56 protein-coding genes and 1 riboswitch (2 of these 57 only partly in view) are annotated in these 55080 nt (G+C 63.3%); of the genes, 36 read left to right on the plus strand and 20 right to left on the minus strand.

Annotated elements, in window-relative coordinates:
* The 9 genes from ACSSVQ_RS04700 to ACSSVQ_RS04740 all read left to right on the plus strand — a co-directional run.
* Nucleotides 1-346 carry the end of a transglycosylase domain-containing protein gene (locus ACSSVQ_RS04700; RefSeq protein WP_454181058.1) on the plus strand. Its footprint begins 1790 nt before the window's first position, so only the last 346 of its 2136 coding nucleotides appear in the window; its start codon lies beyond the left edge, outside the window; its stop codon occupies nt 344-346.
* 303 nt (nt 347-649) lie between these two features.
* On the plus strand, nt 650-2470 hold the full coding sequence (locus ACSSVQ_RS04705; RefSeq protein ID WP_454181060.1) for an ATP-binding cassette domain-containing protein: 1821 nt from the start codon (nt 650-652) through the stop codon (nt 2468-2470).
* A gap of 170 nt (nt 2471-2640) precedes the next feature.
* Complete coding sequence (locus ACSSVQ_RS04710; protein WP_454181062.1) at nt 2641-3123, plus strand: hypothetical protein; 483 nt, start codon at nt 2641-2643, stop codon at nt 3121-3123.
* Nucleotides 3124-3352: 229 nt separating this feature from the next.
* Nucleotides 3353-4402: an ABC transporter substrate-binding protein gene (locus ACSSVQ_RS04715; RefSeq protein WP_454181064.1), complete on the plus strand. Its 1050-nt coding sequence runs from the start codon at nt 3353-3355 to the stop codon at nt 4400-4402.
* A gap of 124 nt (nt 4403-4526) precedes the next feature.
* Nucleotides 4527-5282, plus strand: coding sequence for an ABC transporter ATP-binding protein (locus tag ACSSVQ_RS04720; RefSeq protein ID WP_454181065.1), 756 nt, complete (start codon nt 4527-4529; stop codon nt 5280-5282).
* Nucleotides 5279-6085: an ABC transporter permease gene (locus tag ACSSVQ_RS04725; protein WP_454181067.1), complete on the plus strand. Its 807-nt coding sequence runs from the start codon at nt 5279-5281 to the stop codon at nt 6083-6085. Before ACSSVQ_RS04720 ends, ACSSVQ_RS04725 begins: the two co-directional genes overlap by 4 nt.
* Nucleotides 6086-6400: 315 nt before the next feature.
* A complete protein-coding gene (locus ACSSVQ_RS04730) occupies nt 6401-6736 on the plus strand; it encodes a DUF2849 domain-containing protein (protein ID WP_454181069.1) in 336 nt (111 codons plus the stop codon).
* Between the two features lie 46 nt (nt 6737-6782).
* Nucleotides 6783-8441: a nitrite/sulfite reductase gene (locus ACSSVQ_RS04735; protein WP_454181071.1), complete on the plus strand. Its 1659-nt coding sequence runs from the start codon at nt 6783-6785 to the stop codon at nt 8439-8441.
* Nucleotides 8428-8949, plus strand: a complete 522-nt coding sequence (locus tag ACSSVQ_RS04740) for a DUF934 domain-containing protein (protein WP_454181073.1) — start codon at nt 8428-8430, stop codon at nt 8947-8949. The genes ACSSVQ_RS04735 and ACSSVQ_RS04740 overlap by 14 nt, the downstream gene beginning before the upstream one ends.
* Before the next feature lie 118 nt (nt 8950-9067).
* On the opposite strand, the gene phaP is transcribed toward ACSSVQ_RS04740, so the two are convergent.
* Together phaP and ACSSVQ_RS04750 are read right to left on the minus strand one after the other, a co-directional pair.
* Complete coding sequence (phaP, locus tag ACSSVQ_RS04745; RefSeq protein WP_293325754.1) at nt 9068-9427, minus strand: phasin family protein; 360 nt, start codon at nt 9425-9427, stop codon at nt 9068-9070.
* Nucleotides 9428-9593: 166 nt separating this feature from the next.
* Complete coding sequence (locus ACSSVQ_RS04750; protein ID WP_454181075.1) at nt 9594-10943, minus strand: D-amino acid dehydrogenase; 1350 nt, start codon at nt 10941-10943, stop codon at nt 9594-9596.
* A gap of 141 nt (nt 10944-11084) precedes the next feature.
* Here ACSSVQ_RS04750 and ACSSVQ_RS04755 point away from each other — a divergent pair, with 141 nt between their 5' ends.
* Nucleotides 11085-12428: an aminotransferase family protein gene (locus ACSSVQ_RS04755; protein ID WP_454181077.1), complete on the plus strand. Its 1344-nt coding sequence runs from the start codon at nt 11085-11087 to the stop codon at nt 12426-12428.
* Between the two features lie 210 nt (nt 12429-12638).
* The gene (locus tag ACSSVQ_RS04760; RefSeq protein WP_454181079.1) at nt 12639-13847 is read left to right on the plus strand and encodes an Acg family FMN-binding oxidoreductase; all 1209 of its coding nucleotides are present in this window, start codon (nt 12639-12641) and stop codon (nt 13845-13847) included.
* 76 nt (nt 13848-13923) lie between these two features.
* On the opposite strand, the gene ACSSVQ_RS04765 is transcribed toward ACSSVQ_RS04760, so the two are convergent.
* Nucleotides 13924-15144, minus strand: coding sequence for a mechanosensitive ion channel family protein (locus ACSSVQ_RS04765; RefSeq protein WP_454181081.1), 1221 nt, complete (start codon nt 15142-15144; stop codon nt 13924-13926).
* A 26-nt stretch (nt 15145-15170) separates the two neighbouring features.
* Nucleotides 15171-16814, minus strand: a complete 1644-nt coding sequence (locus ACSSVQ_RS04770) for a peptide chain release factor 3 (RefSeq protein WP_454181083.1) — start codon at nt 16812-16814, stop codon at nt 15171-15173.
* 179 nt (nt 16815-16993) lie between these two features.
* Here ACSSVQ_RS04770 and ACSSVQ_RS04775 point away from each other — a divergent pair, with 179 nt between their 5' ends.
* The gene (locus tag ACSSVQ_RS04775) at nt 16994-17212 is read left to right on the plus strand and encodes a hypothetical protein (RefSeq protein ID WP_454181085.1); all 219 of its coding nucleotides are present in this window, start codon (nt 16994-16996) and stop codon (nt 17210-17212) included.
* Nucleotides 17213-17372: 160 nt separating this feature from the next.
* On the opposite strand, the gene ACSSVQ_RS04780 is transcribed toward ACSSVQ_RS04775, so the two are convergent.
* The gene (locus ACSSVQ_RS04780; protein ID WP_454184649.1) at nt 17373-17714 is read right to left on the minus strand and encodes a DUF1491 family protein; all 342 of its coding nucleotides are present in this window, start codon (nt 17712-17714) and stop codon (nt 17373-17375) included.
* 187 nt (nt 17715-17901) lie between these two features.
* Between ACSSVQ_RS04780 and ACSSVQ_RS04785 the strand changes: the two genes are divergently transcribed.
* The 4 genes from ACSSVQ_RS04785 to ACSSVQ_RS04800 all read left to right on the plus strand — a co-directional run bounded on the left by ACSSVQ_RS04785 (nt 17902) and on the right by ACSSVQ_RS04800 (nt 21530).
* The gene (locus ACSSVQ_RS04785) at nt 17902-18969 is read left to right on the plus strand and encodes a hypothetical protein (RefSeq protein WP_454181087.1); all 1068 of its coding nucleotides are present in this window, start codon (nt 17902-17904) and stop codon (nt 18967-18969) included.
* Between the two features lie 461 nt (nt 18970-19430).
* Entirely contained in the window at nt 19431-20096 is a 666-nt protein-coding gene (locus tag ACSSVQ_RS04790; RefSeq protein ID WP_454181089.1) for a hypothetical protein, read from the plus strand.
* A 370-nt stretch (nt 20097-20466) separates the two neighbouring features.
* Nucleotides 20467-20931 carry a DUF5330 domain-containing protein gene (locus ACSSVQ_RS04795; protein WP_454181091.1) on the plus strand — a complete coding sequence of 155 codons (465 nt, stop codon included), beginning with the start codon at nt 20467-20469 and terminating at the stop codon, nt 20929-20931.
* A gap of 179 nt (nt 20932-21110) precedes the next feature.
* Complete coding sequence (locus tag ACSSVQ_RS04800) at nt 21111-21530, plus strand: SufE family protein (RefSeq protein ID WP_293325108.1); 420 nt, start codon at nt 21111-21113, stop codon at nt 21528-21530.
* Here ACSSVQ_RS04800 and ACSSVQ_RS04805 read toward each other — a convergent pair.
* On the minus strand, nt 21527-22297 hold the full coding sequence (locus ACSSVQ_RS04805) for a DUF6456 domain-containing protein (protein WP_454181092.1): 771 nt from the start codon (nt 22295-22297) through the stop codon (nt 21527-21529). The genes ACSSVQ_RS04800 and ACSSVQ_RS04805 overlap by 4 nt on opposite strands.
* Nucleotides 22298-22300: 3 nt before the next feature.
* The gene (locus ACSSVQ_RS04810) at nt 22301-22648 is read right to left on the minus strand and encodes a helix-turn-helix domain-containing protein (RefSeq protein ID WP_339614542.1); all 348 of its coding nucleotides are present in this window, start codon (nt 22646-22648) and stop codon (nt 22301-22303) included.
* Nucleotides 22649-22845: 197 nt separating this feature from the next.
* Between ACSSVQ_RS04810 and ACSSVQ_RS04815 the strand changes: the two genes are divergently transcribed.
* Nucleotides 22846-23409: a helix-turn-helix domain-containing protein gene (locus tag ACSSVQ_RS04815; protein WP_454181095.1), complete on the plus strand. Its 564-nt coding sequence runs from the start codon at nt 22846-22848 to the stop codon at nt 23407-23409.
* A 28-nt stretch (nt 23410-23437) separates the two neighbouring features.
* On the opposite strand, the gene ACSSVQ_RS04820 is transcribed toward ACSSVQ_RS04815, so the two are convergent.
* From ACSSVQ_RS04820 to ACSSVQ_RS04840, 5 genes are all read right to left on the minus strand, one after another.
* Nucleotides 23438-23929, minus strand: coding sequence for a hypothetical protein (locus ACSSVQ_RS04820; RefSeq protein ID WP_454181097.1), 492 nt, complete (start codon nt 23927-23929; stop codon nt 23438-23440).
* A gap of 103 nt (nt 23930-24032) precedes the next feature.
* Complete coding sequence (locus tag ACSSVQ_RS04825) at nt 24033-24503, minus strand: PAS domain-containing protein (protein WP_339614537.1); 471 nt, start codon at nt 24501-24503, stop codon at nt 24033-24035.
* A gap of 192 nt (nt 24504-24695) precedes the next feature.
* Nucleotides 24696-25088, minus strand: coding sequence for a MucR family transcriptional regulator (locus ACSSVQ_RS04830; protein ID WP_339614545.1), 393 nt, complete (start codon nt 25086-25088; stop codon nt 24696-24698).
* A 249-nt stretch (nt 25089-25337) separates the two neighbouring features.
* On the minus strand, nt 25338-25778 hold the full coding sequence (locus ACSSVQ_RS04835) for a hypothetical protein (protein WP_454181099.1): 441 nt from the start codon (nt 25776-25778) through the stop codon (nt 25338-25340).
* A gap of 24 nt (nt 25779-25802) precedes the next feature.
* On the minus strand, nt 25803-26546 hold the full coding sequence (locus tag ACSSVQ_RS04840) for an AAA family ATPase (RefSeq protein ID WP_454181101.1): 744 nt from the start codon (nt 26544-26546) through the stop codon (nt 25803-25805).
* A gap of 162 nt (nt 26547-26708) precedes the next feature.
* Nucleotides 26709-26804, minus strand: a riboswitch (cyclic di-GMP riboswitch).
* 228 nt (nt 26805-27032) lie between these two features.
* Here ACSSVQ_RS04840 and ACSSVQ_RS04845 point away from each other — a divergent pair.
* Nucleotides 27033-28097 carry a Rieske 2Fe-2S domain-containing protein gene (locus ACSSVQ_RS04845; protein ID WP_454181103.1) on the plus strand — a complete coding sequence of 355 codons (1065 nt, stop codon included), beginning with the start codon at nt 27033-27035 and terminating at the stop codon, nt 28095-28097.
* A 193-nt stretch (nt 28098-28290) separates the two neighbouring features.
* Entirely contained in the window at nt 28291-29082 is a 792-nt protein-coding gene (locus ACSSVQ_RS04850; RefSeq protein WP_454181105.1) for a helix-turn-helix domain-containing protein, read from the plus strand.
* Here the strand turns inward: ACSSVQ_RS04850 and ACSSVQ_RS04855 are convergent.
* Nucleotides 29079-30188 (minus strand): DUF2336 domain-containing protein, encoded by a 1110-nt coding sequence (locus ACSSVQ_RS04855; RefSeq protein WP_454181107.1) that lies wholly within the window; start codon nt 30186-30188, stop codon nt 29079-29081. The two genes, ACSSVQ_RS04850 and ACSSVQ_RS04855, sit on opposite strands and share 4 nt — an antisense overlap.
* A 165-nt stretch (nt 30189-30353) precedes the next feature.
* Between ACSSVQ_RS04855 and ACSSVQ_RS04860 the strand changes: the two genes are divergently transcribed.
* From ACSSVQ_RS04860 to ACSSVQ_RS04875, 4 genes are all read left to right on the plus strand, one after another.
* A complete protein-coding gene (locus ACSSVQ_RS04860; protein ID WP_454181109.1) occupies nt 30354-30662 on the plus strand; it encodes a hypothetical protein in 309 nt (102 codons plus the stop codon).
* A 58-nt stretch (nt 30663-30720) separates the two neighbouring features.
* On the plus strand, nt 30721-30993 hold the full coding sequence (locus ACSSVQ_RS04865) for a hypothetical protein (protein WP_293328828.1): 273 nt from the start codon (nt 30721-30723) through the stop codon (nt 30991-30993).
* Between the two features lie 6 nt (nt 30994-30999).
* A complete protein-coding gene (locus ACSSVQ_RS04870) occupies nt 31000-31458 on the plus strand; it encodes a hypothetical protein (protein WP_454181111.1) in 459 nt (152 codons plus the stop codon).
* An 80-nt stretch (nt 31459-31538) separates the two neighbouring features.
* Nucleotides 31539-32333 carry a nitrilase-related carbon-nitrogen hydrolase gene (locus tag ACSSVQ_RS04875; RefSeq protein WP_454181113.1) on the plus strand — a complete coding sequence of 265 codons (795 nt, stop codon included), beginning with the start codon at nt 31539-31541 and terminating at the stop codon, nt 32331-32333.
* Nucleotides 32334-32379: 46 nt separating this feature from the next.
* Here the strand turns inward: ACSSVQ_RS04875 and ACSSVQ_RS04880 are convergent, their stop codons facing one another.
* Nucleotides 32380-33747: a DUF1254 domain-containing protein gene (locus ACSSVQ_RS04880; protein WP_454181115.1), complete on the minus strand. Its 1368-nt coding sequence runs from the start codon at nt 33745-33747 to the stop codon at nt 32380-32382.
* A 95-nt stretch (nt 33748-33842) separates the two neighbouring features.
* On the opposite strand from ACSSVQ_RS04880, the gene ACSSVQ_RS04885 reads away from it, so the two are divergent.
* A complete protein-coding gene (locus tag ACSSVQ_RS04885; RefSeq protein ID WP_454184650.1) occupies nt 33843-34544 on the plus strand; it encodes a Crp/Fnr family transcriptional regulator in 702 nt (233 codons plus the stop codon).
* 155 nt (nt 34545-34699) lie between these two features.
* Here the strand turns inward: ACSSVQ_RS04885 and ACSSVQ_RS04890 are convergent, their stop codons facing one another.
* Together ACSSVQ_RS04890 and ACSSVQ_RS04895 are read right to left on the minus strand one after the other, a co-directional pair.
* A complete protein-coding gene (locus ACSSVQ_RS04890) occupies nt 34700-35779 on the minus strand; it encodes a DUF2332 domain-containing protein (RefSeq protein WP_454181117.1) in 1080 nt (359 codons plus the stop codon).
* A 130-nt stretch (nt 35780-35909) separates the two neighbouring features.
* On the minus strand, nt 35910-37058 hold the full coding sequence (locus tag ACSSVQ_RS04895; protein WP_454181119.1) for a citrate synthase/methylcitrate synthase: 1149 nt from the start codon (nt 37056-37058) through the stop codon (nt 35910-35912).
* A gap of 114 nt (nt 37059-37172) precedes the next feature.
* Between ACSSVQ_RS04895 and ACSSVQ_RS04900 the strand changes: the two genes are divergently transcribed.
* Nucleotides 37173-38438, plus strand: coding sequence for a citrate/2-methylcitrate synthase (locus tag ACSSVQ_RS04900; protein ID WP_454181121.1), 1266 nt, complete (start codon nt 37173-37175; stop codon nt 38436-38438).
* Nucleotides 38439-38444: 6 nt separating this feature from the next.
* Here the strand turns inward: ACSSVQ_RS04900 and ACSSVQ_RS04905 are convergent, their stop codons facing one another.
* A complete protein-coding gene (locus ACSSVQ_RS04905) occupies nt 38445-39635 on the minus strand; it encodes an ATP-binding protein (protein WP_454181123.1) in 1191 nt (396 codons plus the stop codon).
* A gap of 267 nt (nt 39636-39902) precedes the next feature.
* Here ACSSVQ_RS04905 and ACSSVQ_RS04910 point away from each other — a divergent pair, with 267 nt between their 5' ends.
* Complete coding sequence (locus tag ACSSVQ_RS04910; protein ID WP_454181125.1) at nt 39903-41159, plus strand: MFS transporter; 1257 nt, start codon at nt 39903-39905, stop codon at nt 41157-41159.
* Nucleotides 41156-42403, plus strand: coding sequence for an MFS transporter (locus ACSSVQ_RS04915; protein ID WP_454181126.1), 1248 nt, complete (start codon nt 41156-41158; stop codon nt 42401-42403). Before ACSSVQ_RS04910 ends, ACSSVQ_RS04915 begins: the two co-directional genes overlap by 4 nt.
* Before the next feature lie 57 nt (nt 42404-42460).
* Here the strand turns inward: ACSSVQ_RS04915 and ACSSVQ_RS04920 are convergent, their stop codons facing one another.
* The gene (locus tag ACSSVQ_RS04920; protein ID WP_454181128.1) at nt 42461-43366 is read right to left on the minus strand and encodes a crotonase/enoyl-CoA hydratase family protein; all 906 of its coding nucleotides are present in this window, start codon (nt 43364-43366) and stop codon (nt 42461-42463) included.
* Between the two features lie 261 nt (nt 43367-43627).
* Between ACSSVQ_RS04920 and ACSSVQ_RS04925 the strand changes: the two genes are divergently transcribed.
* The 5 genes from ACSSVQ_RS04925 to ACSSVQ_RS04945 all read left to right on the plus strand — a co-directional run bounded on the left by ACSSVQ_RS04925 (nt 43628) and on the right by ACSSVQ_RS04945 (nt 49018).
* On the plus strand, nt 43628-45190 hold the full coding sequence (locus ACSSVQ_RS04925; protein WP_454181130.1) for an AMP-binding protein: 1563 nt from the start codon (nt 43628-43630) through the stop codon (nt 45188-45190).
* Between the two features lie 82 nt (nt 45191-45272).
* A complete protein-coding gene (locus ACSSVQ_RS04930) occupies nt 45273-45770 on the plus strand; it encodes an OmpA family protein (protein ID WP_293325889.1) in 498 nt (165 codons plus the stop codon).
* Nucleotides 45771-45897: 127 nt separating this feature from the next.
* Nucleotides 45898-46350, plus strand: coding sequence for a MaoC family dehydratase (locus ACSSVQ_RS04935; protein WP_293325892.1), 453 nt, complete (start codon nt 45898-45900; stop codon nt 46348-46350).
* 127 nt (nt 46351-46477) lie between these two features.
* Entirely contained in the window at nt 46478-46879 is a 402-nt protein-coding gene (msrB, locus tag ACSSVQ_RS04940; protein WP_454181133.1) for a peptide-methionine (R)-S-oxide reductase MsrB, read from the plus strand.
* Between the two features lie 33 nt (nt 46880-46912).
* Nucleotides 46913-49018, plus strand: coding sequence for a S9 family peptidase (locus ACSSVQ_RS04945; protein ID WP_454181135.1), 2106 nt, complete (start codon nt 46913-46915; stop codon nt 49016-49018).
* A 113-nt stretch (nt 49019-49131) separates the two neighbouring features.
* Here ACSSVQ_RS04945 and ACSSVQ_RS04950 read toward each other — a convergent pair whose 3' ends face one another.
* The gene (locus tag ACSSVQ_RS04950) at nt 49132-49998 is read right to left on the minus strand and encodes a TauD/TfdA dioxygenase family protein (protein ID WP_454181137.1); all 867 of its coding nucleotides are present in this window, start codon (nt 49996-49998) and stop codon (nt 49132-49134) included.
* 145 nt (nt 49999-50143) lie between these two features.
* Here ACSSVQ_RS04950 and ACSSVQ_RS04955 point away from each other — a divergent pair, with 145 nt between their 5' ends.
* Nucleotides 50144-50959, plus strand: a complete 816-nt coding sequence (locus ACSSVQ_RS04955) for a DNA-binding transcriptional regulator (protein WP_454184651.1) — start codon at nt 50144-50146, stop codon at nt 50957-50959.
* On the opposite strand, the gene ACSSVQ_RS04960 is transcribed toward ACSSVQ_RS04955, so the two are convergent.
* Nucleotides 50934-52910 (minus strand): cellulase family glycosylhydrolase, encoded by a 1977-nt coding sequence (locus tag ACSSVQ_RS04960; protein WP_454181138.1) that lies wholly within the window; start codon nt 52908-52910, stop codon nt 50934-50936. The genes ACSSVQ_RS04955 and ACSSVQ_RS04960 overlap by 26 nt on opposite strands.
* Before the next feature lie 148 nt (nt 52911-53058).
* Between ACSSVQ_RS04960 and ACSSVQ_RS04965 the strand changes: the two genes are divergently transcribed.
* The 3 genes in view from ACSSVQ_RS04965 to ACSSVQ_RS04975 are tightly spaced (at most 27 nt apart) and all read left to right on the plus strand, a layout consistent with a single transcriptional unit that may run on beyond the window.
* Nucleotides 53059-54108 carry a serine hydrolase domain-containing protein gene (locus ACSSVQ_RS04965; protein ID WP_454181140.1) on the plus strand — a complete coding sequence of 350 codons (1050 nt, stop codon included), beginning with the start codon at nt 53059-53061 and terminating at the stop codon, nt 54106-54108.
* 4 nt (nt 54109-54112) lie between these two features.
* Nucleotides 54113-54409 carry a hypothetical protein gene (locus ACSSVQ_RS04970; RefSeq protein ID WP_454181142.1) on the plus strand — a complete coding sequence of 99 codons (297 nt, stop codon included), beginning with the start codon at nt 54113-54115 and terminating at the stop codon, nt 54407-54409.
* 27 nt (nt 54410-54436) lie between these two features.
* Nucleotides 54437-55080, plus strand: partial view of a serine hydrolase domain-containing protein gene (locus ACSSVQ_RS04975; protein ID WP_454181144.1) — the 5' portion only. 601 nt of this gene lie beyond the right edge of the window; only the first 644 of its 1245 coding nucleotides appear in the window; the start codon lies at nt 54437-54439; the stop codon falls past the right edge of the window.

Here is a 55080-nt window from a genome sequence, read left to right on the forward strand (position 1 = left end):
TGCCTGGTTCGTCGGCTATACCGGCAACGAGATCGCGGGCGTCTGGTTCGGAAATGACGACAATACGCCGATGAAGCGCGTCTATGGCGGCACGGTCGCAGCGCGGGCCTGGAAGAGCTATATGCAGGCTTCGCTCAAGGGCACCCCGCCCGCCCCCATCCCCGGCGTCAGCAATACCGACTGGGATAACCCCGACGATCAGCGCCGGCAGCAGCCGGAAGACGTCCTCACCGGCTTCTTCGCGGGCCTCGCCAACATCTTCTCCAACACCCCCCGCCAGGACCCCGACCGCCGCTGGGGCAACAACTTCCGCCGCGGCGGCGAGATGGTCGGCTCGGGGTATTGAGCCCAAAACACCGTGTCATCCCGGCGAAAGCCGGGATCCATTGGCGAAGAGACCAATAGGAGAGGCGAGTAGGTCCCGGCAACAAGTGCCGGGACGACACTGGTGATTTGTTTTCTGCCCAACCCCAAACACATGCTGTCATCCCGGGATTTATTCCCGGGATCCACTAGCATCGCAATTTGTCGATAGGCGGATTGGGTCCCGGCTTTCGCCGGGATGACGCTGAAGATGCAGCGCGCCCATTGCCACCTCCCTCGCGATACGTCACAAAGGCGCCCGCAACGTCCATTCACGGGTAACGTCTTGGCTCCGCCTCTTCTCGCGCTTCGCGACATCAAGGTCGATTTCGCCGATCAGATGCTGATCGACGGTGCGGGCTTTTCGCTCGCACCGGGGGACCGGCTGTGCCTGATCGGGCGGAACGGGGCGGGCAAGTCCACGCTGCTGCGCATCGCGGCGGGGCTCGTCGAAGCGGATGGCGGCGAGCGTTTCGTGCAGCCGGGCACCAAGATCGCCTATCTGAGGCAGGTGCCGGATTTCTCGGGCGCGGAGACCGTGCTCGATTATGCGACCGCAGGCGGCGCGGAGCCTCATCAGGCAGAAGCCATTCTCGGCGATCTCGGGCTCGATCCCGCCGCCTCCACCGCCTCGCTTTCCGGCGGCGAGGGGCGCAAGGCGGCGCTTGCCCGCGTGCTGGCGGACGAGCCCGACGTGCTGCTGCTCGACGAGCCGACCAACCATCTCGATCTCCCGAGCATCGAATGGCTCGAAAAGCGCCTCACCCAGTTTCGCGGCGCCTTCATCCTCATCAGCCATGACCGCGCCTTCCTGAAGCGCCTCACGGCGGGCTGCCTCTGGCTCGACCGGGGCACGATCCGCCGCCTCGACAAGGGCTTTGCGCAATTCGACGAGTGGTCGGAACAGATCCTCGCCGAGGAGGAAGTCACCGCCCGCAAGCTCGACAAGCTGATCGAACAGGAAACGCATTGGTCGCGCGAGGGCATTTCCGCGCGGCGCAAGCGCAATCAGGGGCGTCTGCGCCGGTTGAACGACATGCGCAGCCAGCGCGCCCAGCGCGTGCGCCAGACGGGCCGCGCCGAGATGGGCCTCGAAACCGGGCAGGCCTCCGGCACGCTGGTCGTCGAGGCCAAAAACGTCTCGAAAAGCTGGCCGCTTCCCGATGGCGGCTCGCGCATGGTCGTGCGGGATTTCTCCACGCGCATTCTGCGCGGCGACAAGGTGGGGCTCATCGGCCCCAATGGCGCGGGCAAGACGACGCTTCTGAAAATCCTCACCGGTCAGCTTGAGCCGGATGAAGGAACCATCCGTATGGGCACGAATTTGACGCCCGTCTATGTGGACCAGAGCCGCGCCTCTCTCGACCCGGAAGCGACGCTGTGGGACACGCTGTGCGAAGGCGGCGGTGACCAGGTGATGGTGCGCGGCCAGCCGCGCCATGTCGTTTCCTATCTGCGCGACTTCCTCTTCCGCGAGCAACAGGCGCGCCAGCCGGTGAAGGCGCTGTCGGGCGGCGAGCAATGCCGATTGCTGCTTGCCCGCGCGCTGGCCAAGCCGTCGAACCTTCTCATCCTCGACGAACCGACCAACGATCTCGACATGGATACGCTCGACCTGTTGCAGGAACTGCTCGCCGATTATGACGGCACGCTGCTGCTCGTCAGCCATGACCGCGACTTCCTCGACCGGGTCGTCACCTCCGTCATCGGCTTCGAGGGCGACGGGGTGCTTCGCGAATATCCGGGCGGCTATTCCGACTTCATCCGCCAGCGCAAGGATGAAGCGTCCGGCTCGTCCAATGCCGCCCCTGCCCGGCGCGAGACGCGGCCTGCCGACGCCCGGGGGGACGCCAAGCCCAAACAGCAGACCAAACTCTCCTACAAGGACGGTCTGGCGCTCGAGCAGCTTCAAAAGCGGATGCCGGAAATCGAGACCGAAATCGCCAGCCTCGAAAAACGGCTGGCCGATCCGGATCTCTACGCGAAAAACCCGCAGAAATTCGCCAAAACAACCGAACAGCTCGATGCCCTGCGGGCCGAGCTGGCGCAGGCGGAAGAGCGCTGGCTGGAACTGGAAATGAAGCGCGAAGAGCTTTCGGGCAGCTGAAAGCGCTCAGGGTTAACCAATCCTGAAATTGTGCTTTGACTGCGTTCCATAATGACGCTCTCATACCGTCGAACGAAGCGCAGCCCGAGCGAGACGGGGTGCATAGGTTGCGCTTTGCGTTGGGTAATATGCAGTCGGGAATTCGGGACCCGATGGCGGGGGAACTCCATATGGCGAAATGGCCATTCTGGATCGGCACGACGCTGCTTGCCGTCGCGGGCCTGCAGCTTGCCATGATTTTCGTTCTGCCCGGCCTGCCGCTCGGTGCCTCTTCGGAGAGCGCGCGAGCGTCCAATGGCGATGCCCCGGCCGGGGGAACGCCCGCCGCGCCGAACATGTACGCGGACCCGCAAGCCGACCTGCCGCTCTACACCGCCTGCGTCCGCGAGACGCCGACACCCCCGATGCAATTTGCCGTCGGCACACCGCATACCGCGCCCGGCGACCGGCATGGCGAGACGCGCCGCATCGATATTCTCTTCGTCTTTTCCGGCAATGCCCGCTCCGCCAACGCCCCGGCGGGCGGCGGTGAAATCGTGATGCAGGCGCCCGCGCAATTCGGCGTCGTCATGATGCGCCGTGTCGTCGCACATGGCCGCGAGGCAGGCATGGATGGCGACGCGCGGCAAAGCGCGGACTGCACGCCTTTCTGACGTGCAGGGCAGTCGGCATCCGGCCTTGTCCGGTCGATGCGCGCGGCTGGTTCTCCCCCGCCGCCGCTGCTAGTCTCTTTCCTCACTTTTCCGTCGTCATTGCGAGCGAAGCGAACAATCCAGATACGACGGGCTCGGCATGGATTGCTTCGTCGGCTCACGCCTCCTCGCAATGACGCGACATTGGGCATACGGCCATTTGGCCAACGGCATTGGGGGATCCATCCATATGAACCGCAGTCTCATGCTCGGCGGCGGCGCCGTTCTCGCCGTTATCGCGATCGCGCTTATGCTCGTCCTGGATACGTCAAGCCGCCCCGCGAATGACGACGACCTCGTTCATGTGAGTTTCGCCACCGACTGGAAAGCAGAAGCCGAGCATGGCGGCTTCTATCAGGCGCTGGCCAAGGGCTATTACCGCGATGCGGGCCTCGACGTGTCGATCAAGCAGGGCGGCCCGGCGGTGAACGTGCCCCAGCTTCTCGCCACCGGCTCGGTCGATTTCGGCATCGGGTCCAACGCCTTCATCCCGCTCAACATGGCAGTGGTGAATGCGGGCGCGAAAGCCGTCATGGCGACCTTCCAGAAGGACCCGCAGGTCCTCATCACGCATCCGCGCGACGACGTGAAAAGCCTCGCGGATATGAAGGGCAAGCCCATCATGGTGTCGGACGCCACGGTGAGCGCCTTCTGGCAGTGGCTGAAGGCGAAATATGATTTCACCGACGACCAGATCCGCAAATACACCTTCAATGTCGCGCCCTTCCTGGCCGACAAGGACGCCATCCAGCAGGGCTATCTCTCGTCCGAGCCCTACACGATCGAAAAGCAGGGCGGCGTGAAACCGCAGGTCTTCCTGCTCGCCGATGCGGGCTATCCGGGCTATGCCTCCTTCATCATGGCGCCGAACAAGCTCATCGCCGAACGGCCCGAAATCGTTCAGGCCTTTGTCGATGCGAGCATTCGCGGCTGGGTCGACTATCTTTACGGCGATCCCGCGCCCGGCGATGCGCTCATCAAAAAGGACAATCCGGATGCGACGGACGATCTGCTGGCGCATTCCCGCGCGGTGCTGAAGCAATACGGCATCGTCGATTCCGGCGACGCCGAAACGCTTGGCATCGGCGCGATGACGGATGCGCGCTGGCGCGAGTTCTACACCGCCATGCGCGATGCGGGCGTCTACCCCGCCGACCTCGATCTCGACAAGGCCTACACCCTCGCCTTCGTGAACAAGCGCGTCGGGCTTGAGATGAAGAAGAAGCTCGAGGGGAAGTGAGCCTTTCGCCGTGATTAAACACCTTCCGTCACCCCGGGCTTGTCCCGGCAATCCAGCGCAAGAAATGAAAGCCCCGATCGCTCCACCATTCCCATCCGCACCGTAACGCACTAGCTTTTCCGGCATGAACGCCTCCTCCCCCCTCATTTCGCTCGATCATGTCGGCAAGACCTACGCCTCGGGTACCACCGCGCTGGACGGGGTGAGCGCGGATATTGCGCAAGGCGCTTTCGTTTCGCTGGTCGGCCCCTCGGGCTGCGGCAAGTCCACGCTCTTGCGCATTCTCGCCGGGCTCATCTCGGCGGATCGGGGCAGTGTCGCCTGGCCCGCCACGGGCACGCGCCCGAGGGAACTCGGCTTCGTCTTTCAGGAAGCGACGCTGATGCCCTGGGCCAGCGTCTTCGACAATGTACGGCTGCCGCTGAAGCTGAAGAGCCAATCGAGCGAACAGGCGCGCGAGCGTGTCATCTCGACGCTTTCCCGCGTCGGGCTTGCCGATTTCGCCGATGCTTTCCCTCGCGAGCTTTCCGGCGGCATGCGGATGCGCGTCTCCATCGCCCGCGCGCTGGTGACGGAGCCGCCCGTGCTGCTGATGGACGAGCCCTTCGCCGCGCTCGACGAGTTCACGCGCGAGACGCTGGACGACGACCTCATCGCGCTGTGGCACGCGCAAGCATGGACGGTCCTTTTCGTCACCCATTCCATCTATGAGGCGGTCTATCTCTCCGAGCGCGTGCTGGTCATGGGCGCGCGGCCGGGCCGCATCGTCGCCGATGTCGCCATCGAGGCGCCTGCCGAACGCGGACGCGCCTTTCGCGAATCCCATCTCTATATCGACCAATGCGCGGCCATCTCCGCCAAGCTCCGGGAGGCGTCATGATGACCGACAGCCGGTTCCAGACGCGCTTCTGGCGCATCGCCCTGCCGCTTCTCGTCGGCGTCGCCGTGCTGCTTGTCTGGCAGGGCGCGGTCACGGCCTTCGACGTGCCCTCCTTCGTCCTGCCCGCGCCCACGCTGATCGCGGAAAGCCTCGTCGCCAATTTCGGATCGCTGATGGGTTCGCTCGTCGTGACGTTGCGCGTCACCGTCGCCGCTTTCCTGCTCGCGTCCGTCGGCGGCGTGGCGCTTGCCATCCTCTTCGTGCAGAACCGCGCGGTGGAAACGGCGCTCTTTCCCTATGCGATCATTCTTCAGGTGACGCCGGTCGTCGCCATCGCGCCGCTCATTCTCATCTGGGTCGGCTTCGATCAGGTGGAGCTGGCGCTTTTGATCCTCGCCTGGATCGTCGCCTTCTTTCCGGTCCTGTCGAATACGGTTCTGGGCCTGCGCTCGGTCGATCACAATCTGACCGACCTCTTCCGGCTTTACGGCGCCTCACGGCTGCAGACGCTGATCGAGCTCCAGCTTCCCGCCGCGCTTCCCTACATTCTGGCGGGCATGAAGATTTCCGGCGGCCTCGCCCTCATCGGCGCGGTGGTGGCGGAGTTCGTGGCCGGGTCCGGCGCCTCCACTGGCCTTGCCTGGCGGATCGTGGAAGCGGGCAACCGGCTCGACATCCCCAAAATGTTCGCTGCCCTCTTCCTGCTCTCCCTTCTCGGGATTGCGATCTTTTTCCTGCTGTCGCTTGTGGAATATCTGCTTCTCCGCCGCTGGCATGAAAGCGTGATCCGGCGGGAGGGGTGAGGGCCAGGGTTTCCAGTCCCGTCATGCCCCGCTTTATGCGGGGCATCCACGCCTTCACGGCAGCAACAAAAGACGTGGATGGCCCGGACAAGCCGGGCCATGACGAAACAGGATTGAAAACCCCCGGAAATCAGCCCTTTTCCCAATTTCTATATTTTCTTACTGTGAATAATATAATTCTACACTCCTATTGACGCGCAATTCAAAAACACCCATCTTATGCGCGAAATACGGCAGGTGACGGAGCGGCGCGCGTAAAACCCGCGACAGCACATATTCCTCCCCTGCCCCACCTTCTGAAGACGGGAGCGGCCAATGGCCCAGCACATGCGCAAAGGCGCCAAGGAACAGGCGCTGACGGCGAACCGTTTGATCGACGGGGTCGTGGTCTATCTCAAGGCGGACGGCACGCTGTCGGAGTCGCTTCAGGATGCGGAAGTGGCCGAGGGCAAGGAGGCGGCGGAAGCGCTTCTCGCCCGCGCAACGCCCTTCGTCGAAAACAACGAAATCATCGAGCCCTATCTTTTCGAAGTCGAAAAGGCGGACGGTGCGATCCGCGCCGTCAGCGTGCGCGAGACGATCCGTCAGGCAGGGCCCACGGTCCGGCTCGACCTCGGCAAGCAGGCGGAACTCGCCGGCGTTCACGGCTAGGCGCGATAAAGACACGCCGGTCCACCGGCGGAAAGGCAGACGACCCATGTATCGTTACGATGAGTTCGACCACAGTCTCGTGAAGGAACGCGTCGAGCAGTTTCGCCGCCAGGTCGCGCGGCGGCTCGCAGGCGACATCACGGAAGACGAGTTCAAGCCGATCCGGCTGATGAACGGGCTCTATCTGCAGCTTCACGCCTATATGCTCCGCGTCGCCGTGCCCTATGGCACGCTGTCTTCCAAGCAGCTCCGCAAGCTGGCCGAGATCGCGCGCAAATATGATCGCGGCTACGGCCATTTCACCACGCGCCAGAACCTTCAGTACAACTGGCCGGCACTGAAAGACGTGCCCGCCATTCTGGACGAGCTGGCCTCGGTGGAAATGCATTGCATCCAGACCTCGGGCAACTGCATCCGCAATGTGACCTCGGACCAGTATGCCGGCGCCGCGAAGGATGAAGTCGAAGACCCGCGCATCATCTCCGAGGTGATCCGCCAGTGGTCCACCTTCCATCCGGAATTCTCGTTCCTGCCGCGCAAGTTCAAGATCGCCGTCTCCGCAACCGAGGAAGACCGCGCCGCGATCAAGGTGCATGACATCGGCATTCAGGTCGTGCGCAACGACAAGGGCGAGATCGGCTATCAGATCTATGTCGGCGGCGGTCTCGGCCGCACGCCCATGATCGGCAAAAAGATCGGCGATTTCGTACCGAAGGCCGACCTCCTCGCCTATCTCGAAGCCGTCATGCGCGTCTACAACATGAACGGGCGCCGCGATAACCTCTACAAGTCGCGCATCAAGATCCTCGTGCATGAGATCGGCGCGGAAGAGATGCAGCGTCAGGTGGAAGAAGAGTTTGCCGAGATCAGGAAGACCGGCGCGCTCAATCTGCCGCAGGACGAACTCGACCGCATCGAGGCCTATTTCGCCGATCCGGCCTTCGAGGATCTGTCCGACGACGACGCCGACCTCGATGCCGCCATCGCCGCCGACAAGGGCTTCGCCCATTGGGTGACAAACAACACCGCCGCGCACAAGAAGCCGGGCTATGCCATCGTCAACATCTCGCTGAAGCCCATCGGCGGCACGCCGGGCGACTGCTCGGCGGACCAGATGGACGCGGTGGCCGGTCTTGCCGAAAAATACAGCTTCGACGAGCTGCGCGTCACGCATGAGCAGAACCTCACGCTCGCCCATGTGCGCAAAGGCGACCTCAAGGCCGTTTACGACGCGCTGAAGGCGGCCGATCTCGCCACGGCGAATGTGAACCTCATCACCGACCAGATCGCCTGCCCCGGCCTCGACTATTGCAATCTCGCCAATGCGCGCTCGATCCCGATCGCGCAGGAGATTTCCAACCGCTTTGCGGATATGGAGCGCCAGCACGATATCGGCGAGCTGAAGATCAATACCTCGGGCTGCATCAATGCCTGCGGCCATCATCACGTCGGCCATATCGGCATTCTCGGCGTCGACAAGAAGGGCGTCGAATATTACCAGGTGACGCTGGGCGGCTCGGCGGACGAGAACACCGCCATTGGCGACATTCTCGGCCCGGCCTTCACCGAACAGGACCTGCCCAACGCCATCGAGAAGATCGTGAAGATCTATCTCGACACCCGTCAGGACGGCGAGCGGTTCATCGACACCTATCGCCGCGTCGGCATCCAGCCGTTCAAGGAGAACGTCTATGAAGCTCATTAAGAACGGAAATTTCGTCGAGCAGGATTTCGTCGCGGTCGGCGCCGACGACGCGCTGCCGGACGGCGCGGTGATCGTGCCGCTGGAGCGCTGGGAAGCCGAACGCGACAACCTCGTTACCCGCAACACGCCCATCGGCGTGAAGCTCGAAAGCGGGCAGCATCCCGAGCGCATTCGCGACGATCTCGACCATTTGTCGGTGGTGGCGCTCGACTTCCCGATCTACCGCAATGGCCGCGCCTATTCCTATGCGCGCCTGCTGCGCGACCGCTACGGCTATGAGGGCGAGGTTCGCGCCGTCGGCAATGTGCTGCAGGACCAGTTCTACTTCATGGTCCGCTGCGGCTTCGACGCGCTGGAAGTGCAGGACAAGATTACGCCGGAAGTCTTCGAGCAGTCCGTCGGCGCCTTCACCTATGCCTATCAGGCCGCTGCCGACGACCGCCCGACCGTCATGTCGCTGCGCCAGCGCCTCGCCGCCCGCGCCGGAGAGACCCGCGCCGCGCAGTGATCCGCCGGATATCTTTATCCCGATCCGAAAACAACAAAGCCCGGCTCCAGGAGCCGGGCTTTTACGCGTGTACGCAACAGATACGCTACTGACTAAACAGCAGAAGTGAAGACGAAGGTCAGGCGGCCTTCATCTTCTCCATGGCTTCGGTGAACTTTTCGGTGTACGGCGCCATGGCGTCTTTCATGGCGGACACGGTCAGCTCGTTCAGTTCGCGAGCGGCGTCCATGTTGCGTTTCATGGCGGTGCGAACGAAATCGGTCTGGAGTTCCATCGCGGATTTGACGTTGCCCGACGTCATGATGGCGCGGGCGGTTTCCACGGACTCTTCGTAGTTGGTCCGGGTCAGTTCGCGAAGGATGTCGGATGCCGCTTCGAAAGCGGCGGTATCGATTGCCGGCGTCGAGGGGAACGTCGCCGTCTTGGCTTCGGCCTTCTTGGCCGTGGACTTGGCAGTGCTCGTCTTGCTCTCGGTCATAGCTGTAGCCTTTTTCCGTTATCGCGTGGTCGCCCGTGTCTTCCGGGCGTCTCCCCGCACATACCGGCGCGCCGGATTTGTGCGCTGCACAATAGATAGGGAAGACCCCACCCCTGCGTCAAGTACTTTTTGTGCATTGCACAAAAATTTAACATATCTGGGTCGGTTAAAGGGAAAACCGCTTATGGGAAAAAGGGGTTAGGTCTAGTTGCGGCGCACTGCCGCAGATCAGGTCCGCGAGCGACGCGGCGCTGCCCGCCCCCATGGTCCAGCCCAGCGTCCCATGCCCGCTATTCACATAGAGTCCTCGAATCGTGCGGTTGCGAGAAGCCAGTTCGCCGATGATCGGGCTGCCGTCGGGGCTCATGGGCCTGAGCCCGCACCAATATTCCGCCCGCGGCTCCAGCGCGCCCATCTGGGGCATGAGGCCGGTCAGCGCCTGGAAGACGGAGCGCGCCCGGGGCATTTCGAGCGTGAGGTCGTAGCCGCCGATTTCCGCCTGCCCCGCCGCGCGCAGGCGGTTGCCGAGCCGGCTCACCACCACTTTCCGTGATTCATCGGTGATGGAGACGTTCGGCGCGGCGGCTTCCGCGTCTTCCAGAGGCAGGGTCACCGAATAGCCCTTCACCGGATAGATCGGCAGCCGGAGCCCAAGCGGCCTCAGCAGCCGCGCCGTCATCGGCCCGGCGGCCACCACCACCGCGTCGGCGGCGACGAGTTCGTCGGCGAGCCTCACGCCGGTTGTCTTCCCGTCATGCACCTCGATGGCCTCGACCTCTTCGCTCGCGCGGAAGCGCACGCCCAGCCTTTCGGCGGCGGCGGCAAGTTCGCGGGAGAAAAGATGCGCGTCCCCCATCCCGTCCGACGGACAATAGATACCGCCCGCGATCTCATCCTTCTGGAAGGACGAGGCCAGCGCCGGTTCCAGCTCCACGCATTCGGCGGGGCTCAGCTCGCGCTGCTCGACGCCTGCCTGCGTCATGCGGCCGATGCCTTCGCGCGCTTCCTCCAGCCCGTGGCGTTCGCGAAAGACGCGCAGGATCCCGTTCTGCGCATGATCCATGTCGAGCGTCCTGCCGTCGGCGGCAAAGTTTTCGCGATAGGCGTCGAGCCGGGCGCGGGTCAGCAGCGCCAGCTCCAGATTGGGCAGCACCCGCTCCGCTCGCGCGCTCGCCCGGCATCGCCTGAGGAAGCGCATCAGCCAGAGCCATTGTTCGGGATCGGGTTTCGGCCGCAGCCGGAAAGGCGCATCCGCGCGCCCGAACCATTTGAGGATCAGGCCCGGCACTTCCGGCCCCGCCCAGGGCGCGACCTCGCAGGCGGAAAGCTGGCCGCCATTGGCGCGGCTTGTCTCCAGCCCCGCGCCTTCGCGCCGCTCCACCAGCGTCACGCTCACCCCGCGCAGCGCCAGCTCATAGGCCGTCGCCGTGCCCACAATGCCCGCGCCGATGACGACGACATGGGAAGGGGCGACATGAGACGGAGAGGAAACGGCACTCGATACGGGGGACGTCACGACGAAAATCCTTCAGGGGTGGGCGCGCATCATGCGCCACTTCTGTCATGGCCGGAAGATGGGCATACTGGATTTTCACACAAGAGGTGATGGCAGGCACCGCCCTGCGCAAGCACCCGCCCACGACAAGGATGCGTTCCCATGACTATCTCCGCCGACGCCTCGAAGCCCGCCCCCTGGCCCTTCGTTCCCTCGCCCCGCGCGGTCGACGTCACCCATGCGGAAGGCTGCACGCTCTATACGAAGGATGGCGACGCCATTCTCGATGCGGCGGGCGGGGCCATCGTCTCCAATATCGGTCACGGTCGGCGGGAAGTCGCGGAAGCGACCGCGGAGGCCATGACGAAGATGACCTATGCGGTGCCGCCCTTCGTCACGCCGGAGCGCACGCGGCTGGTGGAGCGTCTCACCCGCGCCTGGCTGCCGCCGCATCTCACCCGCATCTATCTCGCAAGCGGCGGGTCGGAATCCGTGGACGCGGCGGCGCGGCTCGCCGTCCAGCATTTCCGCGCGGCGGGCGACACCAAACGCTGGAAGGTCATCGGACGCGACATCTCCTATCACGGCACCACCATGTTCACGCTCGACATTGCGGGTCATGAGGCGCGCAAGCGCGGCTTCGAGCAGTTGATGCACGACATGCCCCACGCGCCGACGCCCTACGCGCTGCGCTCGCCGCTCGGCCGTCATCATCCCGATTTCGACGTCGCCGCCGCGCAGGCGCTGGAAGACATCATTGTCCGCGAGGGGCCTGAAACGGTCGCCGCCTTCGTCGCCGAGCCGATCACCGGCTCGTCGGGCGGCGCGCTCATGCCCGGCCCGCGCTACTGGCCCATGGTGCAGGAGATCTGCCGCAAATATGGCGTGCTCCTCATCATCGACGAGGTAATGGTCGGCTTCGGACGCACCGGCAAACGCTTCGCCTCGGAGCACTTCGACATCAAGGCCGACATCATGATTTCCGGCAAGGGGCTCGCCGGCGGCTATGCGCCCATCGTCGGCGTCTATGCGACGGAAGAGGTCACCGCGCCGCTCGCCGATAAGGGGCAGGCGCTGATGTTCTACACCTATGGCGCACATCCGGGCGCCTGCGCAGCCGCCGACAAGGTGCTGCAAATCATGGAGGAGGAAGACCTCGTCGCCCGCTCCGCCGAGAAAGGCAAGGCGCTTGCCGAACGTCTCGAAGCGCTGCTCGGCCAGCATCCTCATGTCGCGGAAATTCGCGGCGAGGGTCTCTTCCGCGGCCTCGAAATCGTGAAGGATCGCGAGACGCTGGAATGCTTCCCCGAGGAAGCCGCCGTGGCGGGCCGCGTTGTCGCGGCAGGTCTCAAACAGGGCGTCTTCTTCTATGGCGGCGGCACGGGCACGGTGCGCGACATCGTCTGCGTCGGCCCCGCCTTCATCGTCTCCGACGCCGAGCTCGACCGCATCGCCGAGACGCTCAAGGTCGCCATCGACAAGGCCGTGGAGAGCGCGAGCAAATAAGGTTCCAGGCGATCCCCAAAAGCACATTGTCACCCCGGGCTTCGTCCCGGGGTCCAGGGGCCGCATGACAGAACGCTTGTCGCCCCTGGATCCCGGCACAGGGCCGGGATGACATATTTCATTTGCCGGAAGCGCTGCATCGCGCATCCCTTCTTGATGCGCTTGTCGTGTTTCTGCCCTACCCTTTCCTCATCAACGGGAGGTGGGCAGATGGCGACGAAACATCCGACACGGCGGAACATCCTCAAGATCGGCGGCGGCATCACGCTTGTCGCAGCGGGCGGCCTTCTCTGGCGCGCGGAAGATCGCGGCGTCTTCACCCATGGTGAAGGGCCGGCCTATTCCGCCTGGGGAATGTGGAACGCACCGGAGTATAAAGGCACGCCCTTTGCCCTTGTCGCGGCGGCGGTGCTCGCCTCCAATCCGCACAACACGCAGCCCTGGTATTTTCGCGTCACCGACACATCCGTTTCGGTGGAGGCGGACCGCGCGCGCCATCTCGGCTCGATGGACCCTTATCTGCGCGAAATGCATATCGGGCTCGGCTGCGCCATCGAGAACATGATGCTGGCCGCCCCCGTCAATGGATTTGCCGCCACGCCGGAATTGCAGACCGGATCGCTTGCGGAGGATGCCTCCCGCTCGGGCCGTTCGCTCGCGGCCATCATCCATCTGGCCAAAACCGATCCGGCATCCGAACCGTCCCCTTTGCATGACGCCATCGCGCGCCGACATACCGATCGCGGTCCTTATGACCACGACAGAAACCTGCCTGACGGATTTACCGGCGGGCTTGCCTCACTCGCAAACGGTATGCCGGATGTGCGTCTGCGTTTCATCGCCGACGGCGATGCACGCGAGCGCATCGACTCCGCGATCGTCAATGCGACGACGGCTATCGTCGCGGACGACGACATGTTGCATGACAGCAATGTCTGGTTTCGCAACGGGCCGGACGACATCGAGAAGCACAAGAGCGGGATCACGCTCGACACGGCGGGCATGCCGCCGGGCATCCTCGCCGCGGCCAAGATGTTGCCGCCTCTCTCCGCCGAGACGAGCCATCGGGCCTGGCTCAATGCGACGCAGGATGTGCATGTGCCGTCGGCGGCAGCAATGGGCGTCATCGCCGTCGCCGACCGTCACGACATCAAATCGTCTCTGGAAGCGGGGCGTCTCTGGCAACGCATTCACCTGACGGCGGCGCTTGCCGGTGTCGCCATGCAGCCGCTCAACCAGCCCGTCGAGATGGCCGACCGCGACAAGCAGCTCGGCCGCGCGCCCGACTGGGAAAAGCGCATATCGGCATTTTCGGATGAAGGCTTCGAGCCCACCTTCTGCTTCCGGATGGGCATGCCCGCGCGCCAGGCCCCGGCAAGCCCCCGCCGCCCGGCGGACGAGGTCAGCGAAACCGCCTAGCGCCCGCCGCCGTTGCGCGCGGCGAAATCAAAAGACGGCGTCATCCCGGCGAAAGCCGGGACCCACTCAGGCGGCCTTACGCCTCGCCGTCATCGTCCATCGGGCCGCTCTCCACATCATGCGCGGGCTTCTTCATCTCGACGGGCTTCGCATCGCGCGCGGCGACCACCTCGTCGGGCGAAGGCGGCAGCGTTTCCACATAGATGGAGCGGCTGGGGAAGGCAAAGCCCGTGCCCGCGCCCTCGACGATCTCCTTGATCTTCAAGGCGAGCCGTTCCTTCACCACCAGATATTCCGACCATTTGGTCGTGTAGGTGAAGCAATAGACCATGATGTCGATGGAGGACGCGCCGAAACTGTCGATCCGCACGAGCTGGGCCGCCAGATCGCCCGGCACGAAGTCCTTGTCGTTGTCGATAAAGGCTTCGATCTCGTCGCGGATCTTCTGAAGCTGCGCACCGGTGGTGCGGTATTCGACGCCGATCACCCAGGAGATGCGCCGATAGGTCATGGCGGAAAAATTGATGACCGAATTGTCGGCCAGCGCCTGGTTCGGCACATAGACGGGCGCCTTGTCGAAGCGGCGCACCAGCGTGGACCGGAAGCCGATCTTTTCGACAAAGCCTTCCACCACCCCGTCGACCTTGATCCAGTCGCCGAAGGAAAAGCGTTTTTCGATGAGAACGCTCAATCCGCCGATGAGGTTCTTGAAAAGGTCCTGCGCGCCCAGCGCCACGGCCACGCCGAACAAGCCGAGACCTGCGATGATCGGGGCGACCTGTACGCCCCATATCTGCAACACGGTCGCCGCGCCGAGCAGCATCATGGCAACGCGGGCGCTCGTCACCACCCAGTCCATGATCTCGTTCGTCAGCAGGCGCTGCAATCTCGACAGCCCCCGGCCGATGGGCGTCACCGCATTGTGGAGCAGCCAGAAGATCGCGACGGCGATGAAGGAGCGGTTGAGGTTTTCGACGATCACCGCCGCCGTACCGCTAAAGGCGAGATATTCGGTCGCAAAGAAAAAGCCCAGCGCCACGAAGAGGTAGCGCATCGGGTCCTTTACCGCCTCGACGAGATAATCGTCGATTTCCGTCTCCGTCTTTTGCGACCAGCGCATCGCCGCGCCGAGCGCGAAACGGGTGAAGAGCCCGCGCAGGAAAAAGAACAGCCCGAAAATAATCAGCGCGACGAGGATGCTGCCGATATCGACGCCATAGATGCCGTTCTGCCAGACGGATTTGGTCAGTTCCCAATATTGCCGAAAATCGCCCGGGATCGACTGGATCGAGTCCATGCTCCGCCCTGCCTTGTCTGTTTAGGTTATGCCGGCTCCGGCGCGCGTTCGCGCGTGGCGCTGAAGGTCACATCGGGCCAGCGCTCGCCGGTATAGTTCAGTTCCCACGGACTTTTCGCCATGAAGACGGGCGCGCCGTCGCGGTCCGTCGCCATATTGCCGCGATGGGCCTCGAGGAAGCGTTTCAGTTCCGCCGGATCCTTCGCGCTCACCCAGCGCGCCGTCTGATAGGGCGACGGCTCGAAATGGACGTTGATGTCGTATTCGGCCTTGATGCGCGAGGCCAGCACTTCAAGCTGAAGCTGGCCCACGACGCCGATCACCCAGTTGGCGCCGATCTCGGGCTTGAAGACCTGGGTCACGCCCTCTTCCGCCAGGCTTTCCAGCGCGCGGCGCATATGCTTGGCCTTCATCGGATCGTCCAGGCGCACGCGCTGGAGAATTTCCGGCGCAAAGTTCGGAATGCCGGTGAAGGTGAGCCCGTCCACTTCCGACAGCGTGTCGCCGACGCGGATCGTGCCGTGGTTGGGGATACCGATAATGTCGCCGGGAAAGGCCTCGTCCAGAATCTCGCGGTCCTGCGCAAAGAAGAGGATCGGGTTATGCACGCCGATGGCCTTGCCCGTGCCGGACTGTTTCAGCCGCATCCCGCGCTTGAACCGGCCAGAGCACAGCCGCATGAAGGCGATACGGTCGCGATGGTTCGCGTCCATATTCGCCTGCACCTTGAAGACAAAGCCGGAGACCTTGCCTTCGGTGGGCTCCACCACGCGGTCGGTCGCGTTCTGCGCGCGCGGCGTCGGGGCGAACTTCACCACCGCGTCGAGCAATTCGCGGACGCCGAGCTTTCGCAGCGCGGAGCCGAAATAGACCGGCGTCAGATGGCCTTCCCGATAAGACTCAAGATCGAAGGACGGGCTCGCCTCCCGGGCAAGCTCCATCTCTTCCAGGAATGTCTCCAGTTCCTCCGGCGGGACATATTCGCTGATCGAATTGCCGCTGAGGCTCGCCGGTTCGTGCTGCGCGCCCTCGCTGCCCGGCTTTTCATACGGCACGAAGCGGTCGTTTTCCGGATCGAAGATGCCGCGCAGCAGACCGCCCATCCCTGCAGGCCAGATCATCGGCACGGTGTCGAGCGCGAGTTTTTCGGCGATCTCGTCCATCAGCTCGAAGGGGCTCACGCCTTCGCGGTCGATCTTGTTGATGAAGGTGATGATCGGCACATTGCGCAACCGGCAGACCTCGAAGAGCTTCAGCGTCTGCGCCTCGATGCCCTTCGCCGCGTCGATCACCATGATGGCGCTGTCGGCAGCCGTCAGCGTCCGGTAGGTGTCTTCCGAGAAGTCTTCATGGCCCGGCGTGTCGAGCAGGTTGCAGATGATGCCGTCATATTCGAAGGTCATCACCGCGGACGACACCGAGATGCCGCGATCCTGTTCGATCTTCATCCAGTCGGAGCGGGCGCGCCTGTTGTCGCCGCGCGCCTTCACCTGACCGGCAAGGCGGATCGCCCCGCCCTTCAGCAGCAGGTTTTCCGTCAGCGTCGTCTTGCCCGCGTCGGGATGGGAGATGATCGCAAAAGTGCGCCGCTTGGCGACCTGCGCTTCCACATCCTGGTCGGCGCCGGGCTTGCCGGTACCGGGTTGGGGCTTGGCTGGTGCCTCGCTCATTCTGTCTCCAGAGGAATTCTGCGGACCCGAGGGAAATCCGAGGGTCCATCTTTGGCGCGGAACCTAACCGGTTTACCGGCATCGGCCAAGTGCACCGCGACGTTATGACAACTGCCCTCGGATGGGCGTTGGGTGCAGTTTTCGTCCATCGACATTTTACGAACTGAGGAGACACCCAAATGGCAACAGCCAGGGAAATAATAACCCCCCATATCGACGCCGCGCTCGCCGAGGCGGCGGAGCAGAAGATCTCCACCGACGCCATGGCCCGCATCATGTTCGAGAAGGTCCTGCGCATCTGGCGCGAGACCCGCGATCCGGACGACATCATGGCGGAACTGCGCGAAGCCGCCGATCATCTCGATCCGGATGAGGACTTCATGTTCATGCGGCCGTGACGCCTGCACGTCCCGTCCTGGGGATGTTCATGCGGCCGCAAACCCGGTCTTGTCATTGCCGGGCCGTGACCCGGCAATCCAGCGCAATGTGTGCCGTAGGCGCTCATCTGGATGCCCGGATCAAGTCCGGGCATGACAATTTTCTTTGGCTTTTGAAATCCTACTCCACCGGCTCCTGCAGAAAGTGGCGGCCCTCCCGGTCTTCGATCTCGACCACCCAGATGTCGGGATCGAAGCTCCGCTGCCTCTCTATATAGGCATCCGCCTCCGGCTCCGGCACCGGCGCGCCCTTGGGCGAGCGGATCCAGATGAGCTGCCCGTCCCCGTCGCGGGCGGGGCCGAAGACGCTGGCCATGCCGTCCAGCGTGTTGAGCTTGACCAGCACCGTGCCCGAGCCTGCGTCGCCGCGCCGGACCACCATGGCGCTCGCGCCGTTGAGTTCGCAGCGGCGGATGAGCGCCTTCACCCATATTTCCGCCTTCAGGCGCGGGGCGGCGTCCATCACGAAACGACCGTTTCAGGCAATACCGGCCCTGTGTCGTCCGACGTGCCGCCTGCTATGTCGTCCGCTGTCTTCATCATATTTCGTTTTTCCACTTTGCGGGCAGCCGGGCCGCGCATTAGACTCACGCATCAATTCCATAGCACCGGCAGGCGTTCCGGGGGAATGACCTGGAGGGAACAAGCTGATGAACGGCAAGTTGCGTTTTCTTGCACAGGCGAGTGCGGTCGCTCTTTTTGCGGCCAGCCTCGGCGGGTGCTTCGGCCAGACCGGCGACAAGACGGCGGCTTCCACGCCCGCGACGTCGATCCGGACCCCGGCCTCCGACGCGGCCAGGGACACGCGCAGTCTTGCGGAACTGGCCGAGGCGGTCCTTGCCGACGGCAGGGAACTCGGCGTGCCGCTGCCGCTGCCCGCGCCGGCTCATGACGGCATTGCCGTGGCTTCCATCGATCCCTCGGCGGGCCTGAGTTCGCTCCGTCCCAATGCGCCCCGGGCCGCCACCGGCAATGCGCTGGCGAATTACCGCGCCGGGATCATCTGGGCGTCCTCCAACCCGCTCGAGACGCCGCGCAATGTGCGCAAGGCGCTGAAGCAGCTCAAGATCGCCGACCCGGTACCGCTGGCGGCCAACTGGCTGAACGAGCAGGCCGACATCGCCCGGCATAACCGCGCCTTCGCCGATGGCGTGCGCGGCCAGCTTCGCGCGCGGGGCAAACAGGAACTTCTCGCGCTGATCGCCAGCGATGTGGGCTATGTCTTCAATATCCCCGGCGCCGGCGAGGCGATGGCCGATGTCGTTTCCCATGTCGGTACGGAAGACAAGGCGCTTTCAGCCCTTTCCACCCGTCTGCGCGACAGCTCCTATGCCATGCAGCGCTCCAAATGGGGCATGATCGAGCCGCTGAAGCTCGAGACCGCACCGGTCAAAACGGCCTCGGCCTCCTGGACGGACAAGCTGAAAGGCATCGCGGCGGAACTTTCGCCGGTCACGACCGCTCAGGCCTATTCCGTCTCGGTGATGCACCAGATCATGGCGACCGCCGCGCGCGGGATCGTCGATCCCGATCAGCCGGTCGAAGTTTCGGCCAAGGGCTCGGACACGGCCCGTTGCGTCAACTGGGCCCGTCTCAACCTCGCCCAATGCATCGCCGCGGCGCATTTCCCCTCGGAAGAGGCCTATTGCACCGGCAAGCATGCGGTGGAGGAAGTCCGCCAGTGCTGGGCCGCGGTGCTCCCGCCTTCCGGCAACTGAGGGGCGTCTTACCCGCGCCGTCGACAAAACCGACACTTCCGGATTTCGTTCACCGTGCTTCCCATGGAAGCGCGGTGGGTCCGTTTGACCGCCCGAGGAGACCGTGCGGGGCGCATTATGGTTAGCACCTGAGCTGTCTGTCCCAATAAAATCCATTTTTTCCTAAAATAAAACACTTCATTTTATAAGTCAGAATATGTGACAAATATATTTCACCTTCTATAGCCCCGGATAATCGTATGAGTTATTTGTAAAGACTACTCTACATTACAGTAAAAACACAAAAAACCACGGTATTAGCGTTGCCTCATCCGCGGGGGCGGGTATTCCTGCGTCGCACCTGCCCGGGCCGCCTCATTTCACCGATTGCGGACCTCCCTTTTCGGATCGCCGGGCAGTATCGCAAAACAGGCAACCACCGAAACGGCCATCGCCGTTTCGTTTCATAAGAAGGCTCAAGGATGAATAAGGTACTCCTTGGCTGTTTGTGCATTGCACTCCTTGCGGGCTGCAAGGACAACAGCTCTCCTCCCCCCACCTCCGGAACCAGTTCTCTGGGGCTCGAACTTTCCGGCACCGAAGGTCTGGTCACCACCCTGGCGGGAAGCGACCTGCTCGGCTCCGAAACAGGCACCGCAGGTGCCGTCAACGACCTGCTCGGCGGCACCAACCCGCTCATGGAACAGCTCCAGCCGGTCATGGAAGCCCTGCAACCGATCGGCGTTCCCCTCGACGAGCTTGTCGAGGGCAGCCTCAACCCCGCCCTTGCGCAACTCTCCGATCCCGGCCTCGGCGCATCCGGGCCCGACAGCCCGCTCACCCAGCTTCTGGGCGGCGACATCCTTGGATCGCTGGTCGGCACCGAGGAAGGCACCGTGCCGGTTATCGTGGCAGGCACGGATGGCGGCATTCTCGGCGCGCTCCTGTCGCCGGTCACCGACAACCTGCCGGCAGAGGCTTCGCTCGCCCCGGTCACCCAGCCGCTGATCACCGCGCTTTCCGGTTCCGGTGCCGGCGACCTCTCCGGCGATCTCGGCGGCCTCGGCGCCCCGCTATCGCCCGTCACGGATCTGCTGAATGGCGGCAGTGAAGGTCTTCTCGGCAATCTGATCCCTGCCGGAAACTGACCCAACGCCAATCCGGTCCCCTATCTCTCAAGGCCCCACCTCATCGAGGCGGGGCCTTTTTCTTTTCCGGTTCTTTTCCGGGCCCGTCCGGCCGCTATTTCAAATTTGAATAGATTTCGCCCCGTTTTTTAGAAAATCTTGTGTCGAATTTGATCCATGTTTTCGACAAAGTTACATAAAACTCGACAATAACTTTAAGAAGAAACGACAATTTCTATAGTTATGACACTCACCATACACAGTGTTGTTTTGTCTATTTGCCGAAATAGGACGTTTTTTACTTATCCAATTAAGGCCCTGTCTACGGTCTACGCCCTAGGTTTGCTCTCAGGCACCCGCCAGGCGGGTTTCAAAACTAAGGGTGGTACCGATGTTTTCGTTTCTTCTAAGAGCAGCTTTCTGGATTACCGTGCTCGCCTTCCTTTTGCCGTCGGCGGGCAATCTCACGGCCTCGAACACACCGCAGCAGGAGACCGGCTTCACCAATGCCGCATTGGCAAACGCAGAGCCGGCCGGGCAGACCGAGCCCGACATGGATGCCGGCGAGGCGCTGACGCTCGCGGCGAAGTCGGCCAATGATGTGCTTGGCTTTTGCGACCGCAATCCGGAGGTCTGCGACCGCAGCAGCGCCGTCATCGATCACGTCATCAACCAGACGACCTATTACGGCGGACAAATCTTTGTCTGGCTGACCGACAAGGCGCGGGAAACGAGTGCAGAAGGCAAATCGCGGGCGGTGGCGCAGCCGGAAAAATCCGACACGGACACGCAGCACCAGGCGCCGGCCTATGCGGTTCCCGCCGCCCGCCCCCCTCAACTAATGACGGGAGCCTGAGCGCCACCACCCCTCAGGCCGCCGTCATGACCGGGCACCTAGGAATCCCGGTCAACCAGCGCCCCGTCCGTTCCACGGACGGGGCGTTTTGGTGTCTGCGGCCCGCGCGCTTGTGTCCCGCCGCCATCATGGCTATGTCCTTAGCCGGACATGAATTTTGCAGGCGACAGCAGGCTGGCATGAGCGCGGAAGAACTGATTGAGGATTTTGCCTTTCTCGACGACTGGGAAGAGCGCTATCGCTATGTCATTGAACTGGGCAAGGAACTCCAGCCGCTGACCGACGAAGAGCACTCGCCGGAAAACAAGGTCACAGGCTGCGCCAGTCAGGTCTGGCTGGTGCGGGAACTTCGCGAGGGCGACGACGGCAAGCCCCGCCTCGTCTTCCGCGGCGACAGCGATGCGCATATCGTGCGCGGCCTCATCGCCATTCTGCTGCGCATCTTCTCCGGCAAGACGCCCGAGGAGATCTCGTCGATCGATGCCCGCGAGATCTTTCAGAAACTCGGCCTCAACGAGCATCTGAGCCCGCAGCGCTCGAACGGGCTTTTCTCCATGGTCGCCCGCATCCAGGCGGATGCCAAAGCCGCCACGGCCTAACCCAGCCCGTAATGCTTTGCGAGCCGGGCGAGTGCGATCTGCAGCACGACTTTGCCCGAGCGCGGCGGCCAGCCGAACCGGCGTTCCACCGCTTCAAGCCCTTCAAGCTCGCAGCATAGATAGTAGAGCGGCTCGGCAAGTCCCGGGCCGACCGCGGCCAGCGCGCGTGCAAGACGTTCGCGCGCCGCAAACGCCGTATCGCTCGCATTCGCGGGGTCGCGGGCGCTGCGGGGCCCGCCGCCCGGCGCCAGCGCCAAAGCCCAGTCCGCCGTGACCCGCGCCGCCATCCGGCCCAGCGTGAAATCCCGGCGCAGCCGCTCGCCCGCCTCGAACTCGGCCTCGCCGATCAGCGGCTTGCCGCCCGCCCCCTTGCGCCGCCTGAGCCAGCCAAGCGGGCTTTCCCCTTCATTGACGACCACCCTTTCCTTCTCCTGCGGGTCGGGATGGGGCTTGCGGGAAAGCGTTCGATGCTGCGTCTGGAAAGGATCGGCGGCCGCCTCCAGACGGCGGAACCAGGCGCGGCCCGCCTCGCTCGGCGTCCATATCCCGGCATTCTCCCTGTTCTCCCGGCAGGTCACGAGATCGCGTGCCTCCATATCCCGCCAGATCCGCGCCTCCAGCTTCAGCACCGGGCGCTGCCAGCGGTTACGCGCCACGAACAGCCCGTAATCTCCGTCCGGCAGCCGCGCCACATAGGCGCCGGTTTCGCCGAACCGCCTGAACAGCCGCCTTACTTCCCTTGCCAGCTCCCGCTCCGCGACGGCCATGGCTCAATTGCCCCCCGCTTTGCCGATACAGTCGCAGGCATGGGCCCGCACCGACTGTTCGAGCCGGTCGAGCAGCAGGTCGAACGCCTCGTCGTCCCGCCTGTCCTCGATCCGCCGGCAGGCATGGGCCGCCGTCGTCCGGTCGCGGCCGAAATAGCGCCCGACCGCGGAAAGGCTGAACCCGAAGGCCACATGGGTGAGATACATGGCGACCTGCCGGGCCTGCGCCACGGGCGCATGGCGGCGGGTCGGTGCGCGCAATTCGACCACCGGCACGTTCCAGGCGCGGGCGATTACTTCCTGCATCAGCGCCACCTGCGCCAGCCGGTCCGGTTCCGACAAGGTGACCATGGGGCCTTGGTGACGCCAGCGCCCTCCTTGCCGACCGGGTAAGACCGCCCTTTCGCTCGCCTGCATTTTTCCCTCCAGCTACCGTGTACGCCACAGAAACAAACTGTGAACTTACGAATATACTGGACAATTATTTACACATTTCGTAAACCGGGGATAATATATCGGTCGATCGATCCTTTCGGAGCCCCCCACCCGTGAAGACCCGCCTACGCCATTTCCGCACCCGCCGCGGCCTGACGCAGGGAGACCTCGCGCGCCGTCTCGGCACGACGGCGGCGACCATTTCGCGTCTGGAAACGGCGGACATGACGGTGTCCACCGACTGGCTGGAGAAATTTGCGAGCGCGCTGGATGTCGCCGTGAGCGACCTCATCGCCACGCCGGATGAAGGCGCGGTCCTGCTCGCGGGCTTGCTCGCGCCCGATGGCGGCGTCAGCCCGCCCGCGCCGGGAGAAACATCCCTCACCCTGGACGTGGCGGTGCGCGAGCCCGTGGCCCTTCGCATCGCCGGCACGTTCGGCCCCTATCTGTCCGGCGACCTTCTGGTCGGCAGCAAACATGCGGCGGGCGAGGCGGCGCAGTTCGCCGGGCGGGACTGCATCCTGTCAGCCGGGGGAACGGTCCGCTTCGGGAAACTGGTTTCTATCGGCAAGGAAGATTCATTGGTGCTCGTCCCCATCGCCGGGGCCGAGGCAGTGCGGCTCGACGGGATCGACTGGCTTGCACCCGTCGCCCTGATGATCCGCCGCTTCGACTAGACGCTCGCGTGCTTACTCGGTCGCGTGCTCACTCGCCCACGTTCCGACACTCCACGGTCGCCTTGGTCGCCACTTTATCCTTGCCGCCGCATTCCATGCCGGGAAAGCAGAAGGACGCAGGCTGATCGATCATGGAAAAGGCGATGTAGCTCTCGCCCTTGTCCGCCGGTCGGATCGCACCGTTCAGCGAATAGTCTCTCGTCTCGCCCCGCGTCAGCGACAGCCGGTCGCCCACCGCGGGGGCGGAGAGCGGCACATAGCCTTCCGCATCGAAGGTGATGGCGGCGCGGCCCGTCACATCGCGAATGGTGCATTGCGCGGCAAGATCGGTCGGAACGTTCGCGGCGCCCTTGATGTTGAAGACCGCCCTTTCGCCGGACTCGATGGTTTTGACGCCGCCTTCAAGCACCGCATTGGCCGCGCGCGCCTCGGGCGCGGCGAGGAAAGCGACCGAAAGGGTTACCGCGATCGTGCCGACGGCCCGAATGGCCGACGGCTTCATCCTTCCAGCAAAACGCATGGGTCTCCTCCACTCTCGTCACCGTCCCCTGCGCATAGTGTCGCCCATGAGGCGGCGCAACATCAAGCGGCGGCGTCACGAAAGAAAACAGGGTGGAAAGTGGTCAGGCGATCTGAAGGCTGGCGCGGCTTGCCAGCGCATGCGCCTTTTCCGACTGAAGGAAAACGTCATGGCCCATCACCATGTGAATGCGACCTTCCTCGTTTTCGAGCGGCAGGCGCAGCCAGAAGCGGAAGAGTTTCGCCCCGCCCGGTCGGCCCGCCTCGATGACGCCCTGCGCAGGACGCCGCGAGCGGATGACCTCGCGATAGGCGACTTCCCAATAGGCCCGACCGTCTCCCTGCTCCAGCTCGTCGAGCATGAGGCCGGTCGTTTCCTGCCCCAGATAATCGCGCAGCCGCGTTCCCGCCAGGCGCACACGCAGGCGCGACGGGTTGTCGTCCACGACATCGTAAAGGCTGATCGAGGGAAGAAGCGCGCGCATTTCACCGGGATGAATGTCGATCCGGCGCGGGCAATGGCCGGTCGCGCCGTCCTGTTCGCCCGGCACCTTGCTGCGCCAGTAGTCGAACAACTCCTGCTGCTCCGGCAGGATAAGCTGTGCACGGATCGTCTGAAGCTGCGAACTGCCTATCTCGTCTGCGTGCGACAGGGCTTCATCCTTTCAGCATACCGCTACCGCCGGAGCGGCGCGCGAATCACTTGAACGATGATGAATCCCGTCTGGAAAGATTGCAAGAGGGCGGAATGCAGGTAGGAAGCGGGGTCAGCGCTTGCGGCCGCCCGCGCCGCGTCCCTTCTGGCCGAGCCCCATTTTCTTGGCAAGGCGGGAACGCGCTTTCGCATAATTGGGCGCCACCATCGGGTAATCCGCCGGGAGGCCCCAGCGTTCGCGATATTCTTCCGGCGACAGATCGTAATGGGTCCGGATATGGCGCTTCAGCGATTTGAATTGCTTGCCGTCTTCCAGGCAGATCAGATATTCGGCGGTAATCGACTGATCCACCGGCACTGCGGGATCGGGCAGAGGCTCCTGTCCGTCCTCTTCGCCCGACGCGGCCTGCGCCAGGGCGCCATGAACGAGTTCGATCAGTTTAGATACGTCATCCGGCGAGACATTATTGTGTCCCACATAAGCGGCAACTATCTCCGCCGTCATGTCGATCAGTTCAGCCGTCACTATGCCCCGTCCCCGCTCGCCGAAACCGGGCGCGGACTTTACGGCGACTTGCTCCGGTTTCGATTCAATTTATCTCGGTTGGGCACTCTATAGCTGTTTTAGAGATGAAAAATCAAGGTTTCATGCACTTAACGATAAAAATTAAATAATGTGCGCCATTCCATTGGCATTGTTTTTCCTAAACGCGCGGGAAGACGGCACACAGCATCCGCTGTCCATTTGAGCGCATTATTTAAGGTAGCGCTTGCGGGGGTCGAAGCGGGGCACATGCAGCGCATCGAGATAGGCGTCGATCGCGGACATCATCAGGTCCTGATGCGTCCGCTCCAGCACGTTCGAGGCCAGCCTCATGCGCACATAGCGATGCTGCTCCAGCCGGATCGAGGTCTTCACGCGTGGCGGCACACTGCCCCGGCGCTCCACCGCGGGGCTGACATCGCACCGGCGGCGTTCCGGACCGTTATAGCGAAGACGGTCTTCGGCAGGGACGTCGCGGCTTTCCTGCGGCGGCAGGCCCAGCGTCTCGCGCGGATCGGGGCCGGGCATCGGCGGCGGCGTCCGCAGGGTCTGCTGGCCCTGCCCGTGGCGCGCGCCTTCCGGCGTAAAGGGAAGATCGTGCCGGCGCATCATCATACCGGCATCGAGCGTCGCAAATCCGTCTCGGCTCATCGTCTCGTTCCTTTCCGGCTATGATCAGTTGGCGCGGCGGCCAAACATGGGTGCACTTCGGCCAAGCGCATTGAGATTGGTCCGGTAGGGCACGCGCGGCGCAGCGGCGCCGGCCTGCTCCTCATCGGCGGCGTCCATGCGGGCAATACGCTCGGCAAGATACTCCCAGAGTTCGGTCATCTCGCGGGCGGACCGGCCAGCCGGCTTTGCCTCCATCACCGTACGCCCGTCGATCATGGCGGCGGCGAATTCGACACGGTGATGCAATGTCACCGGCGCTACTGTGCCGTGCTGCGACAGCGCCACGGCCGCGTCGGAGGTGATGCGCGCACGCGGCGTCGCGGCATTGACCACGAAGATCATTTGCTTCTTGTGCCATTCGGCAATATCCACCGTCGGCCCCACCGCGCGCAGATCGTGCGGGCTCGGACGGGTCGGCACCAGCACGAGATCGGCATGGGCAACGACATCGGAAATCTGGCGCGTGATGGCAGGCGGCGTATCGATGACGAGAAGACGGACGCCCGCCGCCCTTGCCTGGTCCACTGCGCTTGCCAGCGTGGTCATGTCGGCCTTGATATAGGTCGGCATATCCGCATTCCGTGCCGCGCGCCATTGCTCCAGGCTGCCCTGCGGATCGGTGTCGATGATGGCGACGGGGCCATGCCCCGCCAGCGCGGCCTGAACCGCAACGTGCCCGGCAAGCGTCGTCTTGCCAGAGCCTCCCTTCTGGGACGCAAATACGAAGATTCGCATCGGTGCCGGCATGGAAACACTCCTATCGGACCTGTGGCCGGAGACGGGTGCAAAGCCGGCTTCATCGGAGGTTGGCGCATGGGCGGGTGCATATCGGGCGATCTGTGCCCGAATACGGGAGAGCTGTCGTGGCGGAAGCATGGCGCTCCGTCGCGCGTCTCCGGGATCCTGTCCGGCGGCAACCCCGCTACCCTTTTGCGCAGCTCATATGCGCAAGGAGGGCCGGAAGCTTTGCGTCCCGCCGTTTCCGGCGGTTTGCCATTTTCATCCGGGTGCAAATGGAGACCATCTGCATTCCCTTGCCTTCACGCTACGCATGGCCTGTTAACGGGCGTTTAAAACCTTTAAGAAGAACCGAACTATCGGCCTTCTTCGCGCATCCCGGACGCGCGGCTGGAGGTCGCAGGCAGGTTTGCCCGTTAGACGTGGCCGCCCCCGCGCGTCCATAATGCCCGCGCTTTGCAACGATCCGGATCATCACCGAGCGACAATCCTTTCATGCCGAATTTTCTTCACAATATCTGGTACTTCGCCATGCCCGCCGAGGCGCTCAGGCCGGGCGGTCTCGTGCACAAGGTGCTGCTGGGCGAGCCCGTCGTGATCGGGCGCAGCGAAGCGGGAGAGGTTTTCGCGCTGAAGGATATCTGCCCGCATCGCGGCGTCCCGCTGTCGGCGGGCCGGCTGCTTGAGGGAGGCGAAGCGGGCTGCCCCGGCGCCACGGTCGAGTGCCCCTATCATGGCTGGAAGTTCCGCGCCGACGGTCATTGCGCGGAGATTCCCTCGCTGGTGCCCGAACAGAATGTCGAGGTGGACAAGATCCGCGTACGCGCCTATCCGACGCGCGAGGTGCAGGGCAATATCTGGGTCTTCATGGCCTCGCCCGACGAGCCGGACCGCGCGCCGGAGATCGACCCGCCCGTCATGCCCGATATCGGCGATGCAGCGACCCCGCGGCTTCGCGAAACGATGGTCTTCAACTGCCATATCGATCACGCCGTGATCGGCCTGATGGATCCCGCGCACGGTCCCTTCGTGCATCAGTCCTGGTACTGGCGCAGCGCGCGCTCCATCCATGAAAAGGCGAAAGAGTTTGCGCCCGCCGATTTCGGTTTCAAGATGGTGGAGCACCGGCCGTCGAGCAATTCCTTCGCCTACAAGCTTCTGGGCGGCGCGCCGACCACAGAGATCAGCTTCCGCCTGCCGGGCATCCGTATCGAGCACATCAAGGTCGGCAAGCATCGCGTCATCGGCCTGACCAGCGTGACGCCGGTCGACGAGGCGCATACGGAGATCACGCAGAGCTTCTACTGGACCATGCCCCTCCTTTCGCTCCTGCGGCCCGTCGCGCGCGGTTTCGTCCGCGCCTTCCTCAAGCAGGACCGCGACATGGTGAACCTGCAGCAGGAGGGCCTGCGCTTCGACCCGCGCCTCATGCTCATCAATGACGCCGATGTGCAGGCCAAGTGGTACAACCAGCTCAAAAACGAGTGGGAGACCGCGCAAAACGAGCGCCGCCCCTTCGCCAATCCGGTCAAACCCGCCACGCTGCGCTGGCGGAGCTGACCCTCCGTCCGGATTGCCGCCCGGGCTGCCGCATGGCGCGTAACCGCCTGTCGCACGCATCTTTCATCCAAAATGGACGCGGTTAGACATGACTAAGCCCTTGTGCTTTGATTCACACAGGAGCGAATCGTTGCACTTCACTTCCGCCGCGCCGTGAGCCCGGCGGGATGGAGCCCTATCTCCGGCCGGCGGGATGACCCAGAAACACGATGATGACGGCGTTCAACGCATCGCAGGCGCAAATGGCGAGCCTGCATTCGTCGTGCTGCCCGTGGCGCGCTACGACGCGCTGAAAAAGGCCGCCGAGCGCGACAGCGCCGCCGCGACGCTCGAACATGCGCTTACGCCCGTCCCCGCGCCGGTGGCGCGCCGCATCGCCAATGGCGAAAATCCCGTCCGCGTCTGGCGCGAACATCGCGGGATGAAGGCGATCGACCTCGCACGCAGCGCCGGTGTCGGCGCGCCCTATCTTTCGGAAATCGAGACCGGCAAGAAGGATGGCAGCTTCCGCACCATGGCGGCGATTGCCGATGTGCTGCGCGTCTCGCTCGACGATCTCGCGCCCGTCACCGATACCGGGCGCAAGCGGGCCCGGCAGCGCGCCGCGCTCGTCAACAGCGTCAATGCGCAGGTCCGCACATTGCTGACGCTGGTGGGCGGCGATTTCGACACGGCGGCGGTACGTCGCGCCGTGACGCAGCTCGTGTCGGATGCCGTTTCGCTCAAGATGCAGGATCCCGAGCTTGCAGGCTGGATCGACGACATGCTGGAAAGCACGCGCATGGTGCTCGACCTGATCGACCGAGCCGAGCAGGACATTATCGACACCGCGCAGCGCGCACGGCTTTCGCTTGAAGAGCTGGTGAGCGGTCCGGGTTTCCGGCGCAAGATGGCAGTCGTGCTGGACGAAACCGGCGGCGACGAGGCACGCGAGACGGGGCCGGAGATCATCGCCGAGCTGACCCGCGCCTCGGCGGCGGACTAGGCTCCCTCGCCTTCCGCCCGTCCGGCTTCGGTCCCCATAGCGACATCCCAATAGCGCAATGCGACATCGGCCTTGTCGGCGGTGAGACTGTCGAACAGACCGCCGATCCGGTCAAGATCCTGCTTGGTCGGCAGGCCTTCCTGGCGGGCATCCACCGTGACGACGATCAGTTCCCCGAACTCCTTTCGGGAAAGCGACATCGCCTTGGCAAACACCGCGAGTGGCTCGCCGCCATGATCGTTCAGTATGCGGTACATGGTTTCGGGCCTGACCGCGGAGATCGCCGCCAGGTCTTCGGAAAACCTGTGCAGCTCGCCCTTGGCGACACCGGCAACCAGCGACATCAGCTTTTCACGGTCGATTTCGCGCGGCCGACCCAATAGCGAAAGCGCCACGCGCATCGCATCGTCCATCCCGCGCAAGCCCTCTCCATCCCCGAGGATGGGATCCAGGAGGTCGTGAATACGAGAGCGGTCGACGGTGAAGCGCTGCATGATTTCCAGCCGCTGCCCCCCCTCGCACCACCAGAACATAAGCTGCGCCAGACGCGCGGAGAGTTCGGACCGCGCCAGCAGCGGTTCGCGGAATTCCGGGTCGCTGGCGCTTCGGGCCACGAGGATTTCGATGGCGCGCAGGGAAAGGCGCACGGATCGGTTGTTGAGCAGGCGGCAAATCGTGGCCGTCTCCCCATGCTCGATGATCTCGTCGGCAACGGCGCTCGAAAGCCCGCGCCTGCCTGCAATGATGAAACGATGCGGCTCGTCGCTCTCCGACACGATCCGCGCCAGATCGCCGTCCGCAAGCGGCATGCCTTCCAGCAGGATTTGCTCGGCAATCTTCACATCGTCGCGCGCCAGCGCCATGGCCAGTTCGCGCGGGCAATCGCTCTGCTGCCCCAGCCGTTCGGCCAGCCGCAGGCGCATCCCCTCATCGAGGCGGCTCACCAGCTGCGCCAGCACGCCGTCGAGCAGGCTGCGCTCCTGCGGCGGCACGAGATTGCTCGGCAGCAGCGCCAGATCCGCGATCCGCCGCAACACGGTCTCCCCGTCCCGGCCGGTATCGGCAGGCGCGTCGACGGTCCTATTCTGCGTAATGCCCAGAGCCATTTACGATGCGGGCGCGACGTCGCGCGGCGCTCCTTGATAAATCCCGACCTCAGTGAAGCACCCGGCCTGTTAAAACCTCGTAAAGCATGATGGTCGCATTTGCGCCTTATCCGCCGCCTCCCTATCTTCGATGGCAAGACATGGTCCGGAAAAGGAGGCTGCGGCATGCCCCGATATGCACTCGCACTCACGCTGATTGGTGGAATTCTGCCGATTCTGGCCGGTTGCGCGGATATGGGCACACAGTCTTACGCCGATACCCCCGAATACAGGCAGGGCCATTCCGCGGGGTGCTGGGCGGCCACATCCGGCAAGAAAGATGCGGCAAACCGGAATGAAGCGCTCTACAAAAGCAGCGACGCCTATCGGGCGGGCTGGAAAGCGGGCTTCAATTCCTGCCGCGTCGACAGCGGCGCACGGGATGCAAATGACCCGAACACCGGGCGGTCCACCACCAGCCCGTTCGGCTACTGATTGAACATCGTGAGCAGGTCCCCCACACGGGAACAGGACCTGGAGGGGGAGTAAAAATATGCGTGCCGTTCTCGGTCTCATCGTCATCCTGATCGTCGCCGCCATTCTGGCGCCATTGCTCTATTACGGCACCGCGGACCCGTGCCGGATGCTGGCTCGGGAAATGGCTGCGGACGCCTACAAGCCGATGGCGAAAACGCTGGGCGGCGATCCGGACGACGTGCCCGAAAGCGTGGAACGTCCCATGCGGCTCATCACCAGCCAGATGTCGGGCCGGGAGTGCAGCGAAGAGCTTTGGGACCGCTGGTTCGGTTCCGGCGGGAATTCGTGATCTCAGATGACGAGAACCGCCCGCTCGCGCATGGCCCTTATGGGCTTCGGTCTTGTCTTCGGTCTTGCCCTGGCCCTGACGGCGTTCGTCCAGACGGCGGAGGCGCGCTCGCGCATCTCCACGGGCCGCGAGCTTTACGACGCCTGCAAGGTTCTGTCGGCCTGGCACCTCAATCCGGTCGGACATGCGCCGATCCCCGCGCGAAGCTGTCGCCAGTACATCGTCAACTATTTCACCGTGATCCATTATCTTCATACGGATGAAGCGGCGAAGAAGATATTCGGCAATTCCGCCAAGGATCCCTATGCCTGCCTGAACCTCGATGGACCGAGAAGCTACGACCAGCTTGCCTCGCGCATCGTCCGCACGGCGGAGTGGCACCCGGAGCTCATGGATGCGGATGCGGTGAAGCTGATGAGCCGCACCTTCCTCGACAGGCCGCCCTGCTCGGACGGCACGAACTGAGGGCTCGCCGACCGCGACCCCTTCCGTTTCGTGTATATTGATCGGGGAGAAGGCCGGTCCTTAGGTCAGAGTTGAGTTCGATGAGTAAACTTAAGATAGCGCTGGGGCAGATGCGGATCGATGACGGGTGCGCGCCCGACAATCTGCAACGTATCGAAGCGATCATCGAAGAGGCCGGCCCGTCGCATGACCTCATCGTCCTGCCGGAAACCGCGACGAGCGGATTTGCCGACCGTGCGAGCGTGGCGGCGGTTGCCGAGCCGCTGAGCGGGCCGACCGTCGAAAGACTGGGCGCACTCGCCTCGCGCCATTCCTGCGTCATCGCCATCGGCCTTGCGGAACGGAGCGGCGACGATCTGTTCAACACCGCCGCCGTCATCGGCCCCGGCGGTCTTCTCATGGCCTATCGCAAGACGCATCTCTGGTGCGACGATCTCGCCATCTTCCGGCCCGGCTCGGAGGTGGCGGTTGCCGATGCGGGCGGCTACAGGCTCGGCGCGCTCATCTGCTACGATGTCGAATTCCCCGAGCCCGCCCGCCTCGCCGCCGCGCGCGGCGCGGATGTCATTGCCCTCAGCAACGGCAATATGGATCCTTACGGCGAGGTGCACCGCCGCGCCGTCGCCGTCCGCGCGCAGGAAAACCAGCTTTTCCTCGCCGTGGCCAATCGTGTCGGCGACGGTAAGGGCATGAGTTTTGCCGGCGGCAGCATGGTCGCCGGGCCCGACGGCGGCACGCTTCTGGAAATGGGCACCGAAGAAGGCATCGGCTCCGTCGAGATCGATCTCGACCGGATCGGCCTGTCCCGCCGGGATTATTGCTATCTCGACGAACGGCGGTTTCGCGTGGAAAAGGCCGACCCGGTTAAACCCTGACCGCTCAGGCTTCGCGCTTTCGTCATTCGCGAAATCCGCCCTCCGGTCAATCCAGGCGCGTGACGGGCGGCGGCGCCCAGATGCCGTCCAGCACCTCGGCTTTCGGCCAATAGACCCTGAGGTTCATCGAAAAACTGCCGGAGGCCGGCGCGGGCAGCCAGTTCGCCTGCCGCTCGGGCTCCGACGGCTGGTCGCGCTGGATATAGAGATCGAGCGATCCATCCGCATTGAAATGCAGCCTGTCCCGGTCGCCGATGGCGAAGCGGTCGATCGGATTGGCCGCGAAGAGTTGTTTGTCATTATACATCGTGAGCGACCAGAAGGCCCGCGCAGGCGGTATCCGGTCCGGCTCGAAATGCATGACATATTTCGCCGCGCTGTCGAAGGGGTTGCCGTCCTCCTGCGTCCAGGCGCTGGGATAAACAGCGTCTTCGACCGGTACCGCGCCGAGGCCGAAATAGGCGATCACCGCGCGCCGCATATAGTCCGTTCCATAGGTTCCCATCGGATGGGCGATCAGGCGCCAGCCATTGACGAGGGTCCCGGTGCGGAACATCGCGACGCCTATTTTTTCCCGGCCCAGCGCCGGCGCCGCCTCGATGGCCGCCCGCACCTCCGGCGAAAGACTTTCCATGTCGAGCCCCTGCCCCGGCACGAGGCCGATGCGCGCCAGCCTGTCGAGCATCGGATGATCGTCCACATGGGGCGGATTGCGGCGCAAGAGCTTTGCGAACAGGCCGAAGAATGTCGTCGCATCCATCGCAAAGACCTGATCGCTGGGGGCGGTCATATCCAGTTCCGGGTCGAAAGCGGGCGCAGGCGGCTCATAAGCAGTGCCGCCCCAGGCCGAGAGAGGCACCGCCTCTATCCCCGCCTGGAAGGCGCGCACCGCTTCGTAGTCCTCCACACCATTCGTCTGTGTGCGTCCGATCATCCAGCCGACAGGCGTCGGCGAGCGATAGGCTTTCACACCCGAAGGCAGGCCGCCTTTCCAGTCCGGCCCGACAATCGCGAATGTCTGCGCATGTGTGCCCGTGGTTCGCGAGCCGGGCGCGGCAAAGACATGCGTCCACATATCCATCATCGGCAGCAGGTAATAACGTCCCCCTGAGTCCGGCGCGGAAATCACCAGCGGCTCCTCGCTCACATCGAACCAGAGCGCCGAATAGAGCGTATCCGCATTGGGCCTGACGACCGCTGAAAAGCTGTCGTCGGGAAACTGCCTCATATGCGCGAAGCGGTTCATCGGTGCGCTCACCTGCAGGCTGTTCCCTCCCCGGTCGGGCCGCACATTGGTGAGCACGCGCCTCGAAATTTCCGCCACAACCAGCGGAAAGGCATAGATATACGCATCGACTGCAATTTCCTGCGCCATATCGGCGTCGAGAGGCGATGCCGCGACAGTGTCATTCATGATTCATTTCCCGGATTTCAGGACCGCTGTTTTTGCCGGCGCGCAGACTAGTCCCGCCGATGGACAGTAATTGTCCTCAGAGGTACATTTTGGCGATGGACAGAGCGGAAATGGAAAAACGCCTGCGGGACATGCCGTCGACCGGCTGGTTCGCCCGGCAGCCCGCCCCGCTGCGCCGGCAGCTTCTGGACGGCGCCGTCGATGTGCATTTTGCCGATGGCGACTGGATATATGGCGCGACGGAAAAGGCGGGCGGGTTTTTCTGCGTATTGGACGGCGGCATTCGTCTCTATGCCGCCACGAGCCATGGCGAGACGGTGCTGATCGATCTTGTCGGACCGGGCAGATGGTTCGGTCAGGCGGGCGTCCTGCGCGACGGCCAGCGCCTCGTCACCGCGATCGCCGACGGGCCGGTTCAGGCGCTTCTCATTCCCCGCAATGCGATCGTGCAACTGATCCGCCAGAGCCCGCAATTCATCGACAGCATCATGCAGCTCGATGCGGTGCATTTCCAATATATGACGCGGGTCGTGTCGGAGGTTCTGACCCTGGCGCCGCGCGAGCGCATTGCCGGGCGCCTTTACGCGCTCAGCGACCGCGTGGCGCCGGAGGCGGGCCGGTGGCGGTTTTCCCTCACCCAGGCCGATCTGGCGGAGATGGTCGGCGTCGAGCGGAAGACGGTCAATCGCGTGCTCGCCGCGTTTGAAAAACAGGGTCTCGTCAAACGCTCCTATGGCGCCATCGAACTTCTCGACAGAGCCGCGCTGGCGCGCATTCGCGACACAGCGCCGGGTTAATAAACTCAGTATCATCCCGGCGGAAGCCGGGACCCACTCTCCCCTCGCATTACATCAACTTTCCTCCTCACCCTGAGGAGCGGACGCCAGTCCGCGTCTCGAAGGGCGAGGCCCGGGCCGGTCGCCATCCTTCGAGACGGGCCCAAAGGCCCTCCTCAGGATGAGGCTGTACCGTGACGCACCGTCGCGGACCCCACCCAGCGCGTCCAACGGCCGTGAAAATCCGTACGGGCGAGTTCCACATCCTCTCCCGAAGGCCATAACCGCAACCGCAGCGCGGCGGAATCCGCTTCCTTGTCATCCGCCTCCATGCTCAGCCAGGCCAGCGGCGCGGCCTCGCTCGCGTCGCGGGCCGCCGCCTCCATCACCGCTTCGATCCGCGCCTGCGTTTCCGCCGGCAAATATTGCCAGACGATGGTGTGGAAGAGCACGCGCGTCCGTCCGGCCTCGCCCGGCTTGTCGAAATGCCGCGCCACCCATTCCGACGCATCGGCCTTTTCCACCGCCGTGCCGCTCTGCGCGGCGAAGGCGAGTGCCGCTTCGATCCGTTGCAGCCGCGCCGTCTGGTCCGGCCAGATATAGGAAAGCAGTCTTTCCCGCGCCGCCTCGTCCGACACGTCGAGCGGGTTCAGGTCGCTGCCCTGCCGCGAGGCGACGGCAAGCGGCGCATCGAGCGGCGGCGTTTCGCCCTCCCATGCCGACGTGATCTTGACCGGCGCGTCGGCGCTGCCCCATTCGCGTCCGCCGAGATCGTAGTGATAGCGGTCGAAATTGAGATTGAGCCCGGCGCTCGCTCCGATCTCGTGAATGTCGAGCGGCTGTTTCATCCGCGCCGCGATGTGCAGACACCCGCCAAGGATCGCATTCGACCGCGAAACCTCGTTCGTCTGCGGCGCGCTGTCGAGAAACGCCGTCAGGAACGCGTCTTCCCGTTCCACCGCCGCGGCAAGCGCCTGCCACAACGCGTCTTCCGTCACCTCGTTGGGCGGATAGGCAGCCGCGAGCGATGCCCTCTCCTGCCGCTTCAACGCGTGGAACGCACCCGCCGCCCGCAGCGCCAGCGCATCGCTTTGCGGATTGCCGTTCCATGTCAGGATGCGCCGACCGAAAGTCGTATCTTGGTCGAGCCGCTCACCCAGCAGGCGGCACAGACGCGCATTGAAGGGCGAACCCAGATAGTCGCAGGCGATGGACTGCCGCTCGAAAGCAGTGCGAATGTCGTTGCTGTTTGTCATTTTCGATTTTGCCTTCCATGTCGTCCCGGCACTTGTTGCCGGGACCCACTCTCTTTTCCATTTACCGAAGGGCCAATGGATCCCGGGAACAAGTCCCGGGATGACACTGACAATGGAAGCAACCGAACGGCTAAGCCGCTTCCGTCTCGCCCGCCGGCCACACGCCGACATAGCGGGACTGGGGCCGGATGAGACGGCCCACCCGTTCCTGCTCGATCACATGCGCCGTCCAGCCTGCGATCCGCGACATGGCGAAGATCGCCGTGAAGGCCGCGCGCGGAATGCCCAGCGCCTCGAGCAATATGGCCGTGTAATATTCCATATTGGTGTCGAGCGGACGGTCGGGCTTGGCGCGCTTCAGCACCGCCAGCGCTTCATTTTCCACCTCGCGGGCGAAGGCGATGCGGTCATTGCCGCTGGTGATATAGGTCAGCGCCTTGTTGAAAACATCCGCACGCGGATCGCGTACGCGGTAGACGCGGTGACCGAAGCCCATCAGCCTTGCGCCTTCGCCGATTTCCCTTTCGAGCCAGGGGCGGATGTTCTCCCGCGTGCCCATATCGTCGAGCATGTCGAGCACCGGTCCCGGCGCGCCGCCATGGAGCGGCCCCTTGAGCGCACAGAGCCCGGCCACCACGGCGGAGATCATCCCCGCCTTCGTCGAGGCCGTCACACGGGCGGTGAAGGTCGAGGCATTCATGCCGTGATCCGCCACCGTGACGAGATAGGCGTTAAGCGCCTTCACCTCGCCCTCCGTCGGCGTCTTTCCGTTCAGCATACGGAGAAAATCCGCCGCCTGTCCCGCCTTCGGGTCCGGCGCGATGCTCTCCTTGCTCTCCCCGGCCCGGCAGAGCGCAGCCACGAAAACCGGCGCGGCGCCCAGCGCGCGGATATGGGCAGGGATATCTCCCTCGTCCGGCAGGAGCGCGAGCCCCGCCCGCAGCCCCTCGATCACGTTGAGCCCCTTGCCCATCGCAAGCAGTCCGGGCACCAGCCGGTACGCATCTCCGCGCGCCTCGCCGAGCAGCCGGCGCACCTCGCCCGCCTCCGGCGCCGGGTCGAGCCCGGCGGCCTTCCAGAGTTCGGCGGCCGCCGCTTCGAAGTCATGGCTCTCGGCGAGCGCCTCCACCTTATGCCCGGCGACGATCAGCCGTCCGGCCTGACCGTCCACATCGCTCAGCGCCGTTTCGGCGGCGACCACATCGTCCAGGCCGCTCGCGCTGGCCTCCTTCGAGGCATGGTTCCAATCTCGCCCCGCCTTCATCTCAATCTTGCTCATGGCGTCACCTTTCTCTGCAAACTCATGAGCGGAAACTGGCGACGGCTTGATTATTGGTCAATCTTGATTAAGCTAATCAATATTAAAATACTTCGGCAGCGCAGCATTTCAGAGATGGCAGATAAATCTAAGAAATCCCCGGATTCTCTGGAAAATCTCTATCTTTCCGCCCGCGAGGCGGCGGCGGAGCTGGGGGTTAGCCTCGCCACGCTTTACGCCTATGTGAGCCGCGATCTCATCCGCTCCGAACCCGTCCCCGACAGCCGCGCCAAGCGTTACCGGGCCGAGGATATCCGCAAACTCAAGGCCCGCCGCGGCGGTTCTCCGGGCGAAACGGCCCTCCCGCCCGGTGCAAAAGCGGGGTTCGGGCTTGGCGGCCAGCCGGTGCTGGAAAGCGCCATCACGCTCATCAGCGAGGGCCGACTTTTCTATCGCGGCGCCGATGCGACGGCGCTGGCCGAACATGCGAGCCTCGAGCAGGTCGCGACGCTGCTCTGGGGCCTCAGCGACATCCAGCCCTTCACCCGCGCCGAGCTACCACCCTGGACGCCGAAGCTCGAAACGCTGGCCGCGGAACTCAAGACCATGCCGCGGATCGAGCGCTGTCTCGCGCTCCTGCCGGTGGCCGCGCTGGAAGACGCCGCCGTCTACAACATGACCGAGCGCGGTCTGGCCGCCACCGGCGCGCGCCTCCTCCGGCTTTGCGCCGCGATTGTCGCGGGTGAGACGCCAGGCCCCGAGCCCGTCCATGAAATGCTTAGCCGTTCAATGACTTACGGCGACCGGCCGGGCGCGGAACTCATCCGCGCGGCGCTTGTTCTCTCCGCCGACCACGAGCTCAACGCGTCGGCCTTTACCGTGCGCTGCGTCGCCGGCACGGGCTCCAATCTCTATGCCGCCATGCAGGCGGGCATCTGCGCCGCGCAGGGTCCGAAGCATGGCGGCCTCACCACGCGCGTCGAAAGCTTCCTATTCGATCTCGCCAACCGGCAGGACATCGAAGATGCGGTAATCCAGCGCCTGCGCGAAAACGATCCCCCGCCCGGTTTCGGCCACTGGCTTTATCCGGAGGGCGATCCGCGCGCGAAATGCCTGCTGGACATGCTGGCGCGCTCGCATTCCGACGATGCGGTGTTCCAGCGCGTCAAGCGCGTCCGCCGCGTCATGGCCGAGGCAGGCGGGCTGCATCCCAATATCGACTTTGCGATCGCCGCCACCGGCGCGGTGCTGCGCCTGCCGCGCGGCGCGGCGCTCACGCTTTTCGTGCTGGGCCGGATGACGGGCTGGATCGGCCATGCCATGGAGCAATACCGCTCGGGCCAGATGATCCGCCCCCGGGCCCGCTATGTCGGCGAGACGCCCCGCATCGGCCTCCAGTGAGGCGCATCAGGCGACTTCCGTGATTTGTCGGTCGGGTGCCGGCGGCACGAGGCGCGCGGGCGGCAGGCAAACACAGACGGTTGTCCCCATGCCGATTTCGCTTTCCAGGCATAAAACGCCGTCATGCGCCTCCGCCATCGCCTTGGCGAGCGGCAGACCGAGACCCGTCCCCGCCCTTGTCCGCGTGAAAGAGTTTTCCACCTGCTCAAAGGGCTCAAGTACCTTTTGCAGCTTGTCCGCGGGAATACCGATCCCCGTATCGTGCACGGCAATCCGCATGCCGCCATCTCCGGCGACTTCCGCGACAACCGAAATAGTCCCCTGCGGCGGCGTGAACTTCACCGCGTTCGAAACGAGATTGACCAGAATGCGCCGGATTTGCTGCTCGTCCGCAAAGAGCGTGGGCAGGTCTTCCGCGATCTGCGTGGAAATCGTCAGCCCGCTTTCCGTGATCGAGGGTCGCAGCATGCGGACCACCTCATCCACGATCTCCGGGACGACGATCTCGGTTTCGTTCAATTCCGACCGCCCCGCTTCGATCTTCGCCATGTCGAGAAGCTCGTTGATCATGCCGAGAAGATGGATGCCGGAATTGTGGATATCCGCGACATATTCCTGGTATCGCGAGGGCTGCATCTCTCCATAAAGCTCCATGCGGATCAGATCCGCGAAGCCGATGATCGCGTTGAGCGGCGTACGCAGTTCATGGCTCATGGTCGCCAGAAATTTCGTTTTGCTCTGATTGGCCGCCTCCGCGCGCTGCCGCTGGCGTTCCAGGTCCTGTGCGCGGCGCTCGGTCAGTCCCGCCATCACACGCATCAGCGTCGCCGCCGCGCCGAGACCGAAATAGGTTCCGTTCTCGGTAACGATATAGCCCTGCAGCGGCGAAGAGAGCCCCGATCCGAAGAGCCGGGCATTGATCTGTTCGCAGCTCTCGGACGCATCGACGACAAGGGGATAACGGTTCATCAGCGATGAAATCGGGCGGCGCCCGTAGATCTCGCGTCCGTACAGGCGAACATAGACCAGCAGGAAGTCCTGACGGCTCACCATCCCGACCGGGCGACCGTCGTTCACCACGGGCACGTTCAGCAGCGACCCGCTCGCCATGAACCGGTCGAAGACTTCCTGACATGTCGTCCGGGACGAAAACGGCGCTACCCTCTCGGCAAGATCCCGCGCTATCGGAATTTGCATTATCTCACTCGCTACAGCCCACCCGGCGCACCCGATCCCTTCACCGGCGCGCTATGGCGACAAAGAATGGGAGCAACCCTTTAACGGACCTTGAAAAAGCGCGGACGGAAATCGGTCATCACAAATAATTCGCATAACCGACATGCTGGACGCTTCGGACCGGATCGCGTCTTATGAACGCATAGGAATCAGAGCGATCAGGGGGAAACAATGGACAGACCAGAGCCATACAGGCGTCCAGGCCGGCATTCGGGCGCCTGATCCGTCATGGAAACGCCATCCGGGGCGGCTCCCCTTCCCACCGAAACAAGCCGCAAGCAGCGTCTGCGCCTCTACCTTTCGGGCCAGGCGAGCTGGTATGTGAGCCTCGGCATTCAGTTCGTGATCTTCCCCTTTCTGGTGACGCAGGTGCTGGACGAGCCGGCCTATCGCGTCGGCCTTGCCCAGATGTCGCTGATGGCCCCCGCCATCCTCTTCATGCTGCTGGGCGGGTCGATGGCGGACAGGTCCGACGCCCGCACCATTCTGATCCGCGTTCACGCTTTTGCGGCCCTGCCGCCGATCCTGCTCGCCATTCTGCTGCTCTATGGCGAACTCAGCTACGGGGCCCTGATCGCCTATGCGCTCGCGATGGGGACGCTCGGCGCCTTTGCCCTGCCAGCGCGCGATTCCGCCCTGACCCGCGTCGCCGAAACCGGCATCCAGCAGGCGGTGACGCTTGCCATGGGCGCGCAGATGATCTCGCAGCTTGTCGGCATGCTGATCGCCGCGACCGCCGCCTACACCGGCACGCATGTGCTGCTTTTCTTCCAGGCCACGGTGATGATCGCGGGCGGTATCGCAAGCTGGCGGCTGGCGCCGCTGCCGCCGTCCCATGCCCCCGGCACGGACGGCCCTCTTGCGCAGATTCTGGACGGATTGAAGGTGTCGCGCCGCGAACCGATCGTCATTACCGTGATCGGTGCCATGTTCGCCGTCGGTATCTTCTATGTCGGCAGCTTTCTGGTGGTGTTGCCGCTGATGATCCGCGACGTCTATCATTCCACGCCCGATGAGTTCACGGTCCGCTTCGCTCTCGTCAATATCTGCTTCTGGGGCGGAACCATCGCGGCCACTCTGGTGCTGCTTCGCGCCGGCCATATCGAGCGGCGCGGACGCATCATGATCGCTTCACTCATATCCGGTGCCGTCGTGCTTGCCCTGCTGGGTCTCTCGCTTCCGTTCTGGGCCTTGTGCATCCTGATCTTCATCTGGGGCACAGGCGCCGGCACCACCATGACGATGGGCCGGACCATCGTGCAGCTTGCAGCGCCCGACAGCCATCGCGCCCGCGTACTCGCCCTCTATCAGCTCGGATTTTCCGGCGGCGCACCGGTCGGCTCCTTCTGCATGGGCTATCTCGTCGGCACGATGGGCATTCACACCGCTACACTCGTTCCGGCGCTGATCGTCGCGCTCATTCTCGCCGGCCTGGTCCGCTTCTCGCCCCTCTGGGCCTATCGGGACGAAGAGCAGATGTTATGACTTCAGCGAACGGCTCTCCACGGCAGCACAATCTCGACCATCGCTGGTACATGGTCGGCATATGGAGCTATTTCACGGCCATGGGCATTCAGGGCGTGCTCTACCCCTGGATCGTCGCCTTCGTGCTGGACGAACCCTCCAGCCGCGTCGGCATTGCGCAGATGCTTTCCATGTTGCCTATGCTTCTCTTGAGCCTGTTCGGCGGCGCGGCGGCGGATCGGGTGGAACTACGGACCCATCTGATGCGGCTCCAGTTCATCGGCGTCCTTCCGCCGCTGGCGCTTGCCGGTTTGATGATGTCGGGCTTCCTGACCTACGAAATCGCGATCCTCTATGCGCTGAGCGCCTCGGCGCTTGGTGGCTTCATCATGCCCGCGCGCGACTCGATGCTGTCGCGCGTCGCCATGAAGAGCCTTGGCGGCAATATTCAGCGCGCGGTCGCCATGGCGATCGGGGGACAATTCCTCGGTCAGGTCGTCGGCTTCCTCATCGGCGGCCCGGCGGAATATATCGGCGCCGTTCCGCTACTGATCGCCCAGAGCGGATTTCTCGTCATCGCTGCGCTTTCCACCTCGCAGCTTTCTCCCGCCCCGCCGACCAAGCGCGAGGGCGCGCGGCGCTCTCCCCTTCAGGATGTGAAGGAAGGACTTGCCGCGATCTGGGCCGACGACCGCGTACGGCCCGTGCTCGTCTTCATGTTCTTTTCCGGCATTCTGTTCATGGGCGTGTTTCTGGTCGTCTTTCCGATCCTCATTCGCGACGTCTATCACGGCAGTTCGCGCGAGGTCGGTTTCGTGATGATGAGTTTTTTCGGCGGGATCGGTATTTCCTCGCTCTCGCTGAGCCGAATGCGGCCTATCCGGCGGCAGGGGCGCGCCATCATGCTCGCCATGTGCACGGGCTCCACCGTGATGATCCTTATCCATTTCCACCCGCCAGTCTGGGGAGTTTACCTGCTGGCGCTAGCCTGGGGATTAGCTGCGGGCATCTCGATGAGCCAGTCGCGCGCCGTGGTGCAGGAGGCGGCGTCGGACGCCATGCGCGCGCGCATGCTGGCCGGCTTCTCGCTCGGCACGATGGGCGGCGGACCGCTGGGTTCATTCCTGATGGGATATGTGATCGCCGCGATCGGACCGCTCGACGCAGTGCTGGTGCCCGTCTCGCTGATGATCCTGCTCTGGCTCTCGATCTTCTTCTTCACGCCGCTCTGGCGGATGGAAGCAGCCAGAGCCGGGGACTACTGACGGGAGCAGCAAAGAGCTAAGGGAGCGGACATAACCGCCCGCTCCCTCGTTTTTCGATCAGCTGTATTTGCGCTCGTCCCACCAGGGGAAGAAGGACGGCATGTCCTCCGAAACCTTGTTGGGATATTTGGCCGGGCGCTTTTCGAGGAATGACATCACGCCTTCCTTCGCATCTTCCTGCGCGCCGCGCGCATAGATGGCGCGGCTGTCGACCTTATGGGCTTCCATCGGATGGTCGGCTCCCAGCATCCGCCACATCATCTGGCGTGTCAGCGCAATCGACACCGGCGCGGTGTTGTCGACGATCTCGCGCGCCATTTCATAGGCGGCGGGCAGCAACTCGTCAGCCTTGTAGAGCTTCTTCACCAGACCACCCTCAAGCGCTTCCTGCGCCGGGAAGACACGGCCCGAATAGGTCCATTCCAGCGCCTGGCTGATGCCCACAAGGCGCGGCAGGAACCAACTCGAACAGGCTTCCGGCACGATCCCGCGGCGGGCGAAGACGAAGCCGAAACGCGCATCTTCCGAGGCCAGGCGAACGTCCATGGCGAGCTGCATGGTGACACCGATACCGACCGCCGGGCCGTTCACGGCAGCGATCACGGGCTTCAGGCATTCGAAAATCCGCAGCGTCACGCGACCGCCGCCGTCCCGCACCGCCGGGTTGCTCCAGTCGATGCTGCCATCGGCATTGCGGGGGTCTCCCGCCTTGTCCGGACGGTCTTCGCGTTCGGCATAATCGAAGGTCTTGGCACCTGCGGACAAGTCGGCGCCGGCGCAGAAAGCACGGCCCTCGCCCGTCACCACGATGGCGCGCACGTCGTCATCGGCATCCGCCCTGTCGAAGGCGTCGATGAGTTCCTGCATCATTTCGCCGGTAAAGGCGTTGAGCTTGTCGGGACGGTTGAGAGTGATGGTGAGGATATTGTCCTTCACCTCGTATTTGATCGTCTCATAGGCCATTCATGGTCCTCCCTGTATGTGGCTTTTGCCGAATTCTTTTTCTGGTGTGGCCCTGTCGGGGAGAGTGTCCCCAGTGCCGCAACGTCAATTGCGCGAAATACCGCGCCGGAAGTTGACGCAAGCCTCATCTTGCTGTGTCTTTCCCTGCAGCAATTGAAGCCATGTGAAAAACATGGCCACTTATAACAACGCATGGTCGCAAAAGCGACGGCAAGGCGGTCTGATTTATGCCCGTCCGGCGCCCTTGGGAGACGATACCGAATGCACCCCTATATCCACGCCCAGAACAATCCCGACAAGCCCGCCTATATCATGGCTGGATCGGGAGAGACCGTTACCTACAAGCAGCTCGACGAGCGCTCCAACCAGCTTGCGCATCTGATACGCCGGGCGGGCCTGAAGAGCGGCGATGCCATTGCCATCTTCATGGAAAACAATGCGCGCTATTTCGAGCTTTGCTGGGCGGCGCAGCGCTCGGGCCTCTATTTTACCTGCATTTCCTCGCGGCTGACGGCCAGCGAAGTCGCCTATATCATCAATGATTGCGGGGCGAAGCTCTTCTTCACGTCCAAGGAGAAGGAAACCGTCGCCAAGGAAGTCCTCGATGAGAAGATGGCGCCGGGCCTGACCGGCTCCTACATGGTGAACGGCACCGCGCCGGGCTTCGACAGCCTGGAGACGGCGGCAAAACAAATGCCGACCGACCCCATTCCCGACCAGACGTCGGGCACCGACATGCTCTATTCCTCCGGCACGACCGGCCGCCCGAAGGGTATTCGCGTTCCGCTGCCCGGCACGCCGATCGACGAAGCGAATTCTCTCATCGCGCTGGTGCAGTTCCTCTACGGCTTCGACGAGAACATGACCTATCTCTCGCCGGCCCCGCTTTATCATGCCGCGCCGCTGCGCTACTGCATGGCGGTGAACCGCGTCGGCGGCACCATCATCGTGATGGAGCATTTCGATCCGGAAGAATCGCTGAAGCTCATCGAAAAATACAAGGCGACGCACAGCCAGTGGGTGCCCACCATGTTCGTCCGGATGCTGAAAATGCCGGAGGAGGTGCGCAAGAAATACGACGTGTCGTCTCTGCAGGTTGCCATCCATGCCGCGGCGCCCTGCCCGATCCCCGTCAAGGAAGAGATGATCAACTGGTGGGGACCGGTGATTTACGAATATTACGCTGGCTCGGAAGGCAATGGCTTCTGCGCGCTCAACTCCGAGGAGTGGCTGGCGCATAAGGGCTCGGTCGGCAAACCCCTGATGGGTAAACTGCATATCTGCGGCGAGGACGGCGAGGAATTGCCGCCCGGCGAACCCGGCACGATCTACTTTGCGCCCGAGGACGAGAACAGTCCGGTCTTTGAATATTACAACGATCCGGAGAAGACGAAGGACAGCCGCCATCCGACCAGGAACTGGACGACGCTGGGCGATGTCGGCCGCGTGGATGAGGATGGTTACCTCTACCTCACCGACCGCAAGGCCTTCATGATCATTTCCGGCGGTGTGAACATTTATCCCCAAGAAGCCGAAAACCTTCTCATCACACACCCCAAGGTGGCCGATGTGGCCGTGATCGGGGTGCCCAACGAGGATTTCGGCGAAGAGGTTAAAGCTATCGTACAGCCCCAGGACTGGAACGATGCGGGGCCGGCCCTTGAGGCGGAATTGATCGACTTCTGCAAAGAGCATCTTTCAGCGATCAAATGCCCGCGTTCCGTCGACTTCGAGGAAGAACTGCCGCGTCATCCCACCGGCAAGCTCTACAAGCGCCTCATTCGCGACCGCTATTGGGGCAATCGCGACAGCAAGATCGTCTGAGCCTAATCGCCCAACCAGCCCGGCCGGTGTGCTACGCTCCGGCCGGGAATCATGGTGGAAATTCCGTGAGAAAGGTTGGGCAATGTCCGGAACGAAGACAGGACGAAAGCATTTCGGTTTTCTGGCAGCCACGGCGCTTGTGGCCGCCCTTTTCGCCTTTGGCGGCGCGGCCCCATCGGCGCATGCCAATGAGGTCACCTTTTCCGGCACCAAATGCCGGAACCTCAATGGCGCCGGCGGCAAGTTCAAGAAAGACTATTACGTCTATTTCGAAACCAATTCGAGCCGCGTAGACCCGAAATATCACGACGATCTCAAGCATATCTACGAGTTCGCCAAGGGCCAGCATGCGGGGCAGATCTGCCTTTTCGGCAAGTCCAGCAAGACGGGCGATGCGAAATCCAATGCTGCGCTGGGGCGCAAGCGTGCCCGCAAGGTGGCCGCCATTTTCGAGAAATTCGGCTGGCCGCGTAAGGACCTCACGATCGAGACCGAGGGCGAAGCCTGGGGCTGGCTCCAGGACACGCTGACCTGGGATGCGCCGGAGGACCGCCGGGTCCGTATCCGCCTCTCCCGCTAGGAGTTGCCATTTTTAAGGATTTGGCACCGGCGGGCAGCGCGGCTAAATTGCGCCCCGACATCCATTCAGGCCGGGCACCCAGCGTCGCGGCCCCAATCCAGATATTCACATCGCGGGAGAATCTCAGATGCGCGTTTTCGATACCGTCGCCGACTATGTGGCCGAAAAAGGCAATGAAATCGGCGTCAGCGACTGGGTGACGATCGACCAGGACCGGATCAACCTGTTCGCCGATGCCACGGACGACCACCAGTGGATCCATATCGATCCGGAGCGGACCCAGAAAGAACTCGGCATGCCGACCATCGCGCATGGCTACCTCACGCTGTCCCTGCTCCCCTATCTGATGGGTCAGATTTCCGGCGTGAAAAGCGCCACTCGCGGCATCAATTACGGCTCCAACTCGGTGCGCTTTACCAACATGGTGCCGGTGAATTCCCGTGTGCGCGCCCGTGTGACGCTGAAGGACGCCTCGCCGAAGGCCGGCGGCACGCAGGTCATCAATGAAGTGACCATGGAGATCGAAGGCCAGGAGCGCCCGGCCATGATCGCGGAAACGATTTCGCTGATCTTCGAATAAGATACGGCTACGCGCCTCGTCATTTGCCGGCGCGCCCTGCCCTCTTCCCCACTAGGGGTGGAAGCGGCGGGGCGCGCCGCTTATCTTTCGGGCAGCCGATCCGTTTCACAAGGGAAGGAACTGGCCCATGTCCGACAAGGCTGAAAAGAGCGAGGCCGAATGGAAGGCAGAGCTGACGCCCGAGCAATATCACGTAACCCGCGAACAGGGCACGGAACGCCCCTTTTCCGGCCCTTGGTGGGACGAGAAACGGGCGGGCTCCTATTCCTGCATCTGCTGCGGCGCGCCCCTGTTCCGGTCCGAAACCAAGTTTGAAAGCGGATCGGGCTGGCCGAGCTTTTTCGCCCCGATCGACGCGGAGGCCGTGGGTATCACCGAGGACCGCTCGCATGGCATGGTGCGGACCGAGGCCCATTGCGCCAAATGCCAGGCGCATCTCGGCCATATCTTCCCCGACGGCCCCCCTCCCACGGGCCTGCGCTTCTGCATGAACGGCACCTCGCTCGACTTCACACCGGACGACGAGTGATCCGCTTCCAAAAGTGAGCCCCAAGTGAATTCGATGAAACTGACACCTCCCGCCGACGCGCCACGTGCGCGCAAGGTCGCTGCGACCGACACCCATCACGGGATCACGCGCACCGACAACTACGCCTGGCTGCGCGACGAAAACTGGCGCGATGTCATGCGCGATCCGACCGTGCTGGATAAGGATATCCGCAGCTATCTTGAAGCGGAGAACGCCTACACCGACAAGGCACTGGAGCCATTGGCGGACCTTCGCGAAACGCTCTTCAACGAGATGAAAGGCCGCATCAAGGAGGACGACAGCTCCGTTCCCTCACCCGACGGGCCTTACGCCTATTACACGCGCTATGAGGAAGGGTCGCAGCACCCGATCTTCTGCCGCCGCCCGCGCGATGCGGAAAACGGCGAGGCAGAAGAAATCATCCTGAACGGCAATGTCGAAGCGGAGGGCGAAGCCTATTTCAAGCTGGGCGACGTTGCTCATTCGCCGGTGCATCGCCTAGTCGCCTGGTCGGCGGACCGCAAGGGCTCGGAATATTTCACCATTCGCCTGCGCGACCTAGAAACCGGCAAGGACCTTGCCGATGAGGTTCCGGACAGTTCGGGCGGCGTAGTCTGGGACGCTACCGGCACGAGCTTTTTCTACACCCAAGTGGATGACGAACATCGCCCGCTGAAAGTGTTCCGGCATGTGGTGGGCACCTCCGCGCAGGCCGATACGCTTGTCTATGAGGAAAAAGACCCGAGCTTCTTTGCCGGTGTCGGCGAGACGCAGAGCCGCAAATACATTGTCATCGACACGCATGACCATCAGACGAGCGAAATCCACCTTATCCCCGCCGATGCGCCCGAGCTTTCCCCGCGCCTTGTCGCGGCCCGCGAGGAGGGCGTCGAATATGATCTCGAGCATGACGCGGAACGGCAGCGCTTTCTGATCCTGACCAATGCGGAAGGCGCGGAAGATTTCAAGGTGATGGAAGCGCCGGAAGCAACGCCGGAGCGCGAGCACTGGAAGGATTTTATCCCGCACAAGCCCGGTACGCTGCTGCTCGGCCATGTCGCCTTCCGCAACCATTATGCCCGCATGGAACGCCAGGGCGGCCTGCCGCGTATCGCCATCCGCCGTCTGCGTGACGATGCGGAGCATGAGATCGCCTTTGCCGAAGAGGCCTACGACCTCTCGCTCGGCGCCGGCTACGAATATGACACGTCGCGGATGCGCTTTTCCTATTCCTCCATGACGACCCCGGCCGAAGTCTTCGATTACGACATGGAGACGCGGGAGCGCACCCTGAGGAAGCGTCAGGAAGTCCCTTCGGGCCACAATCCCGCTGACTATGTGACGCGACGCATCTTTGCGACGGCGCCCGATGGCACCGAGGTGCCGGTCTCCATTCTCCATCACAAAGGGACACCCATCGACGGCAGCGCGCCCTGCCTGCTCTACGGTTACGGGTCCTACGGTATTTCCATCCCGGCGAGCTTTTCGATCGCGGCGCTGTCGCTTGTCGATCGTGGTTTCGTCTATGCCATCGCGCATATTCGCGGCGGCAAGGACAAAGGCTATCGCTGGTACACGGACGGCAAACTCTTCAACAAGAAGAACACCTTCACCGACTTCATCGCGGCGGGCGAGCATCTGGTGGCGGAGAACTTTACCTCACGCGGCAACATCGTCGCGCAGGGCGGCAGCGCAGGCGGCATGCTGATGGGCGCCGTTGCCAATATGGCGCCCGACCTCTTCAAGGGCATCATCGCGGAAGTGCCTTTCGTCGACGTGCTGGCGACGATCCTCGACGCATCGCTGCCGCTGACGCCGCCGGAATGGAACGAATGGGGCAATCCCATCGAGAGCAAGGAGGCCTATGAGTACATGGCTTCCTACAGCCCTTACGACAATGCGCGCGCGCAGGCCTATCCGCATCTCTTTGCGCTGGGTGGCCTCACCGATCCGCGTGTCACCTATTGGGAACCCGCAAAATGGGTCGCAAAGCTCCGTGAATTGAAGACCGACGACAATGCACTGTTGCTCCATATCAACATGGATTCCGGCCATGGCGGCGCATCGGGGCGTTTCGAGCGATTGAAAGAGGTTGCCCGCGTCTTCGCCTTTGCGCTGGCGGTGACGGAGCGGGCGTGAAAATAAAAAAATAAAAGAGGCGGGCTCCTCCCCCTGAGCCCGCCTCATATGCGCCACTTCTTTTTAGTTCTTCTTCCGGGGCGCTTCCTCCGTCTCATTTCAGCGCAGCCTTATCACCTCGGCCTGTCGCCGATAATCGTCACGCGCTCCATCCGGCGCACGGCCGGCCAGTAATCCGACACGGCGTAGTGCTGGCAGGCCCGATTGTCCCAAAAAGCGATCGAGTTCTTCTCCCAGCGAAACCGGCACTGATATTCCGGGATCGCGGCCTGCGCATAGAGATGCTGCAGGAGCCTGTCGGATTCCCCGCGTTCCATACCGACAATATATTGCGTGAAGGCTGCATTGACGTAGAGCCCTCGGCGGCCCGTTTCCGGATGGGTCCGTACGACCGGATGCTCCACTTCCGGATATTTCCGGTTCATCTCCTCGATCTCTTCCGCGGTCTTGCCGCGCTTGGCCATCAGCTTGCGGAAATGCGCAAAGTCATGCACCGCAACCTTGCCCTCGACCTTCTCCTTCACCTCGTCGGACAATCCCTCATAGGCCGCATAGGAATCGGAGAACAGCGTATCGCCGCCCACCGGCGGCACTTCTATGGCGCGCAGGATAGAGCCGAGAGACGGGCATTCACGCCAGGTCACATCGCTGTGCCATTTGTTCTCGCGCCCCTTGCTGTCCCGGTCATGGGTGATGGCAAGCACCTCCGGATATCCCTCCTTGTGGGGCGCGAAGGGATGCACCTCCAGCTCGCCGAATTGCCGCGCAAAGGCCAGATGCTCTTGCGTGGAGATATCCTGGTCGCGGAAAAACAGGACCTTGTACTCCAGCAAGGCCTCGCGCAGCGCGGCCAGCGTGCCTTCGCCGGGGATGGTGGAGAGGTCGATCCCCTGCACCTCCGCCCCGATTGTCGGTGTCAGCGGCTCCAGCACGATCCCTCTATCCATGCTCGAAACCGGCTTTTCCAAAACCTCCGGCATATCACTCCTCCCGTTGCGGCCCCTCGGGACCGCCTCCTCCTGTTCCCTCGGCCGGAAGGGTAAGCCCGCCGCGGACATAAATGCTTCATCGGGTTTTTGAGATTTCGCGTAACGGAATTAGAATGGCCTCAGGAGGATCAAGGCCCTGACCGAAAAAAATGCATCATCGGGCGTCCAGCCCGTCATTCGCAGCCTGCGCATCCTGGAAGCGCTGAACCGCCGCGGCTCCGCCTCTCTCGCCGTCCTGCATGAGGCGACGGGGCTGCCCAAACCCACCCTGGTGCGCCTTCTCGATACGCTGATCGAAGGGGGCTATGTGGTGCGCCTGCCCAGACGGGGCGGCTATCAGGTGGCGGAGCGCGTCTTGCGGTTATCAGGCGGGTATCGCCATCGCGAGCGCGTGGTGGATGCGGCGCGTCCCTTCCTCTCCGCGCTGACGGCTCAATACAAATGGTCGTTCGGTATCGCCACACTCGATCGCAATGCCATGCGCATGCGTTATTCGACGCGGCAGCAAAGCCCTTTCGATACCGATCCGGACTATACGAACCGCCGGTTGCCGATGCTCATTTCCGCATTGGGCCGCGCCTATATCTCCTTCTGCCCGGAGGAGGAGCGCGAGATGCTGCTCGGCATGCTGCGAGCGAGCAAGAGCCCGGCCAATGCGCCCGCGCGCGACGAGGGACATGTCGCCGAAATCATCCGCAGGACGCGGGAAAAAGGCTATGCCACAACAGCACCATTGCCCGGCGACCCTGCCATGGGCATGTCGGTGCCCGTGATGGACGGCGAGAATGTGATGGCCTGCATCACCATGCGCTATATCAACTCCGCCATCAGCGAGCAGGAGGCGGTAAAGCGCTACCTTCCCGCCCTTCAGCGGGCCGCTCGCGCCATCGCGGCAGCACTTGCCGAAGAAGAGCCTGACCTGCCGCCTATGAAGCTTTCGAACGGAGTGTAAGCGCGGCGTGGCCGCCGCCTGTTGCGCGCAACCGTACGAGTTGGGCGGCTTCGTCGATTTCCGCCTCGCAGGCTTCCGTCTCGATGTCGTATCCGTTCGGAAACTGGAGCTTCGGCACGAAAACCTCTGCCCGGCCTTCGCCCTCCGGATCGTAGACGAAGCGGAAGCGGCCCTTGTGGCGACGGAATTCGGTCTTTAGCGGACGGCCTTCCACACTGCGGGCATAGGGCCGAACAAAGCCTTTCAGCGCCCGCCCACCGCTATTGATGTCGCTTTCGTCCACCCGCTGATCGACGCTGTAGATGGAGAGGTCTTCCTGGTTCCATCCATCGCCGATTGCCTGGTCATTGCGGTTTGAGGCCGTGTAGTTCCATTGTGTGGAATTGATGAGCAGCGTGTCTATGGCGTTGTACATCAGGTCAAGCGCCGTCACATGCTTCTCCCATGGCGCATCGGTGCGGTCGCCCGCCTCCCATGCCTTGTAGGCTGCGGCCTCGTCGAGGTCGTAGGGAATGCCGAACTCGCCCAGCAGGAAGGGTGCGCCAGTGCCGCCATTCAGCGTTTCGGATGCCTTTTTCAATCTCCCGAGCTGGCGCGTATAGGCGCTCTCGATTTCTTCCGGCCCATCGAGTTCGCGCCCGGTGAACGGGTTTACCCAGACCGGATAGTTGAATGTCTTTGTGCTAAGCGTCACCACATCGTACCAGTGGCTCGCATTCACCGTGCGGTCCGGTGTGTCTTCCGGAAAGCCGTGTTTTGCGCCGCCCGCCGGGTCGAGTTCCGCAAACAGCAGCCAGTCATTATTGATGGCCCGCATGGCCTTCGCGACGCGGGCGAAGAACGGCCCCATGAAGTCGCGGTCCATGTTCCAGTCGCGCCCGTGATGCGCCGCGAAGAAATTTTCGTTGAGTACCGCTGCCTCCCCGCCCTGCAGGCGATAGGCGCCCGCGGCCTCGAAAGGGCACAGCGCATCGGGCCGCCAGATCGACACACCGTCCGGGTTCACCCGCTGATCGGCTTTCTTGACCGTTTTGCGTTGCTCCCAATCGACGCCCATTTCGGGGATCATGCGCGGCAAGCCCCGCGCCACGGCAAGGCCGTCGATTACCGACCAGGCGAGACCCGGCCGGGCGGGCGCAGGGTTTTGCTGGCTCGGTCCGGTGTGGCGATAGCTCATCAGCTGGCCTACCCAGCCCGAGCCCGGCTCGTTCAGGGTATCGAAGCCGATGACATTGGGCAGGTCTCTCACCCGGGCGGCGACGGCTTCCATCGCGCCGATATAGTGGCCCTGCAAATACTCTTGGGCACTTTGTCCGTCGATCTCGAAATCCGGGCAGAAAGTGGAGCCTGCAAAGAAGAGCGTCCACATGATCGCATTGGCTGGATACCGGTAGTTACTCGACCATGTCATGGTCGGGTAGTTCTCTTCCTGCCGTCCGCCCCGCGCGAAATCATATTTGTGCTGCATCACATGCGCGGCACCGGCGGCGTGAAATTTCGAGAAATCGAGCCCCACCGCCTCAAAGGTCCAGCCCGGCGCCCCGTCGCCGCCTGTCATGCGGCTCCACACGTCCTGGTGGAAATCGACGAAGACATAGAGACCATAATCGTCGGCCATGCGGCAAAGCGTGGCGAAATAGTCGAGATAGGCCTCGTCATATTTGCCGGGGCCTTCATGTTCGACCGCTTCCCATGTCGTGAGAAGGCGCAGGCAGTTGAAGCCCCAGGCCTTCAGCCGCGAGAAATGTTCTTCCGCCTCGCTCAGGGGAAAGGGCCGTCCGACAAAGGACACGGTGCGATGGTCGGAAAAGTCCGTGGGGATGTGGGTCCGCTGATCCGGCGCATAGGGCATCTTGCAGTCCCCACCAAGATTGACGCCACGCAGGATATGCCGGCGCCCCTCCGCGTCGCGGAACCATTCGCCCTCGATCGACAGTCGCGGCAAAGCCATTGCATCCTCCCTCAAACATGCGATTTCTTCGCAGCATAACCTTCCTTTTGCAGCTCTGCCCAGAACAGACGCCGAAATCGGTCAAGACATTTGCAACGGCGCGCCTGTCGGGGCACGATCTCGCATCCTTGAAGACCGAAAGACGAAGATGACCGATCAAGCGCTCCCCGCCCTGCCCCTTCAGAGCCCCGACACGCCATGGCCAACCGAGGCATGGCCGGAGGGAGACCTGCCGAGGGGCATGGACAGGGCCCGATTCGATGCGCTTATGGACCATGCCTTCCAGGTGGAGGCCCCGGCGGATATGGGCGAAACCCATGCCGCGGTCATCATTCAGCATGGCCGTCTCATTCACGAGTGCTACTGGACCGGTTTCGACAAGGATACGACCTGCCCCTCATGGTCGATGGCGAAAAGCATCACCCAGGCGCTGGTCGGCATTCTCACCGCCGACGGCAAAATCGACATTCAGGCCCCTGCCTGGGCGCCGGAATGGACCAGCGACGACCCGCGCCGGGCGATCACGCTCGACCTGCTGCTGCGCATGTCGAGCGGGCTGCGCTTTCGCGAAGATTATGAGCCGGAAAACCCGTCCGATGTGATCGAGATGCTGTGGGGCGAGGGCAAGGACGATACAGGGCATTTCGCGGCGTCCTTCCCGCTCGACCATGAGCCGGGCAGCTTCTGGTCCTATTCCAGCGGCACCACCAACATCGTCGCCCGCGCCGCCGCGCAGGCGGCGGATGCCTGGGGCGGAGATTTCGAACATTTCATGCGCGAGCGCCTGTTCAATCCGCTTGGCATGCGCAGCGCCAGCCCGAAATTCGATGCAAAGGGCTCCTTTATCGGATCTTCCTTCTGCTTTTGTACGCCGCGCGATTTCGCACGCTTCGGCCTTCTCTATCTCCGCGACGGCATGTGGGAAGGAAAGCGCATCCTGCCGCCGGGCTGGGTGGACTATGCCCGCACCAAGACCTGGCAGCAGCCGAACGATGAAGGCCCCTATGGCGCCCATTGGTGGCTGGACATGGCGGGACCGGGAAGTTTCTCGGCCAATGGCTATGAGGGGCAATATACGGTCGTCGTACCGGAGCTCGACATGGTGGTTGTGCGAAACGGCAAGACTCCGGGCGAGCAGAAGCTTGGGCCGCGCCAGTGGATTGCCGATATCGTCGATTGCTTCAGGCAGGTCGGGTAATCCCATGGGCGAAGTCGTCAGATTTCCGGGCGATCTCATCACCGAACACGACAAGCGCCGCCTGATGGATGCCGCCGAGGCCAGCCCGTTCGACCTTTCGTTCCGGAACAATGAAAATGACGAGCCGGTGCCGTATCTCACGCGCTGCGGCGAGATGCGCCCGCAATGGCGGCTGCGCAAGGCGGGCTGCAGCTGGGAGGCCGTGGTGCTGACGGGGGACGAGGCCGGTCAGGTCGGAGGGCGCGGCCGGAACGCGGAAGAATTGTTGCGGGCGCTCATGGCGCCGCGCATGCAGGACTAAGAAAATCGAACCGGGGGAGGAAACCCAATGAACATCTTGCAGCAGCTCATGGCGCGGCCCGTCGATGTCGGCCTCGATGCGGACCGGCTTTCCGCCATCCCGAATTTCTTCGGCTCTTATGTCGATCGCGGGAAGCTCGCAGGCGTTTCCACCCTCATCGCGAGGGACGGCCGGATCGCCCATTTCGAAACCGTCGGGATGCGCGACACCGCGCGCGGGTTGCCGCTCGAACAGGATACGATCTTTCGCATCTATTCCATGACCAAGCCGATCACTTCGCTCGCGCTGATGATGCTCTATGAGGAGGGGCGCTTTCAGCTCAACCATGAAGTGTCGCGCTATATCCCCGAATTCAAGGATTTGCGGGTCTGGGATGGCGGCACGCCCGAAAGCTACGAGACCAAGCCTTGCGCGCGGGCAATGACGATCCGCGACCTTCTCACCCATACTTCCGGCCTTACCTACGACTTCATGTATGCCCATCCCGTGGATTCCATGTACCGCAAGGCGGGTATCGGCGGCGCGCGCACCCAGGGCCTGACACTGAAGGGGATGGTTGAGCGGCTCGCGGAAATCCCGCTGCTCTTTTCGCCCGGCGGGCACTGGAACTATTCCGTTTCGACCGATGTCTGCGGCTATCTCATCGAAGTCCTGTCTGGACAGTCTCTCGA

Source organism: Parvibaculum sp. MBR-TMA-1.3b-4.2 (genome assembly GCF_053628815.1).

Bases quoted from the DNA above. Each gene is read 5' to 3' on its own strand.
- ACSSVQ_RS04805 (WP_454181092.1), bottom strand. From the start codon at position 22,297: ATGGCCGTCGCGGAGCGGGAGCTGGCAAGGGAAGTAAGGCGGCTGTTC.
- ACSSVQ_RS04785 (WP_454181087.1), top strand. From the start codon at position 17,902: ATGAACGGCAAGTTGCGTTTTCTTGCACAGGCGAGTGCGGTCGCTCTT.
- ACSSVQ_RS04770 (WP_454181083.1), bottom strand. From the start codon at position 16,814: ATGAGCGAGGCACCAGCCAAGCCCCAACCCGGTACCGGCAAGCCCGGC.
- ACSSVQ_RS04710 (WP_454181062.1), top strand. From the start codon at position 2,641: ATGGCGAAATGGCCATTCTGGATCGGCACGACGCTGCTTGCCGTCGCG.
- ACSSVQ_RS04730 (WP_454181069.1), top strand. From the start codon at position 6,401: ATGGCCCAGCACATGCGCAAAGGCGCCAAGGAACAGGCGCTGACGGCG.
- ACSSVQ_RS04790 (WP_454181089.1), top strand. From the start codon at position 19,431: ATGAATAAGGTACTCCTTGGCTGTTTGTGCATTGCACTCCTTGCGGGC.
- msrB (WP_454181133.1), top strand. From the start codon at position 46,478: ATGTCCGACAAGGCTGAAAAGAGCGAGGCCGAATGGAAGGCAGAGCTG.
- ACSSVQ_RS04900 (WP_454181121.1), top strand. From the start codon at position 37,173: ATGGCAGATAAATCTAAGAAATCCCCGGATTCTCTGGAAAATCTCTAT.
- ACSSVQ_RS04970 (WP_454181142.1), top strand. From the start codon at position 54,113: ATGGGCGAAGTCGTCAGATTTCCGGGCGATCTCATCACCGAACACGAC.
- ACSSVQ_RS04760 (WP_454181079.1), top strand. From the start codon at position 12,639: ATGGCGACGAAACATCCGACACGGCGGAACATCCTCAAGATCGGCGGC.
- ACSSVQ_RS04800 (WP_293325108.1), top strand. From the start codon at position 21,111: ATGAGCGCGGAAGAACTGATTGAGGATTTTGCCTTTCTCGACGACTGG.
- ACSSVQ_RS04915 (WP_454181126.1), top strand. From the start codon at position 41,156: ATGACTTCAGCGAACGGCTCTCCACGGCAGCACAATCTCGACCATCGC.
- ACSSVQ_RS04950 (WP_454181137.1), bottom strand. From the start codon at position 49,998: ATGCCGGAGGTTTTGGAAAAGCCGGTTTCGAGCATGGATAGAGGGATC.
- ACSSVQ_RS04845 (WP_454181103.1), top strand. From the start codon at position 27,033: ATGCCGAATTTTCTTCACAATATCTGGTACTTCGCCATGCCCGCCGAG.
- ACSSVQ_RS04930 (WP_293325889.1), top strand. From the start codon at position 45,273: ATGTCCGGAACGAAGACAGGACGAAAGCATTTCGGTTTTCTGGCAGCC.
- ACSSVQ_RS04890 (WP_454181117.1), bottom strand. From the start codon at position 35,779: ATGACAAACAGCAACGACATTCGCACTGCTTTCGAGCGGCAGTCCATC.
- ACSSVQ_RS04820 (WP_454181097.1), bottom strand. From the start codon at position 23,929: ATGCGTTTTGCTGGAAGGATGAAGCCGTCGGCCATTCGGGCCGTCGGC.
- ACSSVQ_RS04895 (WP_454181119.1), bottom strand. From the start codon at position 37,058: ATGAGCAAGATTGAGATGAAGGCGGGGCGAGATTGGAACCATGCCTCG.
- ACSSVQ_RS04755 (WP_454181077.1), top strand. From the start codon at position 11,085: ATGACTATCTCCGCCGACGCCTCGAAGCCCGCCCCCTGGCCCTTCGTT.
- ACSSVQ_RS04905 (WP_454181123.1), bottom strand. From the start codon at position 39,635: ATGCAAATTCCGATAGCGCGGGATCTTGCCGAGAGGGTAGCGCCGTTT.
- ACSSVQ_RS04835 (WP_454181099.1), bottom strand. From the start codon at position 25,778: ATGAGCCGAGACGGATTTGCGACGCTCGATGCCGGTATGATGATGCGC.
- ACSSVQ_RS04735 (WP_454181071.1), top strand. From the start codon at position 6,783: ATGTATCGTTACGATGAGTTCGACCACAGTCTCGTGAAGGAACGCGTC.
- ACSSVQ_RS04935 (WP_293325892.1), top strand. From the start codon at position 45,898: ATGCGCGTTTTCGATACCGTCGCCGACTATGTGGCCGAAAAAGGCAAT.
- ACSSVQ_RS04795 (WP_454181091.1), top strand. From the start codon at position 20,467: ATGTTTTCGTTTCTTCTAAGAGCAGCTTTCTGGATTACCGTGCTCGCC.
- ACSSVQ_RS04715 (WP_454181064.1), top strand. From the start codon at position 3,353: ATGAACCGCAGTCTCATGCTCGGCGGCGGCGCCGTTCTCGCCGTTATC.
- ACSSVQ_RS04740 (WP_454181073.1), top strand. From the start codon at position 8,428: ATGAAGCTCATTAAGAACGGAAATTTCGTCGAGCAGGATTTCGTCGCG.
- ACSSVQ_RS04885 (WP_454184650.1), top strand. From the start codon at position 33,843: ATGGACAGAGCGGAAATGGAAAAACGCCTGCGGGACATGCCGTCGACC.
- ACSSVQ_RS04870 (WP_454181111.1), top strand. From the start codon at position 31,000: ATGACGAGAACCGCCCGCTCGCGCATGGCCCTTATGGGCTTCGGTCTT.
- ACSSVQ_RS04810 (WP_339614542.1), bottom strand. From the start codon at position 22,648: ATGGTCACCTTGTCGGAACCGGACCGGCTGGCGCAGGTGGCGCTGATG.
- ACSSVQ_RS04720 (WP_454181065.1), top strand. From the start codon at position 4,527: ATGAACGCCTCCTCCCCCCTCATTTCGCTCGATCATGTCGGCAAGACC.
- ACSSVQ_RS04725 (WP_454181067.1), top strand. From the start codon at position 5,279: ATGATGACCGACAGCCGGTTCCAGACGCGCTTCTGGCGCATCGCCCTG.
- ACSSVQ_RS04775 (WP_454181085.1), top strand. From the start codon at position 16,994: ATGGCAACAGCCAGGGAAATAATAACCCCCCATATCGACGCCGCGCTC.
- ACSSVQ_RS04945 (WP_454181135.1), top strand. From the start codon at position 46,913: ATGAAACTGACACCTCCCGCCGACGCGCCACGTGCGCGCAAGGTCGCT.
- ACSSVQ_RS04850 (WP_454181105.1), top strand. From the start codon at position 28,291: ATGACCCAGAAACACGATGATGACGGCGTTCAACGCATCGCAGGCGCA.
- ACSSVQ_RS04875 (WP_454181113.1), top strand. From the start codon at position 31,539: ATGAGTAAACTTAAGATAGCGCTGGGGCAGATGCGGATCGATGACGGG.
- ACSSVQ_RS04830 (WP_339614545.1), bottom strand. From the start codon at position 25,088: ATGACGGCGGAGATAGTTGCCGCTTATGTGGGACACAATAATGTCTCG.
- ACSSVQ_RS04865 (WP_293328828.1), top strand. From the start codon at position 30,721: ATGCGTGCCGTTCTCGGTCTCATCGTCATCCTGATCGTCGCCGCCATT.
- ACSSVQ_RS04880 (WP_454181115.1), bottom strand. From the start codon at position 33,747: ATGAATGACACTGTCGCGGCATCGCCTCTCGACGCCGATATGGCGCAG.
- ACSSVQ_RS04860 (WP_454181109.1), top strand. From the start codon at position 30,354: ATGCCCCGATATGCACTCGCACTCACGCTGATTGGTGGAATTCTGCCG.
- ACSSVQ_RS04925 (WP_454181130.1), top strand. From the start codon at position 43,628: ATGCACCCCTATATCCACGCCCAGAACAATCCCGACAAGCCCGCCTAT.
- ACSSVQ_RS04765 (WP_454181081.1), bottom strand. From the start codon at position 15,144: ATGGACTCGATCCAGTCGATCCCGGGCGATTTTCGGCAATATTGGGAA.
- ACSSVQ_RS04960 (WP_454181138.1), bottom strand. From the start codon at position 52,910: ATGGCTTTGCCGCGACTGTCGATCGAGGGCGAATGGTTCCGCGACGCG.
- ACSSVQ_RS04920 (WP_454181128.1), bottom strand. From the start codon at position 43,366: ATGGCCTATGAGACGATCAAATACGAGGTGAAGGACAATATCCTCACC.
- phaP (WP_293325754.1), bottom strand. From the start codon at position 9,427: ATGACCGAGAGCAAGACGAGCACTGCCAAGTCCACGGCCAAGAAGGCC.
- ACSSVQ_RS04855 (WP_454181107.1), bottom strand. From the start codon at position 30,188: ATGGCTCTGGGCATTACGCAGAATAGGACCGTCGACGCGCCTGCCGAT.
- ACSSVQ_RS04910 (WP_454181125.1), top strand. From the start codon at position 39,903: ATGGAAACGCCATCCGGGGCGGCTCCCCTTCCCACCGAAACAAGCCGC.
- ACSSVQ_RS04840 (WP_454181101.1), bottom strand. From the start codon at position 26,546: ATGCCGGCACCGATGCGAATCTTCGTATTTGCGTCCCAGAAGGGAGGC.
- ACSSVQ_RS04965 (WP_454181140.1), top strand. From the start codon at position 53,059: ATGACCGATCAAGCGCTCCCCGCCCTGCCCCTTCAGAGCCCCGACACG.
- ACSSVQ_RS04780 (WP_454184649.1), bottom strand. From the start codon at position 17,714: ATGGACGCCGCCCCGCGCCTGAAGGCGGAAATATGGGTGAAGGCGCTC.